The organism is Curtobacterium sp. 1310, assembly GCF_017834105.1.
In the GTDB taxonomy this organism is placed as follows: domain Bacteria; phylum Actinomycetota; class Actinomycetes; order Actinomycetales; family Microbacteriaceae; genus Curtobacterium.
In genome coordinates this window covers 282,296-338,938 of the sequence record NZ_JAFICY010000004.1, presented here as the reverse complement: position 1 = coordinate 338,938, position 56,643 = coordinate 282,296, and the positions used below count along the sequence as shown (strand labels likewise).

Below are 56,643 nucleotides of genomic sequence, written 5' to 3'. Positions count from 1 at the left end.
CCGTGGGGTCGGCCACGTGGTAGGCGAAGATGGTCGCACCGTCGACGCCGGTGTTCTTCCGCAGGTTCGTGCCGAGGCCGGTGCCGTGGAAGATGTTGTCGCCGAGGACCAGCGCGACGCTGTCGTCGCCGATGAACTCCTCGCCGATGACGAACGCCTGCGCCAGGCCGTCCGGGCTCGGCTGCACGGCGTACTGGATGTCCATGCCGAGCGACGAACCGTCGCCGAGCAGGGCCTTGAACTGCTCGTTGTACTCCGGCGTCGTGATGACCAGGACCTCGCGGATGCCGGCCATCATGAGCGTCGACAGCGGGTAGTAGACCATCGGCTTGTCGTAGATCGGCATGAGCTGCTTGCTGATGCCCTTGGTGATGGGCCAGAGGCGCGTGCCGGAACCACCGGCGAGGATGATGCCCTTCATCGGACCGTCCTTACTTCTTCGTGCGGAGGGACTCGGTGTAGGCCACCGCTTCCTCGTAGGTCGGCAGCAGGCCCTGCTCGGCGGCCTGCTCGAGCGTCGGGGCCGAGGTGTCCTTCTCGGAGAGCACCGGCTCGCCGATCCCCTCGGGCAGCTCCAGGCCGACCGTCGGGTCGAGGATGCTGATGCCCTTCTCGCGCTGCGGGTCGTAGTGGGCGCTCACGAGGTAGTTCACGGTCGAGCGGTCCTCGAGCGCGACGATGGCGTGGCCGAGTCCCTCGGACAGGTAGACGGCCCTGCGGTCGACGTCGTCGATGCGGACCGCGTCCCACTGGCCGAACGTCGGCGACCCGACGCGGATGTCGACGATGTAGTCGATGAAGGCCCCGCGGACGGCGGTGACGTACTTGGCCTGGCTGGGGGCGACGAGGGCGTAGTGGATCCCGCGGGCGACACCGGCGGACGAGATCGACATGTTCACCTGGCGGAGGTCGAGCGGGTGACCGACCGTGTCCTCGAGGACGTCGGCACGGTACGCCTCGAGGAACGCTCCTCGTGCGTCGCCGTGCTGGACGGGCGTGAACTCCCACGCGCCGGGGATCTTCAGTTCGCGGATCTGCACCGGGGCAGCCTAGCAAGGAGCGCGTCAGGACAGCCCGAGGGCCAGGCGCCATGCCGTCTCGCCGGGTCGGTCGTCCCCGACGGTGCGCTCCGCCAGGACGTACCGGCGCGCCCGTCGGACACGGGCGTCGGACTCGCGCAGGGCGGCACGGACCGCTCGCTGCCACGCCTCCGGCTGGTCACCGACGAGGAGACCACCGTGCTCGTCGGCGCCCCGGTACGACGGCCGGTCCGACCCGACGAAGGGCAGGCCGAGCATCGTGTACTCGAGGAACTTGAGGTCGCTCTTCGCGTCGTTGAACCGGTCACCGGTCAACGGTGCGACCCCGGCGGTCCACCGGTCGGCCTGCGCCCGGAGGAACGCGACGAAGGCCGGGTAGTGCTGCGCCCCCTCGGGGAGCGCGAGTCGGTCGTACCAGGTGTCGTCGTCGCCGGTGACCCCGACGACCTCCAGCCGGACCGGCCGGCCGTCGTCGTCGGTCAGGTCGGCGAAGACCGGACGGAGCAGGTCGAGGTCGCCGCCGTGCGTCGCGCTGCCCATGTAGAGGACGCGTCGCGGGCTGCGGTCGTCCGGGTCGGCGGCGGCAGGGCCGCCGGGGTCCGCGTCCCACAGCCCGGGTTGGACGCCGTTCGGCACCACGACGGCGTCGACGCCCTGCGCCGCGAGCACGTCCCGGAGCGTCGGGGTGGACACCACCACCGCGTCGGCGCCCCGGACGAGCCGATCGACGGAGGCGAGCCGGTCGGGGTCGTACTCCGCCTGCGCGAGGCGTGTGCGCGCCTCCGGGGTGAAGAAGTCGTCGTCGACCTCGGCGACGATCCGCGTGCCCTCGCGGGCGGCCCTGGCGAACGCGGCGTCGAGCGCGGCGACCGGGAAGGCGTCCCGCTGCACCAGGATCGCGTCGAGGTGCGCGGTGTCCGAACCGTCCGCCCAGCGCACCGGGTCCACCTGCGCGACCCGTGCCCTCCCGGATGCGGCGAGCGCCGTCATCCGTCCCGTCACCCGGACGTGTGCCGACGCGGGGTGCACGCCACCGGCACCGTGCACGACGAAGCCGACCAGGGGCGGAGCCGAGGTCGACGGGGCCGTGCCCCGACGACCGAGGAGACGGGCGACGGTCGACCGGAGGGCTGCCATGGGGCCATCGTCGCACGACGACCGCTGGACCTGAGCATTCGTACGGGCACGTAGGATGGTCGCCGACTTCCCGCACGGGGAGGAGCGCCGACGACCTCAGGGACCCACTCGTGAAACTGTTCGTCCAGATCCCCTGCCTCAACGAGGAGCAGACCCTCGCCTCGGTCCTCGAGACGATCCCGACCTCGATCCCCGGCGTCGACGAGATCGAGGTCCTGGTCATCGACGACGGCTCGACCGACCGGACCGTCGAGGTGGCCCGGGCGCACGGGGTCCGGCACGTCGTCCGGCACACGCGGAACATGGGGCTGGCGCGGTCCTTCCGTGACGGCGTCGACTACGCCCTGCTCCACGGGGCCGACGTCGTCGTGAACACCGACGGGGACAACCAGTACCCGCAGGCGCAGATCGCCGACCTCGTGCAGCCGATCGTGCGCGGCGAGGCCGACATCGTGATCGGTGACCGCCAGACCCGGACGATCGAGCACTTCTCCGGGTTCAAGAAGGCGATGCAGACCTTCGGGTCGTGGGTCGCGAGCCGTGCCGCGGGGCTCGACCTGCCCGACGCGGCGAGCGGGTTCCGCGCCTACTCGAAGTACGCGCTCATCCGGCTCAACATCGTCACGCGCTTCAGCTACTGCATGGAGACCATCGTGCAGGCGGGCTACAAGCGGCTCGCCATCGCCAGCATCCCGATCACGACGAACGCCAAGACCCGCGAGTCACGACTGTTCAAGAACATCTGGCAGCACATGTTCCAGTCCGGGTCCGCGATCGCACGGGTCTACCTCATGTACCGGCCACTGGCGCTCTTCGCCTGGGTGAGCGCCGTCCTGGGCGCCGCGGGACTCATCCCCTTCGTCCGCTACCTCGTGCTGCTCTGGACGGACAGCGGCGGCAACCACCTGCAGTCGCTCATCCTCGGCATGGTCCTGATGATCAGTGCCCTGCTGTCGATCACGATCGGCGTCGTCGCAGACCTGACGAGGCTGAACCGCACGCTCGCCGAGGAGCAGCTCGACCTGCAGAAGCTCGCGCGGTACGGGGACTGACCCCGGACCGCCCCCGCTACACTCGACCCGACCGCCGTCGGCCCCGTGACCGGCACACATCGGCCTTGCAAAGGAAACCAAGCGTGAAGATCCTCGTCACCGGAGGGGCCGGCTTCATCGGCTCGAACTTCGTCCGTCGGACCCTGGAGGACGCGTACCCCGGGCTGGAGGGCTCGGAGGTCGTCGTGTACGACGCCCTGACGTACTCGGGGAACCTCGAGAACCTCGCTCCTGTCGCGGACTCGCCGCGCTACACGTTCGTGCAGGGAGACATCCGCGACGCCGCGAAGCTCGACGAGGTCGTCCCCTCGGTCGACGCGATCGTGCACTTCGCCGCCGAGTCGCACGTCGACCGCTCCGTCCGTGACTCCGGGATCTTCGTCGAGACCAACGTCGTCGGCACGCAGCGTCTGCTCGACGCAGCACTGCGCCACGGCACCGAGCGGTTCGTCCACGTCTCCACGGACGAGGTGTACGGCTCGATCAGCGAGGGCTCGTGGGACGAGGACCGTCCGCTCGAGCCGAACTCGCCGTACTCGGCGTCGAAGGCGGGCAGCGACCTGCTCGCCCGCAGCTACCACCGCACCCACGGGCTGAACCTCTCGATCACGCGGTGCTCGAACAACTACGGGCCGTACCACTTCCCCGAGAAGGTCATCCCGCTCTTCGTGACGAACCTCATCGACGGCAAGAGCGTCCCGCTGTACGGCGAGGGCAACAACGTCCGCGACTGGCTGCACGTCGACGACCACACCCGCGGCATCGCGATGGTCCTCGTCGGGGGACGCGCGGGCGAGATCTACAACATCGGCGGCGGCACCGAGCTGACGAACAAGGAGCTCACCCAGCTCCTCCTCGACGCGACCGGCAAGGACTGGTCGTCCGTCGAGCACGTGCAGGACCGCCTCGGTCACGACCTGCGCTACTCGGTCGACATCTCGAAGATCCAGGCCGAGCTCGGCTACGAGCCGCAGGTGCCCTTCGAGCAGGGACTCGCCGACGTCGTGCAGTGGTACCGGGACAACCGTGCGTGGTGGGAGCCCCTCAAGGAGCGCGCGGCCCTCGCATGACCCGCTACCTCGTCACCGGCGCCGCCGGCATGCTCGGTCAGGACCTGCAGCTGGCCCTGGCCGGGCGTGACGTGACCGCCCTGTCCCGCGCCGACCTCGACGTCACCGACCAGTCCGCCGTGTCCGCGGCGGTCGCGGGACACGACGTCGTGATCAACGCCGCTGCGTACACGAAGGTCGACGACGCCGAGTCCCACGAGGAGGCGGCCACCGCCGTCAACGCCCGGGGGGCGGAGACACTCGCCACCGCAGCCGCGGCGAGCGGTGCGCGGCTCGTCCAGGTGTCGACCGACTACGTCTTCGACGGTACCGGGACCGCGCCGTACGCCGAGGACGGTCCGACTCGTCCGCTCGGTGTCTACGGACGCACGAAGGCCGCCGGTGAGGACGCCGTCCGCGCGATCCTCCCGGACGCGTCGTACATCGTGCGGACCGCCTGGCTCTACGGCGCCCACGGCCCCAACTTCGCCAAGACCATGGTCCGGCTCGCGGGCTCCCACGACACGGTGAGCGTGGTGACCGACCAGGTGGGGCAGCCGACCTGGACCGGCGACCTCGCACGGCAGGTCGTGGCGATGCTCGACGCCGACGCCCCCGCGGGCACGTACCACGGCACCAACGCCGGGCAGGCGTCCTGGTTCGACTTCACCCGCGCGATCTTCAGCGCTGTCGGGCTCGACCCGGAGCGGGTCCTCCCGACGGACAGCTCCGCCTTCGTCCGGCCCGCACCGCGCCCCGCGTACAGCGTCCTCGGACACGACGGCTGGGCGGCGGCCGGCATCCCCCCGATGCGGGACTGGCGTCAGGCGCTGGACGCGGCGGTCGCCGCCGGCGTCCTCGACCAGCCCTGAGCGCGGACGAGCGGTCCGCCGGGGCCGCGCGTCCGTGCCCGGGCGTCCGCTGATCGGTGCGGAACCGTCCGGCGGACCTCCCCGCTGCCCCTCGTTCCCGACGACGCGGCAGCGGGGGGGCGTCGCCGACGACGCGGCAGCGGGGCCGTCACCCGACCGTACTGGTGGTGCTCCCGCGACCCCGGTCGGCCCACCTGCGAGCCCGGTCGGCGCTCCCGCATCCGCGGCCGGCGGTCGTGTGCGGAGCTCCCGCAGCCGCGGTCGGCGGTCGTGTGCCGCCGACCGGTGGACTCACTCGGTGACCGTGAAGGTGATGCTCGTGCGCACCTGCCGCCCGTTGTCCGCGACGAACTCGAGTGTGCGCGTGCCGATCGCGCGCTCGGTGGGGGTCCCGACGATCTGCTGTGTGTCGGCGTCCCAGCGCATGCCGGGCGGCAACGACCCCGAGAACGACGTGAAGACCGAGGGGAACGGGCTCTCGGCGCGGAGCTGCACGGATGCCCGTCGACCGACCTGGAGTCGCACCTCGGAGGGGACGGAGACGATCGGCTGACGCTTCACCTCGACGATCCGGCCGTAGGACAACGTGCCGTCGTACTGGGCGTCCGTCGACAGCCGACACTGCACCACGTTCTGCCCCGGGTAGTACAGGCCCTGGAAGTCCTGGCAGCTGTTCTCGGTGATCCCCGGCTGTGTACCCGCCTCGAGCGTGACCCGGACGGGCTCGTCGTCGTCGACCCACCGGGAGTACTGCGACGCCGCGAGGACCGTCCCCTCGACCACCATGCCGGAGATGCCGGCATCCGTGAAGTCCGTACCGTCCAGCGACGCCCCGGTGAGGTCGGCCTGTGTCAGGTCGGACTGCGACAGGTCGGTCCCCCGCAGGTCCGTCCCCGTGAGGTCGGCGCCGTAGAGGATCGTGCTGCTGAGGTCGGCACCGCGGAGGTCCGCTCCGTGCAGGTCCGCCAGCCGCAGGTCGAGCCCGGACAGGTCGGCACCGGCGAGGTCCTGCCCGGCGCACTCGGCGTGCGACGAGACCGACGCCCCGCGCACGATCGTGCACTCACGGATCGTGGTCGGTGCCGGGCCGGTCGAGACGTACTCGTACCCCACCGACACCAGCGCCAGGACGAGCACGGCGGTGCCGACGGACCACCGACGACGGCGGTACCAGGGGGTCGCAGCACCCGCGGCGCCGGTCCCGGCAACGCGCTCCGGGGTCGTCTGGTCGGCGGCCGTCCGGGCCGCGGTCGTCCGGTCGGCGGCCGTCCGGTCGGCGGCCGTCCGGTCGTCGGTCGTGTCGTCGCTCATCGGACCCCCGTCAGGAAGTGCGGCAGGACCCGTTGCGCGAGCGGCGTGTACCAGCCGGGGTCCTGCGCGTAGGCGGCGAAGGCGAACGGTCCGGCGTAGGTCGCCACGACGAGCACCGCGACGACGGCCACCGGGACGACGAGCGCACGGCGCCAGCCCTCGGGCAGCGTCCGCCAGAGGGCCAGGAGCGACACGATCGCGAACACCACGAGCAGCGGGTAGACCGGTAGGACGTACCGTCCGGCGAAGGCGTACTGGTTGTCGAGGCGCAGGAAGGTCCGCAGGTTGAAGAAGAACGTGGCGGCGACGTAGGTGGCTGCGACGACGGTCCCCCAGACGAAGGAACGCGTGCGGACCAGGATGCGCACGGCGAGGAGCGTCGCGACGAGGGCCACGATGAGGACGACCGCGCCCAGGACCTGCACCCAGGTCGTGATCTGCCACTCGGTGGTGCGGCCGCGGTAGAAGAACATGGTCTGGAAGTACGCACTCATCCAGTCACCGATGAACCCGAACAGGTCGAACGCTGCCGGCGGTGCGTCGTGCAGGATCGCGACGTCGTGCGCGCGCTCGGCGACGAAGTTGCGTCGGTAGATGTCGAACGCGAGGCACTCCTGGTGGGTGTGCACCCGGACGCACGACGGGTTGAACTGCCCGTAGCGCAGCAGGTTCCCGCCCGTCCGTTCGACCATCACCGCTGACATGCCCAGCACGGACACCGTCCAGAGCGTCGACGTCACCGGGTGCCCGCGGAACGCGGCCACGGTCCGGCGCACCGGGTGCGCGAAGGCCTGGAAGCCGTCGCGCTGGACCACGAGCACGAGCGCGACGACCAGCGCGACGCCGACGAACGGGACGAACGTGTACTTCACGACGATCGCCGCGAGGCCGAACGCGACGGCGCGCACGAGGTTCCCCCAGTGTCCCGACGACGAACGGATCATGCGGGCGCACCAGTACAGCATCAGGAAGTACAGGGTGTTGGCCGGGGTGTCGTAGGAGACCCCGGCGCTCTGCCACTCGTACCGCCCCGTCAGGGCGACGACGATGACGGCGAACACGGCGATCGACGTCGAGAAGCCCATGACCCGGAACAGGCGTCGGAGCACCACGAGACCGAGCGCCCCGAGGACCACGTTCACCGCTCGGAGCATGACCACGATCACCGTGTAGGGCGCCTCGAGGTTGACGAGCGGCTTCACCGGGAAGCTCATCAGGTAGTAGTAGAAGTAGCTCGGGAACCGCTCGATCTCCCCCATCGTCAGCAGCTGCGGGGCGGCGTCCGTGATGATCGGACCGGCGGTCCAGCTGCGCCCTGCGTAGAAGAGGATGTTGGCGATGTGCCGACCTTCATCCGGCGCGATCGTACCGGCGTACGGGACGTTCCCCATCCCGTCGACCACCGGCATGTGCACCGCCACCGAGAGGAACGCCCCGATCACCAGGAAGACCACGATCGTCGTGGGCATCGTCCATCGGTGCTCGAGCACCGCGACCAGTCGTCGAGGGTCACCGATCCGCCGGAGGGCGGCGTGCGTCACGGTTGTCAAGGCTCCCCTTCGTCGACGACCGGACAAGCCTAGCCCCCGGAGCCGCCCCCGCGGGCGTGCAGGACGACCCTGGTAGTGTCTGCCGCGCTGTCCGACCGCGATCCGAAGAAGGGCTCCATGACGACTCTGCGCGTGATCGTCGACCAGGTCGTCGCACCGGTGCCGGGCGGGATCGGCCGGTACGCCGAGGAGCTGACGCGCGGGCTCGTCGAGACGGCACCGGACGGGTGTGACGTCGAGGGGATCGTCTCCGCCACCGCCGCGTCCGAGCTCGACCGACTCCGTGCCCTGCTGCCGGGCGTCGACCTCTCCCGGACCGCACTGCCGCGTCGCGAGCTGTCCGTGGCGTGGCAGCTCGGCCTCGCGCGCACCGCCGCCCACGGCATGGTCCACGCCCCGAGTGTCCTGGCCCCGCTGGTCCGCCACGACCCACTCCGCGACCCGGGCACCCAGACCGTCGTGACGGTCCACGACACGGTTCCCTGGACCCATCCGGAGACCCTGACCCCGCGCGGTGTCCACTTCCACAAGGCGATGGTGCGTCGCGCCTTCCGGTACGCGGACGCGGTCGTCGTGCCGACCCACGCCGTGGCCGAGGAGCTGAACGGGATCCACCGCTTCGGCGACCGGCTCCGCGTGATCGGCGGCGCGCCGAGCAGCAAGCTCCGCGTCCCCGTCGACGCCGACCTGCGCGCCGAGCGACTCGGCCTCCCCGAGCGGTACGTGCTGGCGGTCGGGACCCTCGAGCCACGGAAGGGCCTGCAGCACCTCATCGCCGCGATGGCACACCCTGAGGCACCGTCGGACGTGCCACTGGTCGTCGCCGGGCCGGACGGCTGGGGCGACGTCGACGTCCACGAGACCGCCGAACGAGCCGGACTCCCTCCCGAGGCCGTCCGGGTGCTCGGGCGCATCGACGACGCCGACCTGGCGACGGTCTACGACCGGGCATCCGTCTTCGTGTTCCCGAGCCTCGCCGAGGGCTTCGGACTGCCGGTCATCGAGGCGATGAGTCTCGGGACCCCGGTCGTCCACTCCGACGACGCAGCGGTCCGCGAGGTCGCGGCGGACGCCGGCGTCACGGTCGCCCGGGAACCGCTCGACACGTACCCGACCCGGCTCGCGCAGGCCGTGTTCCAGGTGGTCTCCGACGAGAACCTCGCGGCGCAGTTGGCCGTGGCCGGACTCGACCGGGCACGGATGTTCGACTGGCGCGACTCGGCCCTCGAGACCTGGCAGCTGCACGCCGACCTCTGATCCGAGGATCCCCGACCCGGACGACCGGTCCGCGCACCCGACCTCGATGCGCTGCGGCGCCCGTGTCGCCGCGTCGGCTCCGCGTGTGACCTGCGAGGATCGATCGCATGTCCCGTCGACTCCCCGTCACCGCCGCCTCCGTCCTCCTCGCCGTCACCGCCGCCGTCGTGCTCGCAGGGTGCTCCGGTGGCGACGGGCCCGAGCGGACGGCCTCGGCGTCCCCGAGCCGCTCGGCCACTCCCGCACCGACCGGGAGCGCACCGACGACCGTTCCCCCGTCCTCCGGATCCTCACCGTCGGACGTCCCGTCCCCCGGCCCGTCCGGCGGCGTGGACGACGGCACCGGACCCGGTACGGGCAACGGCAGCGGCGTGGAGCAGCCGGACTCCGTCGACTTCGCCGCGGTCTCGGCCCAGGGCGTCGCCGCAGCCGGCGGAGGAACGGTCGTCTCGCTCGCCGGGTCAGGTGACGAGTGGACCGTCGTGGTCGCGGGCCCCGACGGCTCCCGGACACAGTCGGTGGTCTCCGCGACCCTGGGCCGTGTGACCTCCGGCCCGTTCCCCCGCGGCGTGGACGCGGCGACGGCAGCGGCCGACGCAGCCCGGTCCGCCGCAGCCGAGGTCGACGCAGCTGCGGCGGCGGCGTCGGCGACCGCCGCGGTGCCCGGCAGCACGCTCCGGTCCGTCGTCCTGGAGGGGTCCGACACGGCACCCGTCTGGAACGCGGTCGTCACCGTCGGAGGCGCCGAACGCTCCGTCACGGTCGACGCGCGGACCGGGACCGCGGCCGCCTGAGTCGGGGCGGCCTCCCCGGCGCTCCCGCGGGCCGACGCGACGTCGACAGCGACGACGAGATCGTCAGAGCTGGGCGCGGAGCGCCGCGGCCTTCCGTTCCACCATCTCCTCGAGCGCACCGGCGTGCTCGGCGAGCCGCTGCGCGACGTCGGCGTCCGAGCTCCCGAGGATCCGCGCAGCGAAGAGCCCGGCGTTGGCAGCGCCGTTGATCGCCATCGTCGCGACCGGGATGCCGGCCGGCATCTGCACGATGGACAGCAGGGAGTCCAGCCCGTCCAACCGCGCCAGCTGCACGGGGACGCCGATGACGGGCAGGGTGGTCATCGACGCCACCATGCCGGGCAGGTGTGCCGCGCCGCCGGCACCGGCGATCACCACACGCACCCCTCGCTCTGCCGCGCCCCGGGCGAACCGCGCCATCTTGTCCGGCGTCCGGTGTGCGGAGACGACGTCTGCCTCGAACGTGATCCCGAGTTCGGTGAGGACGTCGGCAGCAGCGCGCATCGTCGGCCAGTCCGAATCGGACCCCATGATGATCGAGACGAGCGGTGCAGGAGCGGTGGTGTCGGTCACGCGTCGAGCCTAGCCCGCGGGGCCTTCCGCCCGGGGTCGAGGGCACGGCCGAACGTGCACCCGCTGCGGTCCGTCCAGCGGGTCAGTCGTCGAAGTGCGCGGCTGCTGCGCGTGCGCGGTAGACCACGTCGTCGACGTCCTCGCCGGTCACCGTGACGTGACCGATCTTCCGTCCCGGTCGGGGCGCCTTGCCGTAGAAGTGGTACTTCGCCTCGGGGAACGCGTCCAACGCGGCGGGGTACCGGGCCGCCAGGTCCCCGTCGAGCGGACCGCCGAGCACGTTGACCATGACGGACACCGGGGCGAGGGCGCCGGTGGCACCGAGCGGCAGGTCGAGGACCGCGCGGAGGTGCTGTTCGAACTGGCTCGTCGTGGCGCCGTCGATGGTCCAGTGCCCCGTGTTGTGCGGGCGCATGGCCAGCTCGTTGATGAGGATCCGCTCATCGTCGGTCTGGAACAGCTCCACGGCCAGGACCCCGGTCACGTCGAGCTCCTCGGCGATGCGGACGGCGGTGCTCTCCGCTGCGTCCGCGAGCCGCCCGGCGGACCGCGGAGCGGGAGCGATGACCTCGGCGCACACGCCGTCGCGCTGCACCGTCTCGACGAGCGGCCACGCGACGACCTCCCCGGAGGGGCGTCGCGCCACGGACTGCGCGAGTTCACGCGTGAACGGCACGAGCTCCTCCACCAGCAGTGCCTCGTCGGTGCCCGTCTCGGCCAGCGCCGTGAACCAGTCGTCGGCCTCCCCCGCGTCCCGCACGACCCGGACGCCCTTGCCGTCGTAGCCACCACGCGCCGTCTTCACGACCGCACGTCCGCCGTGGGCGGCCAGGAACCGGGCCAGCTCGGTCTGGTCGCGGACCGCAGCCCAGTCAGGGACGGGCAACCCGAGCTCGGACAGCCGGGTGCGCATCGTGATCTTGTCCTGGGCGACATCGAGCGCAGCAGGTCCGGGGTGGACGGCCACCCCGGCGTCCACGAGGCGACGGAGCACCTCCTGCGGCACGTGCTCGTGGTCGAAGGTGACGACGTCGACGTCCCGCGCGAACGCCAGGACGGTGGCGGCGTCGTGGTAGTCGCCCTCCGCTGACGCCGCGATCGCAGCGGACATGCCCGGTCCCTCAGCGAGGACCCGGATGTCGAGGCCCAGCTCGATCGCCGCGGGCACCATCATGCGCGCAAGTTGTCCGCCACCGACGACCCCGACCCGCAACACCATGCTCAAACCCTCCACGACCCCAGGCTCACGCCAGGGTCCACTCGACTACAATCCTGCGAGGCCGATCGTCGATCCGCCCGGCGCCGGCGTTCCCGCCGGCATCCGCAAGACTACGGAATCCTGGAGGCCACGTGCGGCGCCTCATCGCCCAGCTCGCCCGGTTCGGCATCGTCGGAGCCTTCGGGTTCCTCGTCGACTTCTCGGTGTTCAACCTGCTGCGGGCGACGGTGCTCTCCCCCGACGAGGTCCACTCCGGCCCGTTCTGGGCGAAGGTGGTCTCGACGGTGGTCGCGATCCTCGTCAACTGGGTCGGCAACCGGTACTGGACCTTCCGTCACCAGCGTCGTTCCGTCGCGGCGAAGGAAGGGCTCGAGTTCGTCGTCGTGTCCCTCGGCGGCATGGTCATCTCACTCGGCTGCCTCGCCGTGTCGCACTACGTGCTGCACTTCACGTCCGCCCTCGCGGACAACATCTCCGGCAACGTCATCGGCCTGGCACTCGGGACGGCGTTCCGGTTCTGGCTGTACAAGGTCTGGGTCTACCACCCGGACCGGGTCGAGCGCGAGAGCGCCGACCGTCGCGGAGCCGAGGCGCAGGACCGTGAGGACGCGCCGGTGGTCCCCGGTGCTCCCGAGGTGGGCCGTCCGTACCAGGGCTGACGCACCGCCCCGTAGGATCGACCGGTGTCGACCGGAACGGAACGCCGAGCAGTGACCGACGGGGCCGTCCCGCCCGTGTCCCGCCGCGAGCTGGTCGCGGTGGCGGTCGTCACGACCGCCTTCGCACTCTGGCTCGGCGTCTGGGCGATGGTGGTCCCCGCCTTCCAGGCCCCGGACGAGACCGCGCACGTCGACGCCGCCGTGCACCTCGCACTGGGCGAACCGTGGGTCGATCCCGGGGACCTGCGTGTGCTGAACGCCGTGCAGGCCGCGGTGGCACAGCAGGACGGAGTCCCGCACGACGAACGGTCGACCTTCTCCGAGCTGTCGGCGGGAGCGCCCGGGGCCTCGGGGACCGTCAACCAGATGACCCAGCACCCGCCCACGGCCTACGCGGCGTACGCGCTCGTCCTGCGTGCGGTGGACTACGGCGACCTGCGCTGGGACCAGGCCCTCCTCGTGCTGCGCCTGGTCGACGCCGCAGTCGTCGCGCCGCTCGCGGTGCTGGCCTGGGCCACCGTCCGACGGTTGACGCGGTCTCCCCGGGCCGGGCTGGTGGGCGCTCTGGCACTCTTCGCCACGCCACAGCTCGCGTCCATCGCATCCTCCGTGTCCAACGACGCGCCGGTCCTGCTGCTCTCCGGGGTCGTGGTCTGGATCGTGACACGGGTCCTCACCGGGGACGTGCGCTTGCGGACGCTCGTGTCGCTCGGCCTCGTGCTCAGCCTGCTGGTCTGGACGAAGGGCACCGGTCTGCCTGCGGTGCCCTTCGTCGGACTCGCCGCGTTCGTCGGAGGAGCCGGCGCTGCCACGCTCCGGACGCGTGTGGTCCGCGCCGCGGTACCGCTCGTGATCTGCGCGGCGCTCGGGTCCTGGTGGTGGCTGCACAACCTCGTGGCCTACGGTCGGGTCCAGCCGAACGGCTACTCCGCGATCCGGGGCCCGCAGGACTTCCCGCCCGGCGAGGGGCCGTCCGTCCTCCACTTCCTCGACGTCAGCTGGGGGACGCTCACCAGGACGTTCTGGGGCAGCCCCGGCATGCGTGCCCAGGTGAGCATCGGTGACCTCCTGACCGCACTCCTCACGGTCGCCACCGTGGCGGTCGTCGCGCTCTTCGCCTTCCGAGCGGGTCCGCTCCGACGTCCGGCCGTCGTCCTCGCGGTGTTCCCCGCGCTCCTCGTGGTCGTGCAGACGGCGACGAGCGCCCGCGGGTACCTCACGACGACCGAGGTCGCAGCGACGCAGGGACGGTACTACTTCCCCGCACTGCTCTGCCTCGTCGCCCTGAGCGCGGTCGCGTGGCGACGGCTCGCACGGCGGGTCCACGGGCGCGCCCTCGTCACCGGTCTCGCGGTCGGCCTCCCCGCTGTCGGTGCGTACGGGCTCGTGGTCGTCGGCAACTGGTTCTGGAACGCGGCCGAGCTCCTGCCGACGGCGGCCGGGTCCGAGCGCTTCCGCACCTTCGCGCCGGTGCCGCCCGTCGTCGTCGGCATCGTCGTCGCGTGCGTCGCGGTCGGCGTCGTCGTGACCGTCCTCGCGATCAGCCGGCAGAGGTACCTCGCCGCGTCGTCCCCCGACGTCGGCGGTGCCACGACCTGACCCGCCGATCGGCCGCACGCGACCCGCGGGGCCGACGTGTGACCCGACCGCCGGTCCGGCCCGCCCTGTCGCCCGGGTGCCGTGCGGTGCCGTGCCGGTCCGTCAGACCTGTTCGGGTGTCTCCGCGTCGGGACCCACGGTGACGACCTTCCGTCGGCCGGAGCCGAACCAGGTCGGGATCGCTGCGGTCAGCAGGAACAGCGCGTCCACCGCGAGGCTCCAGATGCGTGTGACGACGACGACGACCAGGGCGACCGGGCCCGGCATCACGATCGCGAGCAGGAGCCCCTGGACGCCCTCGCGGACGCCGAGTCCGCCGGGAGCGAAGACGGCGAGCATGCTGATCGCGGACGCCATGCTCGCCGCGCCGATCACGAACGCGGCGTCCTGGACCCGCAGCGCCGGGTACACCGCGAGTGCGATGAAGTAGTAGGCGGTCCCGGAGATCACGGCGCCGAGGACGTACAGCCCGGCGCCGACCACCACCGTGCCGAGCGCCGGCCTGACGTCGTCGTCGAGCGGCCGGCGTCGGAGGATCCGCAGTGCGAGCTGGATCAACCCGAAGAACACCCGCGGGACGAGGCAGACGACGCATCCCACGAACGCCACCACCATGAGGACCACGAGCCAGACGTCGAGGGAGTGCGTCCTGGGGTCGACCAGCAGGAGGACCAGGGCGAGCGCCAGGGTCGCCGCGATCTGCAACGCGCCCTCGAGCAGTCCACTGACCCCCAGACGCGCCTTCGACACGCCGTGCCGCGAGGCGAAGTAGACCTTGCCGACGATCCAGGTCGCAGCGCCCGGGATGTACCGCCCCATCCACGACTTCGCGTACACGAACGTGAGCGTCGTACCGCTGCCACGCAGGTCGCGGGCGCCGAGCCTGCGGAGGAGGAAGAACCAGATGCCGACGCCCCAGTACCGGAAACCGAGGCTGATGGCCGTTGCGAGTGCGACCCACCACCAGTTCCACTCGACGCCGGCCAGCTGCGCCCAGTCCACGCTCCGGACGTAGAGGAACACGAAGACGGCGAGGGCGACGTAGAAGACGATCGGCACGGCCCGCGTCAGGATCCGCTTCGCCCGAGCGCGCCGTCCTGCACCTGTCTGTTCCACAACACCCTCCACGATGACGCCCCAGTCTAGGTGACGTGCTCTCGGGGTCCGGTTCGTCCGGGGCAGGGCCCTGCAGTAACATCCAGCGGGATGGCCACCACCTACAGCTTCTACGGCATTCTCGACGTCAACCTCCAGACCGAGCACCGGGGATGGCGACGCTACTTCGACAACGAGTACGCGCGCATCGCCCGGCCGAGTGCCGACGCCCCCGCCGCACCGCTCACGGTGGACGTCCGCATCGCCGACCGCGCACCGAGCCGGGAGCCCGGTGACGTCCGTGGCACCGAGCGCTTCAAGGGGCTCTTCAGGTTCTCGTACGTCATCCGGGGCCTGGACACCGACCACGTGACGATCTGGTTCCGCAGCCACTGGCTCGACCGGGTCTACATGAACGCCATCGGCGTCTACCTGCAGGCCCAGGTCCTCGAGCCGATCATCTACGCGAAGCTCCTCGAGCGCGACGTCCTGCTCATGCACGCCGGCGGTGTCGCGTCCGACACGAAGGGGTTCCTGCTCCCCGCGTACGGCGGGACCGGCAAGACGACGCTCAGCATGTCCCTGATGGCCGCCGGGTACAAGCTCCTCGGGGACGACCTGCAGTTCGTCGACCTGCGCCGCGGTGTGGTGCACCCGTACCCGCGCCCGCTCCACATCTTCACGTACAACGTGCAGAACCTCGTCGGCGCGAAGGTGCCGCTGAAGTACTCGTCGGCGGTCTACACGAAGAACGTCATCCGGTGGTTCCTCGAACGCCTCCTGCGCCGCGAGTTCCTCATCTCGACCCGGATCCACGCGGACGAGCTCTACCCGGGCGAGGTGTTCGCGGACTCGGTGCCGTACACGGCGATCGGCTTCCTGCGGAAGACCGGACCCGGCGTCGAGTCCGTCCGGATCACCGACGAGAACGTCGACGAGCTCGCCGACGGCATCGCCGCGTCGGCGGACCTCAACGACAGCCTGGCGTCGATCCTGGAGCGCGACCCGCGGCTGGCTCCGATGCTCGAGCGGGAGCACCGGGTCCTCGTCACGCTGCTGCGGCAGTTCGACCGGCTGCTCTACGTCAACACGCGACAGATGGACCTCTCGTCGCCGGACGAACTCGTCCGCGAGCTCGAGGCGGGCACGCTCCGGCCGTCGGACGCATGACCCGCCCCGCCGGGTCTGCCCGGCCCCGCCTGCTCGTGCTCGCGTCCACCTTCCCCGCCCACCCGGACGACGGCGTCCCCGCCTTCGTGCTGGACCTGGCTCGGCAGGAGGCGGTCGAGTTCGACACCGCGGTGCTGACACCGCGGGTCGCCGGCGCCGCCCGCTCGGAGACGATCGACGGCGTCCGGGTGCGTCGGTTCGCCTACTTCCCGCGGCGCTTCGAGGACCTGGCCGACGGCGCGATCCTGGACAACCTCAAGGCCGACCGGAAGCGTCTGCTCCAGGTCCCGGCACTCCTCGCGGCACAGTTCCTCGCGGTGCGTCGAGCCGTCCGCGCCGCACGTCCCGACGTGATCCACGCGCACTGGGCGATCCCCCAGGGGCTCGTCGCGGCACTGGCGGCACCCGGGGTGCCCCTCGTCGTCACGACGCACGGCGGCGACGTCTACGCGCTCCGCGCCGCGCCGCTGGTCCGGCTGAAGCGCTGGGTGTTCGGGCGTTCGGCGCACGTCACCACCGTCAACGACGAGATGCGGGCCCGCCTGACGGAGTGGGGTGTCGACCCGGCGCGGTCGAGCGTCGTCCCGATGGGGGTCGACCTCGCGCCCGCGATCGCGGCCAGGGAGACCACCGTCCGGCGACCCGGGCACGTGGTGGCCGTCGGCCGGCTGGTGGAGAAGAAGGGCTTCGGCAACCTCGTCGAGGCACTCCGCGGTCTCGAGGGCGTCGACTGGTCGCTGACCGTCGTCGGCGACGGCCCGTGGCGCGAGCGCCTCGAACGACAGGCCGCGGGGATGCCGGTCACCTTCGTCGGGCAGCGCGGCAAGCGCGAGGTGCTCGCCACCCTGGCGTCCGCCACCGTCGTGGCCCTGCCGTCCGTACCGGCCGCGAACGGGGACCAGGAAGGGCTCCCGGTGACGCTCCTCGAGGCGGCGGCGGTCGGCGCGGCGATCGTGGCCAGCGACCTCCCCGGCATCCGGGACGTCGTCCGCGACGACGTCTCGGGCCTGCTCGTGGAGCCCGGCGACGTCGACGCGCTGCGCGCCGCCCTCGAGCGAGCGCTCACGGACGCCGACGCCCGGGAGCGCCACCAGGCCGGAGCGACCGCCGCTGCGGCCGAGTACGCGACCGAGCGCATCGGCTCCCGCTACCGGTACGTCCTCCGCGCGGCCGTCGAGCGCCGCACCCCGCTCCGGGGCTGAACGCTCCCGGCCGGGTCCGCCCGTCCGGAGACGACCGACGGCCGCTCCCGGTGAGGGGAACGGCCGCCCGTCGTCAGCGGTGTCGGACCGCTAGCGGCCCATGCCCCGGTAGGTGAAGCCCGCGGCGATCCAGGCCTCGCGGTCGAGGCAGTTGCGCCCGTCGACCACGACCGGCGACGCGACGAGCGAGGCGACCTCGGCCGCGTCGAGCGCACGGAACACCGACCACTCGGTCAGCACGAGCACGATGTCCGCGCCGGTGACCGCCTCGGTCGGCGATCCGACGTACTCGAGCTCCGGGTGCAGCCGACGGGCGGTCTCGATCGCCTCCGGGTCGTACGCCGCCACCGACGCGCCGAGCTCGTGCAGGCGTGCCGCGATGTCGAGCGCCGGGGAGTCGCGGACGTCATCCGAGTTCGGCTTGAAGGCCAGGCCCAGCACGGCGACGCGCTTCCCGGTGACCGTCCCACCGAGCATCTCCGTGGCGAGGTCGACCGCGTGCGCGCGTCGACGGAGGTTGGTGGCGTCCACGTCGGCCAGGAAGGCGAGGGACTCCCCCACGCCCAGCTCGTCGGCGCGGGCCTGGAACGCGCGGATGTCCTTCGGCAGGCAGCCGCCGCCGAAGCCGAGACCGGCGTTGAGGAACTTCCGACCGATCCGGTCGTCGTGCCCGATCGCGTCGGCGAGCGCCGTGACGTCGGCGCCGGCGACCTCGGCGATCTCGGCCATCGAGTTGATGAACGAGATCTTCGTCGCGAGGAACGCGTTCGCGCTGATCTTCACGAGCTCCGCCGTGGGCAGGTTCACCACGAGGCGGGGCGTCCCCGCGGCGAGCGCCTGCGCGTACACCTCGTCGAGGGCCGCGACGGCACGCTCGCCGGCCTCGCCCTCCGGGACGCCGTAGACGAAGCGGTCGGGCGAGATGGTGTCCTGCACGGCGAAGCCCTCGCGCAGGAACTCCGGGTTCCACACCAGGGTCGCACCGGGGACCGCCGCCTCGACCTCGGCGGCCAGGCGCGCGGCGGTGCCGACCGGGACGGTCGACTTGCCCACGACGAACGCACCGGCCGACAGGTGCGGCGTGAGCGAGGCGACCGCGGCGTCGACGTACCGCATGTCCGCGGCACCGGTGGGACCCTGCGGGGTGCCGACCGCGAGGAAGTGCACGGCGGACCCGGCGACCTCCGCCATGTCGGTGGTGAAGCGGATGCGACCGGACGCCAGGGCCTCGGTCAGGATCTCGGGCAGCCCGGGCTCGAAGAAGGGGGCCTCGCCGGCGGCGAGACGCTCGATCTTGGTCGGGTCGACGTCGACCGCGACGACCTCGTGTCCGAGCTTGGCCATGGAAGCGGCGTGCACGGCACCGAGGTACCCGCAGCCGATGACGGAGATACGCACGGGACGACGCTACCGGGTAACGAGGAAGACTCCCACTCCGGGCGCTCGGCACCTCACCGACCGGGGTCGCCCCAGGCGGGTCGCGAGGGTCCCCCGACGATCTCGTCCCAGTCCGGCTCGCGGTGCCGTCGGCGGGCCTCGTGCGCCTCGACCAGGTCGTGCAGCACGGCCACCACGAGGTCGGCGTGCGGGACGTCGGCGAGCACCACGGGCGTGTCCTCGCCGGGGAAGACGAGCACGTCACCGGACCGCCACACCCCCTGCAGGCCGCGGCGCCGCACCGTGACGTCGTACCCGCGGGAGTGCAGGAGCTCGCGACGGGTCCGGGTGCCGAGACCACGGACCACCACGAGCCGCCGGGTCGTCACCACGTACCGCTCGGACATCCACCGCAGCAGCGGGACGAGGCCGCCGAGCACGACGAGCAGGACCGTCAGTCCGGCGACGACCGCGTTCAACCACGCGAGGTGTGCGCGGAACACGCCGAAGCCGAAGCCCCCTGCCAGTGCGACGACCACGACGAAGACGGCCGGACGGACGAGTCGGCGCGCGTGCGGCCGCAGCCGCGCGACCACGCGTTCGGGCGGCGGCTCGGCGGTCATGCCGTCATGCATAGCGCAGGTGGGTGAGGTCCCCCACCGCGACGCCCCTGGTTCGGCCGTCCCGATCCCGGATCGTGATGCGACCGTCGTCGTCGATGCCGGTGGCGTCGACCTCGTCGACGGTGCCGTCGGGCAGTTCCAGACGGACCCGGCGACCGATCGTGCCGCACGCTGCGCGGACGTGTGACCGGACGGCTCCGGCGGCCGCACCCCCGTCCACCAGCGCACGCACCGCCTCCAGGACGGCCGTCGTCCAGGTGGACAGCACCGCGTCCGCCAGGCCGTCGGCGTCACCGGTCGCACCGGCGACCGCCAACGACGTCGCGGTGGGCGTCGGCAGGGCGTCCTCCGGGATCGTCAGGTTCACGCCGGCGCCGACGACGACGCTGCCGTCGGCGGCGACCTGGCAGAGGATGCCGCACACCTTGCGTCCGTCGACGAGCACGTCGTTCGGCCACTTCACCAGGACACGCGGCTCCGGCACGGGCGTCACGTCGTCGGCGTCGGCGGCCGGACGGGAGGCCCTGGTCGCCGCGTCGACGTCGCCCAGCACGGCGGACACCGCGTCGCGCATCGCGGCGCCGGCGACCAGGGGCAGCCACCCGCGGTCGCGGTCGGCCAGGTCGGCGCGGACGAGCAGGCTCACCGCGAGCGTCTGCCCGGTCGGCGCGCTCCACGACCGGTCGAGCCGCCCGCGCCCCGCCGTCTGGTCGAGCGTGACCACGGCGCTGCCGTGCGCCCGACCGGGAGCGACGTCCAACAGGTCGGCGTTCGTGGAGCCGGTGCGCCCGACGGCGTCGAACACCCCACCGGCGGCCTCGACGACGGCACGGGCACGCGGCAGGACCGGCGGGACGGGTGTGGACATGCACGCAAATCTACGGGCAGGAACCGTGGGGGTCCTCCAACCGGCCCCGCCGTGGCCGCCGGTAGGGTGAGCGGGTGACCACAGGAGACACCCCCGACCTCTCGACCACGGCCGGTCGCCTCGCGGACCTGCGCGACCGCTACCACGAGGCCGTGACCGCCGCGGGCGAGGCCGCCATCGCGAAGCAGCACGCGAAGGGCAAGGGCACCGCCCGCGAGCGCATCGAGCAGCTCCTCGACGAGAACTCGTTCGTCGAGTTCGACGAGTTCGTCCGCCACCGCACGACGTCGTTCGGCATGGACGCCAAGCGCCCCTACGGCGACGCCGTCGTGACCGGCGTCGGCACGATCCACGGCCGCAACGTCGCGGTCTACGCGCAGGACTTCACCGTCTTCGGTGGCTCCCTCGGCGAGGTCGCCGGCGAGAAGATCGTCAAGGTGATGCAGCACGCACTGAAGACGGGTGTGCCGATCATCGGCATCCTCGACTCCGGCGGCGCCCGGATCCAGGAGGGCGTCGTCGCCCTGGGCAAGTACGGCGAGATCTTCCGCCTGAACACCCAGGCCTCCGGGGTCATCCCGCAGATCTCCATCGTGATGGGGCCGGCAGCCGGTGGTGCGGTGTACTCCCCCGCGCTCACCGACTTCGTCATCATGGTGGACAAGACGAGCCACATGTTCGTCACCGGTCCGGACGTCATCAAGACCGTCACCGGCGAGGACGTCGGCTTCGAGGAGCTCGGCGGCGCACAGACGCACAACGCCGTCTCGGGCGTCGCGCACTACCTGGCCGAGGACGAGACCGACGCGCTCGACTACGCGCGCTCCCTCGTCGGCTTCCTGCCGGACAACAACCTGTCCGACCCGCCGGCCTACGACGTCGCCCCGGAACTCGAGACGACCGACGCCGACCACGAGCTCGACGTCGTCATCCCCGACTCGACGAACCAGCCGTACGACGTCACGACGATCGTCGAGCACATCGTCGACGACGGTGAGTTCCTCGAGGTCCAGCCGCTCTTCGCCCCGAACATCATGGTCGGCTTCGGCCGCGTCGAGGGCCGCACCGTCGGCATCATCGCGAACCAGCCGCAGGCGATGGCCGGGACGCTGAACATCGACGCCGGCGAGAAGGCAGCCCGCTTCGTCCGGTTCTGCGACGCGTTCGGCATCCCGATCCTGACCCTCGTCGACGTCCCCGGCTACCTGCCCGGCACCGACCAGGAGTGGACCGGCGTGATCCGGCGCGGCGCGAAGCTGCTGTACGCGTACGCCGAGGCGACCGTCCCGCTCGTCACCGTCATCACGCGGAAGGCCTACGGCGGCGCGTACATCGTGATGGGCTCGAAGCAGCTCGGTGCGGACATCAACCTGGCGTGGCCGACCGCCGAGATCGCGGTGATGGGCGGCCAGGGTGCGGTCAACATCCTGTACCGGGCCGAGATCAAGCGCGCGGAGGAGGCGGGCGAGGACGTCGCCGCGGTGCGCACCAGGCTCGCGAACGAGTACACCTACAACGTGGCGTCGCCGTACCTGGCGGCCGAGCGCGGCGAGCTCGACGGCATCATCCAGCCGCACGCGACCCGGGTCTCGGTGATCAAGGCGCTGCGGGCACTGCGCGGGAAGCGCGCGTCGCTGCCGCCGAAGAAGCACGGGAACATCCCGCTCTGATGGGACGACACGCAGCTCACCTCCCGGCGGATTCCCCGGTGCCGGGCGGCGCCGACACCACGGTCGGCGCCGACGTCCGGGTCGTCGCTGGCGACCCATCGCCGGAGGAACTGGCGGCCGTCGTCGCCGTGCTCCAGCGACAGGCCGACGAGGTCGCCGCCACCGGTCGCGCCGAGGTCACCGAGTCACCACGGACCGGGTGGGACGCGTCCGCCCGTGGCCTCCGCCAGCCGCTCGAGCACGGCTCCGGCGCCTGGTCCCGCTCGTTGCGCTGACCGACGGGCTGCGAGCCGCACGCCGCACGTCCCTCAACGGACCCCCGCCGTTCCCCAGCGGGGGTCTTGCGCGTCCGGGGGTACCGGCGGCACGATGTACCCCTGTCGCACCGCGCGACCCGGTCGTCGAACTCGGGTTGCGGGGTGCACTTCCCGGTCGGTCTCCCCTCGGACGGGGGACACCTCGACCGAGGAACCACCGGGAGGGCGTGGCTTGTCCCCCATAATGACGACTGACACGGCTTCGGGCAGCGGGCATAGTTGTCTGTGTTCGGTGTCCTTCCCAGAAGAACATCGTTGGTCGGTGGCCGACTAGGGTACGACGCCTCCGACCAGCTGCGAGCCAGGGCGACATTCGGGTTGTCGCTCAGGCTCGGGTCGTGAACGGGCCGGCCCCTCGGGACCGGCCCGTTCCCCGTTCCCGGGTGGCCTTGCGCGCGCGTCACGCTGGACGGCGGCCGCCGGTGCCGCCTCAGACCGTCGCGCGGCGCGGGATCTCGGTCCAGAGCACCACCGAGTCGTCCTCGTCGCCGTCGTCGTCCGATCCGACGCCGAGCGCCGCGGACTCGCTCGCCGCGGTGTCCAGTCGCAGCCCGACGATGGTGACCGCCGCCTCCGACCCCTCGGCCACCGTCCGGACGATCACGTTGTCCGCCTCGCGGGCTCGGCGCAGCGCACCGGCGATCTCGGCGTGCACCCGGCGGAGCTCGTCGATCTCCAGGTCGTCGAGGCCACCGTCGTCGTGCAGCTGTACCGTGGCCCCCCGTCGCCGCAGGCGCATGACCTCCTCACGGACGTCGTCGGACAGCAGCGACCGTCCGCGGATCTCGTCGCGGATCGCCTGCTCGAGGTGCAGGCACTCGGCCCGTTCGACGTCGGTCAGGTCCCCGCCCCTATCGATCACCTGCTGCAGCATCGGCAGCGCCATCCGGGTGGTCTGGCTCAGGCGGAACTGCCGCTCGAACACGTGGGCGTCCTGCGCGGCCTGCCAGTCCGCGGTCTCCTGCTCGGCACGGATGAAGTCGCGCGTGGTGCGGGTCGCCCGGTCCATCGCGACGGCGAAGCCGGTGGCGACGGCGACCCACGTCAGGTTGCCGACCAGTCCGAGCGCCCCGAAGGCACCCGGTCCTGCCCAGACCACACCGAAGACCGTGACGAAGCCGACGCCGACCCACGCGAAGGCGCGTCGGCCCCGCACGACGAGCACGACCATGAGCGTGCCGACCGCGGCGACCCACCAGGTGATCGAGTCGTCCTTCACCGTCAGGTCGACGACCGGGGCGGCGATGACCGGCATGACCAGCGCGGTGGCGAGCGAGAAGCACGCCGCCCAGACCGGGAGGGTCCGACCGGGCAGGAAGATCGCGACGGCACTCGCGGCGGCGTAGAGCGCCATGCACGTGAGCACCGGACCGACGTCACGGACGAACGGGAACGACGCCACGCCCAGTACGAGGTGGAAGACGGAGAACAGCGCGGCGAGCCCGATGGCGATCCTCGCCGGCAGGGACACTCTCATGCGGACACCTCCGGGTGCCACTCGAGGCGGACCCGCGTACCCGCCCCGGGGTTGCTCGCGACCACCGCCGTGCCGCCCACGGCCTGCACCCGCTCGATGATCGAGCGGCGGACGCCGAGCCGCGCGGCAGGGACGGCAGCGAGGTCGAACCCGGCGCCGTCGTCACCGACCTCGACGTGCACGGCGCCACCACGCTGCTCGACACGGACCCACCGCTCGACCCCTGCCCCGCCGGCGTGCTGCACGCTGTTGACGCACGCCTGCAACGCCGCGGATGCGAGCGCGTCCGCGATCGTCGCCGGGATGCGCAGCCCGCCGACCGGAGCGTCCCGCAGCCGGACGGGAGCGGCGAGCGCTCCGACGGCGTCGGTGATGCGGACGCGGAGGTCGTGCACCGTCACGGGCGGGGCCTCCCCCGGCAGGTCGGCTGCAGCGGCGCCGAGGTGGTCGATGGCGTTGCGCGCCATGCGGGCGGCGAGGGCCTTCGCCTCGGGTGTGTCCGCGCGTGCCGCCGAGAGCAGCGTGGTCAGGACGCTGTCGTGGACGATCGCGTCGACCTGCACCCGCTCGACCTCGGTCGCGTGCTCGCGGATCGCGAGCGAGTAGCGCCGCACCGCGGTGGCCTGTGCGGCGTCCACCGCAGCGGCGGCCCGACGGAGGAGCACGGCGATGACGAGGACCGCTCCGCTGAGGATCGCCGAGTACACGCCCTGGAGCACCGCGCTGGCCCCGGCGTCGCCACCGAGCGGCGTGAGGCGCACGACGACGTAGACGGCGGGCACGAGCGCGGTGTAGACGGTCGCGCGCCACGGTGCGAAGCCCATCGCCGCCGCCGTCGACCCCACGGTGAGGAACCACCACGGCCAGGGGTACTGACTGTCCGGGATCGGCTCGCGGACGGTGAGCGGCCACGTGACGAGCACGACGAGGAACAGCAGCGCGCACACGATCTGGGCGACCTGCGCGAACCGCTGCGCGAACGCGGACACCCCGACCGCCACGAACGACGCGCCGAGGACCGCCGCGGCGACCGGGCCCCACACGGGATCGAGCCACGGCAGCTGCCGCACGACGGCGGGCGCGTAGACCGCGCCGTACCCGACCGCGGCGACCGCGATGAGGATCGCGAAGAGTCGTTCGACCGATGCCTGCGTGAGCGCGGGTCGCACACCGCGCAGGGGGTCGACGCCGAACGGCGCCGGCTCGGTCGGCGCGACGTCGTCCGTCGCGGAGCCCGACCCGTCGGGCGCCCCGGCCGGGACACCTGCCGACCGTGCCGGTCCGGCCGTGGTGGCCATCGGGGTCAGCGGCCGTCGGTGTCGGGGTCGATGCCCGAGTCGAGCCCGGGCAGGATGCCGTCCTCGACCGCGCGACGCAGCAGGTCGACCTTCGTCGGCGCCGGACGCCCCACCTCGACGTACTTCACACGGATACGGTCGAGGTACTCGCGCGCCGTCGAGTACCCGATGCCGAGCTGCTGCGCCGCGAGCTTGAGCGGCAGCCCGGAGGCGTAGAGGTGCAGGATCTCGCGCTCGCGGCGTCCGAGCTGCGCCTTGGCGAAGTCGCGGTCGGCGTCGATGGCGCTCGCCCACTCGAGGTTGTTGAGCACGTCGCCGCGGGCGACGGTCGCCACGGCCGCCATCACGGTCTTGGTCGCGGACGACTTGGGGATGACGCCGGCCGCCCCTGCGGCCAGTGCCTCGCGCACGCTCGCGACGCGGTCGGCGATCGAGTGGACGAGCACCGCGGAGCCGGTGCCCTGCACACCCTTGACGTTCGCGGTCACGGTCGAGCCGTCGCCGAGCGACAGGTCGAGCACGACGACGTCGACCTCACGCCCGCCGAGCTGAGCCACGTACTCGGGCACGCTCGCGGCGGTGAGCACCACCTCGAACCCCTCGTTCTGGCACGCCGCCTGGATGCCGAGCCGCACGGACTCGTGGTCGTCGACGATCGCGACGCGGACGGGCCTGGTGGCCAGTCCGGTCGTCCCGCTGCTGGTGTTCGTGTCTGCTGCCACGGTGACCTCTCGTTCCGATGCGCGCCCGGCCCCTGTCGCCGGGAGCGATCACCGACCAAGGATACCCAGGTCGGACCCAGGCTCCGAGTTGTGGGACACCGCGTCACACTGCGGACCCGGGGTCAGGCGATCGGGACCAGCCGCGCGACCGCCTCGAGGTGGTGGGTGTGCGGGAACAGGTCGAACGCACGCAGCGCCTCGAGCCGGTACCCGAGGTCGGCGAAGGTCGCGACGTCGCGGGCCAGGGCGACCGGGTCGCAGGCGACGTAGACGACCTGCGCGGGCTGGAGCGCGGCGACCTGCACGACGACCTCGCGGCCCGCGCCGGACCGCGGCGGGTCGAGCACGACGGTGCCGGCGCGGAAGCGCTGCAGCTCCGGTCGGGACGCGTCGGCGGCCGTCCGGGCGAGCCAGCGGTCCACGCGGCCGGTCTCGGCACGCGCGCCGATCCACTCCGCCAGGTTCTCCTGCGCGTGCTCGGTGGCCCGGGCCGCGCTCTCGACGCTCGTGATGCGGGCCTTCGGGCCGACGACGTCGCCGAGTGCCGCCGCGAGCAGTCCGACGCCGCCGTAGAGGTCGAGGTGCTGCCCCTCCGGGTCGAGCCGGTCACGGTCGACCAGGTCCTGCACGGCCGCGGTGAGCACGGCCGGCGCCTGGCGGTGGACCTGCCAGAAGCCGTTGTCGTCGACGGTGAACGAACGCTCCCCCACGAGCTCGGTCACGACGGTGGGCTTCTGCTCGTCGATGACGAGCCGGGCCCCCTCGGCGCCGCTCGGCGCGAGGACGTCGACGACCGACGCGCCCGGCATCGCACCGCGCCCGAGCGGCGCACTCTCCTGCACGCGCGCGGAGGCGAGCGGGAGCGAGGCCACCGGCACCACCGTGTGGGAGCGCGAGGCGAACGGGCCCGCCGTGCCGTCCTCGTCGACGTGCAGCCGGACGCGCGTGCGCCAGCCGAGGCCGTTCGACTCCTCGTCGCCGGGGGCGGCCTCGACGGTGACGTCGTGTCCGAGCACCTCGGTGAGGTCCGTGCGGGCGAACCGCGCGAAGGCGTCGACCAGGACGTCGTGCTTGAGGGTGCGCTGGTGCGGCAGGGCGATGTGCCCGAACTCCGCACCGCCGGCGCGCACGGCGGGGTCGCGGTCGAGGGCGGCCTCGGGCCAGACGTGGTCGACCCGGTGCTCGCTCGGCGACAGGACGGACACGGTGTCGGCACGCCAGAACGACTTCTTGCGGTCCTCGGTCACGCGCGCGACGACGCGCTCGCCCGGCACCGCGTCCGAGACGAAGACCACACGCCCCTCGTGCCGTGCCACCGAGATGCCGCCGTGGGCGATCCCGGTGACGTCGAGTTCGAGCAGCGTTCCGACGGATTCACCCATGGTTCGATGTTCCCATGCGTCTGTACCTCGCGAGTACCTCCCCCGCCCGCCGTGCGCTCCTGGCGCAGACCGGCATCGAGCCGGTGCTCGTCGCGCCGGGCGTGGACGAGGACGCCGCCGTCGCCGCCGCGCGGGCCGCGCTCGGCCGGGAGCTCACCGGTCCGGAGCTCGTCGGGCTCCTCGCGGTCGCCAAGGCGGACGCCGTCGCGGACGCCCGCGTCGCCGGGTCCGCCGTGGACGGCTTCGTGTTCGGCGGCGACTCCGCCTTCGAGGTGGACGGCGTCCTGCACGGCAAGCCCCACGACCCGGAGGTCGCGAAGGAACGGTGGCGGCAGATGCTCGCCGCGGGCGGCGGCACCCTGTGGAGCGGCCACTGCGTCGTGGACCGGCGCCTCGACCGCGGTCTCGACACGGCCCCGGACGCGACCGGGGACCGGCCTGGAGGCGCGGGGCGGACCGGCACCGTGCCTCCCGTCCGACGGGTGGACGCGGCAGACGGCGGGCCGCTGCGCATCGCCGGTCACCTCGGTGACGTCGCGCCGGGCGGGTCCACGCTGGTCGCCGCCGGAGACCACGTCGTCGCCGTGGACAGCGCCGTGCTGACCTTCGCCGAGGACGTGTCGATCGAGGAGATCGACGCGTACGTCGCGACGGGCGAGCCCCTCGAGGTCGCGGGCGCCTTCACGATCGACGGACGGGCCGCGGCGTACATCACGCGCATCGACGGAGCACCGTCGGCCGTGGTCGGGCTGTCGCTGCCGGTCCTGCGGTCGATGCTGCTCCGTGGCTTCGGCGTCGCCTGGCACGATCTGTGGGCGCTGTAGACATCCACACTGCTGGACGCTGTTTCTTTGTACGTGCCGGTCAAAACCGGCCGCCGCTGCACGAATACGCTGACGTACCATGCCCCGTATCAGCAAGGTCCTCATCGCGAACCGCGGCGAGATCGCCGTCCGCATCATCCGCGCGGCCCGCGACGCTGGCAAGGCCTCGGTCGCGGTGTACGCCGACCAGGACCGCGACGCCCTCCACGCCCGCCTCGCCGACGAGGCCTACGCGCTGAACGGCACCACGAGCGCGGACACCTACCTCGTGATCGACAAGATCATCTCGGTGGCCCGCCGGTCCGGGGCCGACGCCGTGCACCCCGGGTACGGGTTCCTCGCCGAGAACGCCGACTTCGCCCGTGCCGTCATCGACGCCGGGCTCACCTGGATCGGCCCCTCGCCGGAGTCGATCGAGCAGCTCGGGGACAAGGTCTCCGCGCGGCACGTGGCCGAGAAGGTCGGCGCGCCGCTCGCGCCGGGCACCATCGAGCCCGTCGCGGACGCTGCCGAGGTCATCGCGTTCGCGGACGAGGTCGGTCTGCCGGTCGCCATCAAGGCGGCCTTCGGCGGCGGCGGCCGTGGCCTGAAGGTCGCACGCACGCGCGACGAGGTCGCCTCGCAGTTCGAATCGGCGACGCGCGAGGCCATCGCCGCGTTCGGGCGCGGTGAGTGCTTCGTCGAGAAGTACCTCGACAAGCCGCGCCACGTCGAGACCCAGTGCCTGGCCGACGAGCACGGCAACGTCGTCATCGTCTCCACCCGCGACTGCTCGCTGCAGCGTCGGCACCAGAAGCTCGTCGAGGAGGCCCCGGCGCCGTACCTGACGCCCGAGCAGCAGACGCGCCTGTACGAGTCGTCGAAGGCGATCCTCCGCGAGGTCGGCTACGTCGGCGCCGGCACGTGCGAGTTCCTCATCGGCGCCGACGGCACCGTGTCCTTCCTCGAGGTGAACACGCGCCTGCAGGTCGAGCACTGCGTCTCGGAGGAGGTCACGGGCATCGACCTCGTCCGCGAGCAGTTCCGCATCGCCGAGGGCGGCACGCTCGACTACGAGGACCCCACCCCGCGCGGTCACTCGTTCGAGTTCCGCATCAACGGCGAGGACCCGGGACGGAACTTCTTCCCGGCACCCGGTCCCGTGCACGCGTTCACCGCACCGTCGGGCCCCGGCGTCCGCGTCGACTCCGGTGTGGTCTCCGGCGACGTCGTCTCCGGCTCGTTCGACTCCATGCTCGCGAAGCTCATCGTCACCGGCGCCACCCGCGAAGAGGCGCTCGAGCGGTCGCGCCGCGCCCTGGCCGAGTTCGAGGTCACCGGACTGCCGACCGTGCTGCCCTTCCACCGTGCGGTCGTGTCCGACCCGGCGTTCGCGACGGACGACGAGACGCCGTTCAGCGTGTACACGCAGTGGATCGAGACGGACTTCCAGAACGACATCCCGGCCTGGAGCGGTTCCCCCGAGGAGCTCCCCGCACCGGCCGCCCGCGAGAGCGTCGTCGTCGAGGTCCAGGGCAAGCGCATCGAGGTCACCATGCCCTCGATCGTCGGCGGTGGCGCTGCCGGTGCCGCCGGTCGGCGTCCGGCCGGTCCCTCCGCTCCCCCGAAGCGCCGGTCGTCCGGTGTGAAGGGCGGGCTCGTGTCCTCGGGTTCGGTGACGTCCCCGATGCAGGCCACCGTCGTGAAGCTCGCGGTCGCCGAGGGTGACACCGTCGTGAAGGGCGACCTGCTGGTCGTCCTCGAGGCCATGAAGATGGAGCAGCCCGTCCAGGCCCCGCGCGACGGGGTCGTGACCGGTCTGAACGCCCCCGTCGGCCAGACGATCTCGTCCGGCCACGTGCTGCTCGAGCTCGCGTAGCGCGCGGCGGGGCGGGCGCCGCGGCCGCGCCGCGCGCCGTCCGCCGCGCCGCACAACCGAAAGCACCTCGTGCCACGCAGTTCCGTGGCGCGAGGTGCTTCCGGTTGTGTCCGGGCACGTCGCGCCGGCTGCCGCCCGCAGGAGGATCGCTCACCGGACGGTCGTGAAGCGGCCGCGCGCCGTTGGCACCCCGACGGCGCGCAGCACTGAGCGCAGCCGCTCCGTGTCGTCGGTCTCGACGACGCTGATCCGGCCGAGCGCCCGGATGTCCGGGTGGCGACGAAGCCGGTCCTCGCGCCGCTTCTCCGCGACGAGCACGTCCTCGGCCGACATGCCCGCGGCACGCATGGACGGGTCGGCGTACTTCACTCGACCGTCGAACTCGAGGACCACGCCCTGGTCGGCGAACCAGAAGTCGACGACGCCGATCGGCCCCGAGCCGTCACGGAACTCCTGCTGCAGCATCGGCCTCGGCGCCCCGACCTCGTCGAGCGCCACGCGGGCGACGGACTCCCCCGGAGACCCGGAGCGCGCGTCTGCGAGATCCAGAGCCCGCTCCGCCCTCGCTCGGAACTGTACGGCGGTGCTCTCGTCCAGTGTCGCGCGGAGTTCATCGAGGCTGGATCCGCGGGCGAGCGCACGGTCCACCGCAGGCACGCTCGTCCGCAGCGGGTACGCCACGGCGAGGTCGACCACCGTGCTCGCCAGGTCGGTCAGGGCTCGCCCGTTCGCCACCATGTACGACGTCCGGAGTGTGCGCCCCGCGCCGGCACGCTTGTGCACGGAGCGCAGCGACTGACCGGTGGATCGCAGCGGATCGATCACCTCGACCGGGACCGGGAACTCGCCGGGCCAGGGCAGCCCGTGCAACGCCGCGGCTGAGGCGTGCGAGACGACCAGTCGCGGGGCGAGCCGATCGTGCAACGCCTTGATCCGAGCGATGTGCCGCTCCCCCGGGGTCGCCCGTCGCCAGTCGTCCGCGACGACGAACCGGCCCGGGGCCAGTCGTACGAGCTCTCCCCGCAGCGCGCGATCGCGGTGGTCCCGCCCGCGCCGCCCGGTCTCGTCCGCGCCGCCACCGACCAGGATCTCCAACGTCGCCATGTCCTGAGCGTGGCGCGCGCGCAGACCGGTCACGCGCCTCCCGGCCGTGCCTGTGAGCAGCGAGCGCTCGTCCCCGCTCTGTGCAGGAGGACCGGCCGCCCTACGAGGTCCGCACTCGTCCTCGGTCCCGAGGTACCCGGATGCCCATCGGTGGTGTCAGCTGCTCGTGCACAACGGAAAGCACCTCGCGCCACGTGATTGCGTGGCGTGAGGTGCTTTCGGTTGTGCAGCTACCGGCGGCACCCGCACCGCAGGCACGGGCGGCGGCGGCGCGGCGCGCCAGCGCCGCGCCGCTACGACACGCGGGGCCGCACGTCGGCTGCGAGGGCGTCGACGAGCGCCTGCGCCTCGGCCGGCGAGGCCGCCACCGTGTCGATGTAGACCTTCACCTTGGGCTCGGTGCCGCTCGGGCGGACGATGACCCGCGCGCCGCCCTCGAGGTCGTAGCGCAGGATGTCGGACGGGGGGAAGCCCTCCACCCCGTCCGAGTAGTCCGTCACCCCGGTGACCGTACGGCCGCCGAGCGACGAGGGCGCGGACGACCGCAGCGACGCCATGATCTCCCCGATCCGCGACAGGTCGTCCACGCGGGTCGACACCTGCCCGGAGGCGAACGCCCCGAACTCGGCCGCGAAGGCGTCGAGCTGGTCGGCGACGGTCCGGCCCTCGGCTGCGAGCGAGACGGCGAGGTCGAGCAGCGCCAGGGCCGCCGAGATGCCGTCCTTGTCGCGGACGACGCCGGGGTCGACGAGGTAGCCGAGCGCCTCCTCGTACCCGAACACCAGGTCGGGCACGCGGGAGACCCACTTGAACCCGGTCAGGGTGTCCCGGTACCCGAGCCCGTACCGCTCCGCGACGCGGGCGAGCGCGGGCGAGGACACGATCGACGCCGCAAGCACACCCGACCCGTCCGACGAGCCCGCGGCCTGCGCACGAGCGGCGGCCCGCCAGCCGAGCAACCAACCGACCTCGTTGCCGGACAGGCGACGGAACGAGCCGGCACCGTCGGGGATCGCCAGGGCGAGGCGATCGGCGTCGGGGTCGTTCGCGATGACCAGGTCGGCCCCGACCGCGACACCACGCGCGATCGACAGGTCCATCGCACCCGGCTCCTCCGGGTTCGGGAACGACACCGTCGGGAACGCGCCGTCCGGCTCGATCTGCTCCGGTACGACGGCGGGCTCGGCGAACCCCGCCGCGGCGAACACGGCTCGCGCGGTCTCCCACCCGACGCCGTGCATCGCCGTGTAGACGACCTTCGGTTGCGCGTCGACCGGGAGGGTCGGGGCCGGCACCGTCGCGGCGGTCGCGTCGACGTAGGCCCGGGCGAGCTCCGGACCGGCGACCGTGTAGTCGGTGGAGCGCACGAGGTCGCGGACGTCCCCCGCGGCGACCGCGTCGATCGCCGCGGCGATCTCGCCGTCGACCGGCGGGACGATCTGCGAACCGTCGTCCTCGCCCCCGAGGTACACCTTGTAGCCGTTGTCCCGCGGCGGGTTGTGGCTCGCGGTCACCATGACGCCCGCGCCGACACCGAGGTGGCGCACCGCGAACGCGAGCACCGGCGTCGGGAGCGCGGACGGCAGGAGGGTGACCTCGAGCCCGAGGCCGCGCATGACCTCGGCGGAGTCGCGAGCGAAGACGTCGGAGTTGACCCGGCCGTCGTAGCCGATCACGACGCTGCGGTCACGACCGGTGTCGATCAGGAAGCGCGCGAGCCCCGCCGCGGCCTGCGTGACGACGACGCGGTTCATGCGCTGCGGCCCGGCGCCGAGCTCGGCGCGGAGGCCGGCGGTGCCGAACTGCAGGCGACCGGAGAACCGCGCGGCGAGCTCCTCGGCGTCGCCGCGGTCGATCAGCTGCTGGAGTTCCGCACGGGTCTCGTCGTCCGGGTCCTGCTCCACCCACGCGCGGGCGCGGGACAGGACGTCCTCGTCCACGGCGGCGAGGGCACCGCCGTCACCGAGGTCGCCGTCCGCGATGGCGCCGTCCGAGGCACCCTCGTGCCGGGTCACAGCGCCGCCACCACGCGGGCGAGGAGGTCCGCGATGACCGGCTCGGCCTCGCGCCCGGCCTCGAGCACCTCGGCGTGCGAGAGCGGGGTCTTCTGGATGCCCGCGGCGAGGTTCGTGATGAGCGAGAAGCCGAGGACCTCCATGCCCGCCTGACGGGCGGCGATCGCCTCGAGCGCGGTCGACATGCCGACGATGTGCCCGCCGATGGTCTTCGCCATCTGCACCTCGGCCGGGGTCTCGTAGTGCGGGCCGCGGAACTGCGTGTAGACGCCCTCGTCGAGGGTGGGGTCGATCGACTTCGCGACCTCGCGCAGCCGTGCCGAGTACAGGTCGGTCAGGTCGACGAACGTGGCGCCCTCGAGCGGGCTGTCCGCCGTCAGGTTGATGTGGTCGCTGATGAGGACCGGAGTGCCGGGCGTCCAGTGCTCCTTGATGCCACCGGCGCCGTTGGTCAGCACCATGACCGACGCCCCGGTCGCCGCGGCGGTGCGGACGCTGTGCACCACGCGACGGACGCCGTGGTTCTCGTAGTAGTGGGTCCGTGCACCGATGACGAGTGCGTGCCGGCCGTCCTGCAGGCGGATCGACCGGACCGTGCCGGAGTGTCCGGGCACCGCAGAGGCGCTGAAGCCGGGGACCTCGGCCGCGGGGATCTCGGACACCGTCTCGCCGATGATGTCGGCGGCCTTGCCCCAGCCGGAGCCCAGGGTCAGGGCGATGTCGTGCCGCTCGATGCCGGACCGGTCGGCGATGACGGCGGCGGCGTCGCGGGCGACCTCGAACGGGTCGGCGGCGGGGTCGTTCAGCGGGTTCTCCGTGCTCATGCCCCAACTCTAGAGGCAGCGTCGGGAGCTGCTCAGTGCTCCCCGAGCGCCCGGTCGACCGCGGCCGTGATCTCGCCCTGGTCGAAGTGGTTCCGGATCACGATGACCTCGGCGTAGGTCTCCCCGATCGCCTCGACGAACTCCTGGCTGGTCAGGATCACGTTGGCGTCCTCGGCCACGGCGCGCACCGAGGCGACGTCCGCCGCGACGACCGACGCCGACAGCCCGAGCGTGCCGAGGGCCTTCTCCGCGTTCACCTTGAGGATCCCGCTGGACCCGATCCCCGCACCGCAGATCGTCACGATCTTCACGCCGACACCCCCATGATCGTCCGGACCTCGTCCGCGGAGCCCGCCGCCGCGAGCCGCGCGGTCACCGTGGCGTCGTTGAACGTGTTCGCGATGTCGCCGATCGACTCGAGGTGCGTCCCGACCTCGGCGACCGCGAGCCCGAGGACGACCGACACCGGGTCGTTGTGCGGGTGCCCGAACGACACCGGTTCGCGCAGGGTCACGACGGCCAGCCCGTCCCGCAGCACCGCCGGTCCCGGCCGGGCGTGCGCGAACGCGAGTCCGGGCGAGATGACGATGTACGGGCCGTGCTCCTCGACCAGGTCGATCATCGCGTCGGTGTACGGCGGCGTCGCCGACCCCGAGGTGACGAGCGCGGCACCGGCGAGCCGGAGCGCGTCGCGCCACGAGGACGCGCTCGCTCCGAGCACGACGGCGTCGTCCGGCAGCGGCGGCAGGGACATCGCTAGGCCTCCTGGTGTCCGGCCGTGATGGTCGCGATGATCTCCTCGCGGTCCTCGAGCGGCAGGAACGAGCCGAGCGCGGCGTTGATCTGGAACGCGGCGAGGTCGTCGAGGTCGTAGCCGAAGGTGCCGGCGAGCAGGGCGAGCTCGCGTGACAGCGACGTGCCGCTCATCAGGCGGTTGTCGGTGTTCACCGTCACGCGGAAGCCGAGCTGGTACAGCACGTCGAACGGGTGGTCGGCGAGGTCGTCGCCCCACGCGGCGATCGCACCGGTCTGCAGGTTCGACTGCGGGGCGACCTCGAGGGGGATCTCGCGGTCGCGGACCCACGACGCGATCTCGCCCAGCGACGCCAGCGTGGAGCCGTCACCGGCGTCCGACAGGGTGATGTCCTCGAAGATCCGGACGCCGTGGCCGAGGCGGAGCGCCCGACCGTCCACCAGCGCCGAGCGGATCGACGCCAGCCCGTCGGCCTCGCCGGCGTGGACCGTCACCGGGAACAGCTCGGATGCCAGGTACTCGAACGCCGCACGGTGGTTCGCGGGCGGGAAGCCTGCCTCGGCCCCCGCGATGTCGAAGCCGACCACGCCGCGGTCCCGGTGCCGGACGGCGAGCTCGGCGATCTCGAGCGACCGGTCCGCATGACGCATCGCGGTGACCAGCTGGCCGATCCGGATCGCGCCACCGGCGGCGTCGACCGCCTCCTCGATGCCGGCCTGCACCGCCTCGACCGTCTCGTCGAGCGTCAGCCCACCCCGCAGGTGCTGCTCCGGTGCCCACCTGATCTCGCCGTAGACGACCCCGTCGGCCACGAGGTCCTCGACGAACTCCTTCGCCACACGGTGCAGCTGCGGCGCGGTCTGCATCACCGACGTCGTGACGTCGAAGGTCTTCAGGTACTCGACGAGCGAGCCGCTGTTCGACTGCTCGGCGAACCATGCGCCGAGTGCCTCGGGGTCGGTCGTCGGCAGCTCGATGCCCGCCTCGTCCGCCATGTCGACGATGGTCGCCGGGCGCAGACCCCCGTCGAGGTGGTCGTGCAGCGAGACCTTGGGCAGGTCGTCGATGACCGCTCCGGCGTCGGGCAGGCGGTAGGTCGGGGCGTCGGCGCTCATGCTCCCAGGCTAGCGGTGGTCGCCGACGCCGCGTCGGCACCTGTGCACAACAGACGGACGGACCGACTGGAGGCTCCCCACAGACGAGTGGGGAGCCTCCGGTCGGTGTGGCCGGGTCGCGGCCGCGGCGCTCAGCCGGTGATGCGCTCCCGCACGATGGGGCCGCGCTCGGGCGCGGACGACCCGATCGCCCACGCACCCTCGAGCGACTCCAGCGCGCGGTCGAAGCGCGCCGGCTCGTCGGTGTGGAGCGTCCAGAGCGGCTGGCCCGCGGTGACGGTGTCGCCGGGCTTGACGTGCAGCTCGATGCCGGCTCCCGCCTGCACCGGGTCCTGCGCGCGGGCCCGGCCGGCGCCGAGACGCCACGCGGCGATGCCGAACGGCAGGGCGTCCTGCTGGACGAGCACACCCGACTCCGTCGCCGTGACCACGTGCTGCTCGCGGGCGACGGGCAGGTCCGCAGCGGGGTCGCCGCCCTGTGCCTCGATCATCCGGCGCCACGTGTCCATCGCGCGACCGTCGGCCAGCGCTGCCGCGGGATCGGCGTCCGGCAGCCCGGCGAGCCGCAGCATCTCCGACGCGAGCTCGACCGTCAGCGAGACCACGTCGGACGGGCCGCCGCCGGCCAGGACCTCGACCGACTCCCGGACCTCGAGCGCGTTCCCGATCGTCAGGCCGAGCGGGACCTCCATGTCGGTGAGCAGCGCCGAGGTCGCCACGCCCGCGTCGTTGCCGAGGTCGACCATGGTCTGCGCGAGCTCCTTCGACGCCTCGTACGTCGGCATGAACGCACCGGAGCCGAACTTGACGTCGAGCACGAGCGCACCCGTGCCCTCGGCGATCTTCTTCGACATGATGCTCGACGCGATGAGCGGGATGCACTCGACGGTGCCGGTGATGTCACGGAGCGCGTAGAGCTTCTTGTCCGCCGGTGCCAGTCCCGAGCCGGCCGCGCAGATGACCGCGCCGACGTCGCGGAGCACCTCCATCATGCGGTCGTTCGAGATCGACGCCTGCCATCCGGCGATCGACTCGAGCTTGTCGAGCGTGCCGCCGGTGTGGCCGAGCCCGCGGCCGGAGAGCTGGGGCACCGCCACCCCGAACGACGCGACGAGCGGCGCGAGCGGCAGCGTGATCTTGTCCCCGACGCCTCCGGTGGAGTGCTTGTCCACCGTGGTCTTGCCGAGGGCGTCGAACGACATCCGCTCCCCCGACGCGATCATCGCGAGCGTCAGGTCCTTGATCTCCCGCCGTTCCATGCCGTTGAGGAAGATCGCCATCGCCAGGGCCGCCATCTGCGGGTCCTCGACGTACCCGCGCGTGTACGCGTCGACGAGCCAGTCGATCTCGGCGGTGGCCAGGGCCTCGCCGGAGCGCTTGGTGCGGATGAGGTCGACGGTGTCGAAGGGCTCGACTGCCATGTCAGTGCTCCTGCTGGTAGGTCGCGAGGGTGCGGGGCCCGAACGCGTCGGGGAGCACCTGGTCGATCGTGCGGATGCCCGAGACCGTCTCGAGGAGCATGCCCTCGGTCGAGTGCTCGAACAGCAGCTGCCGGCACCGGCCGCACGGCATGAGCGTCGCACCGTCGCCGTCCACGCAGGTGAACGCGACGAGCTTGCCGCCGCCGGTCATGTGCAGCTGCGAGACGAGCGAGCACTCGGCGCACAGGGTGACCCCGTACGACGCGTTCTCGATGTTGCAGCCCGAGACGATCCGTCCGTCGTCGGTGAGCGCAGCAGCGCCGACCGGGAACGACGAGTACGGCGCGTAGGCCCGCCGCATCGCGGCGGTCGCAGCGTCCCGCAGGGCGCTCCAGTCGACGTCGACGCTCGCGTCGATCACGGTGTCCGGGTCGGACGGGAGGCTCGTGGCCGGGTCCGTCCAGGACGGCTCGCCGGTCGCGGGGCCGGTGGTGACCTCCTGGTCACCGGAAGGGTTCGTGTCGGTCATGTGCCGCGCCTCCAGGCCGTCAGCTCTTGGTGTACGGCTTGCCGGCGGCCGCCGGTCCGCGCGACTGCCCGACCAGGCCGGCGACCGCGAAGATCGTGACCACGTAGGGCAGCATGAGCAGGAACTCGCTCGGCACCGGGGAGTCGATCGCGCCGAGGATGTTCTGCAGGTTCGACGCGAAGCCGAACAGCAGCGCCGCGAGCGTCGCCCGGATCGGGTCCCAGCGACCGAAGATGACGGCGGCCAGGGCGATGTAGCCCGCGCCCGCGGTCATGTCCTTCGTGAACGGGCCGACCGCGTCGAGCGTGAAGTACGCGCCGCCGAGACCGGCGATCGCGCCGGCGAGCGAGACGTTCCAGAAGCGCGTCCGCGCGACGTTGATGCCCACCGTGTCCGCGGCCTGCGGGTGCTCGCCGACCGCGCGGAGGCGCAGGCCCCAGCGGGTCTTGAACAGCGCGAAGGTGACGACCGCGACCGCGACGTAGGCGAGGTAGACGACGACCGTCTGCTCGAAGAACACCGGGCCGATGACCGGGATCTGGTGCAGGACCGGGATCTCGACCTTCGGGAAGCGCACGCCGATGTTGAGCGTCTGCTCGTTCGGCGAGAGCACCTGCGAGTAGAGGAAGCCCGTCAGGCCCGAGATGAACGCGTTGATGACGACACCGACGATGACCTGGTCGACCAGGTACTTGATGCTGAACGCCGCCAGGAGGAACGAGACGAGCACGCCGGCGACGAGCGCCCCGACGAGGCCGACCCACGCGGACCCGGTCAACGAGGCGATCATCGCCGAGGTGAACGCGCCGGCGAGGAACTGGCCCTCGATGGCGATGTTCACGACGCCGACACGCTCCGAGATGACGCCGCCCAGGGCACCGAACACGAGCGGGACGCTGAGGCCCAGGGCGCCCAGGAGCAGGCCCGGCACGGGGATGGTGTCCCCGGCGGCCGACCAGGCGAGGAAGCCGACGACGAAGACGACCGCGAAGACCGCGGTCAGCCAGAGCGGGATCCGGCGGTTCGCGCGGACCTCGACGACGGCATACACGGTGGCGAGCGCCAGCAGGACGATGACGACGATGCCGGTACCGGTCGCGGGGAGCGGCACGTTCGGCAGCGCGAAGAAGTCACCGCCGTTCGCGAGCCGGAACGTGGTGTCGCCGGCACGGTGGAGCACGCCGAAGAACAGCAGCGCGAGCAGGGTGAAGACGCCGAAGCCGATCGGGGCCTTCCAGCTCCGGGTCGTCTCGATCGGGCGGTCGGACAGCGCCGGTGCGGGCGCCGCGGTGGTGGTGGTGCTCATGCGGCGACCGCCTTCCGGGAGTTCTTCGCGGCACGACCGCGACGACGCGCACCCGGCTGCGGGATGCGGAAGATCGCGCGGACGAGCGGCGGTGCGGCGATGAACAGGACGATGAGCGCCTGGATCACGCCGACGATGTCGATCGGGATGTCGTTCGCGGCCTGCATGGCGTAGCCGCCGTTCTTGAGGACGCCGAACAGGATCGCGGCCCAGAACACGCCCCACGGCTTCGAACGGCCGAGGAGGGCGACCGTGATCGCGTCGAAGCCGATGCCGGCGTCGATGCCCGAGGTGAAGCCCGAGGTCACGGCGCCCTGCACCTGGTAGGCGCCGGCGATGCCGACGAGCGCACCGGAGATGACCATCACCCAGATGGTGAGCGCGGGGACGCTCATGCCGGCGACGCGGGCGGCGCGCGGGTTCTCACCGATCGTGCGGAAGCGGAAGCCGAGCGACGACTTGTTGACGAGCCACCACACCACGACCACGGCGATGAGCGCGACGACGAAGCCGAGGTCGATGCCGTACCGGGGACCGAACAGCGCCGGGAAGACCGCGCTCTCCTTCGTGGCGGGCGAGATCGGGTTCGAGCTGCCCGGCGCCTGCAGCAGCCCCGGCGTGCGGAGCAGGTAGCTGACGAGGTAGAGCGCGACGTAGTTGAGCATGATCGTCAGGACGACCTCGTTGGCACCGGTGCGGGCCTTGAGGACCCCGACCAGGCCACCCCAGACCGCACCGCCGACGATGCCGGCGACGACGGTGAGCGGGATGTGGATCGCGGCGGGGCCGTCGAACGAGAAGCCGACCCAGCCGGCGGCTGCGGCACCGATGAGGATCTGACCCTGGCCGCCGATGTTGAAGAGGCCGGCCCGGAAGGACAGCGCGATGCCGAGGCCCGCGGCGATCAGTGGCACGGCGTAGTCGACCGAGCGCGTGATCGGCGCGATGGCCTGCGCGAAGGAGCTCGCGCCGAAGTTCACGACCGAGCCCTGGAAGAGCGACCGGTACGCGCCACCGACCGCGGTGCCGACGGCCTGGAAGGTGTCGGTGGGGCGGGCGAAGAAGTACCCGGCTGCCGCGCGGACGTTCTCGTCGGTGACGGCGATCAGGATGCCGCAGGCGACGAGGGCGAGGACGACGGCGAGGACGGTCACGAGCACGGAGCCGTTGACGATGCTCTGCAGCGCCGTGCTCCAGCGGTCACCGCCGGCAGCCCGACGCTCGGTGTCGTCCGCCGAGTCCGTCATGAGGTGTGTGGTGCCCTCGACGTCCTGCATGCGGTCGTCGGTGGGTGCCTCGGCCGGGGTCGCCGGCTGCGTGTTGTCTGGCGTGGGGGTGCTCACGCTGCCAGCTCCGTTCCTTCTGGGATCTCCCCGGCCATCATGAGGCCGAGGACGTCGCGCGGGGTGTCCGCGGGGACGATGCCGACGATGCCGCCGCGGTACATGACCGCGATCCGGTCGGCGAGCGCCACGACCTCGTCGAGCTCCGTGGAGACGACGATGACCGGGACGCCGGTGTCGCGGGTGGCGACGATGCGCTTGTGCACGAACTCGATCGAGCCGACGTCGATGCCGCGCGTGGGCTGCGCGGCGACGAACAGCCGCAGCTCGCGGCTCAGCTCGCGGGCGAGGACGATCTTCTGCTGGTTGCCGCCCGACAGCCGACCGGCCGCCGTGGTGCGGGACGGCGTGCGGATGTCGAACTCGGCGATCTTCTCGTCGGCGAACGCGTCGCGCTCAGCGGCGCGGATCGTGCCGGCCCGCACGAACTCGTCGTGGTCGGCGCGGTCGAGCATGAGGTTCTCGGCGATCGTGAACTCCCCGACCAGGCCGTCCTCCTTGCGGTCCTCGGGCACGAAGCCCACGCCCGCGTCGAGGACCTGCTTCACCGTGCGACCGGTGAGCTCCTTGCCGTCGAGCGTGATGCGACCCGCGTGCACGGGCTCGAGGCCGATGATCGCCTCGGTCAGCTCGGTCTGCCCGTTGCCCTGCACGCCGGCGATGGCGAGGACCTCGCCGCGGCGGACGGTGAACGAGACGTCGTCGACGAGCACGACGCCCGACGGGTCGGTGACGGTCACGCCCTCGACAACGAGGGCGTCCTCGCCGCCGGACGCGGGCGTCTTGTCGACCACGAGCGAGACGGCCCGGCCGACCATGAGCGCAGCGAGTTCGTTGTTCGTCGCGGTCGGCGAGGCCTCACCGACGACCTTGCCGAGGCGGATCACCGTGATCCGGTCGGCGACCTCGCGCACCTCGCGCAGCTTGTGCGTGATGAAGACGATCGCGGTGCCGGCCTCGCGGAGCTGGCGCATGATGCCCATCAGCTCGTCGGTTTCCTGCGGCGTCAGGACCGCCGTCGGCTCGTCGAAGACGAGGACCTTCGCGTCGCGGGACAGCGCCTTGATGATCTCGACGCGCTGCTGCACGCCGACGGGCAGGTCCTCGATACGGGCGTCGGGGTCGACGTCGAACCCGAAGCGGTCGCTGATCTCGCGCACGCGCTTGCGGGCGCCGGCGAGGTCGAGACGACCGCCGAAGGTCGTCTGCTCCTGACCGAGCATGACGTTCTCGGCGACGGTGAACACCGGCACGAGCATGAAGTGCTGGTGCACCATGCCGATGCCGGAGCGCATGGCGTCGCCGGGGCCGTCGAAGTCCTGGACGACGTCGTCCAGGAGGATCTCGCCCTCGTCCGCCTGGTACAGGCCGTAGAGCACGTTCATCAGGGTGGACTTGCCCGCACCGTTCTCGCCCAGGAGGCAGTGCACCTCACCGGGTTCGACCGTGAGGGAGATGTGGTCGTTCGCGACCAGGGGGCCGAACCGCTTGGTGATTCCGCGGAGCTCGAGCTTCATGTTGTCTACTGCGTTCCTGTTGGTCAGCGCGTCACCCGTCGGTGGACGCGCGGAAACGCGGGCGGAGGATCGATCCCCCGCCCGCGTTCACCCGACTACTTGTCCGACTGCGTCTCGACCGTGATCGAGCCGTCGATGATGCCCGACTTGATCTTGTCGAGCTCGTCCTGCAGACCCGAGTCCACCTTGGACTCGTAGTCGTGGAACGGCGCGATGCCGACGCCGTCGTTCTTCAGGGTGCCGACGTACGGCTCCTTCGAGAACTTGTCGTCCGCCGCCTGCTCGACGACGTCCTTGACCGCCGGGCGCATGCCCTTCATCACCGAGGTGAAGGCGATGTCCTTGTAGCGGGGGTCGGCCTCGTAGAGGTCGCTGTCCGCGCCGATCAGGACCGAACCGTTGTTCGCGTCCTTGATCGCCTCGGCTGCCGACTGGTAGATCGGGCCACCGACGGGCAGGATCACGTCGGCGTCCTGGTCGAGCAGGGTCTGCGCGACCGACTTGGCCTGCGTGCCCGCCTCGAAGCCACCGGTGAAGGAGCCCTTGCCGGTCTCGACGTTCCAGCCGACGACCTTGACGTCCTTCTTCTTCTGCTCGTTGTAGTACTTCACGCCGTCCGCGAAGCCGTCCATGAAGATGGTGACGGTCGGGATCTGCATGCCGCCGAAGGTGCCGACGACGCCGGTCTTCGAGTAGGACGCCGCCGCGTAGCCGGCCAGGAAGGCGGCCTGCGAGGTGTCGAACGTGATCGGCTTGACGTTCTTCGCGTCGATCGAGTTGTCGTCGATGATCGCGAACTCGGTGTCGGGGTTCGCAGCTGCCTGCTTCTTCGTGGCGTCTGCGAGGTTGAAGCCGACCGTGATGATCATGTTGCAGTTCTGGTTGACGAGCTGCTCGATGTTCGAGTCGTAGACCGTGGCGTCCTTGGACTCGGCCTTGTTGTAGTCGGCGCCGAGCTCCTTCGCCGCGTCGACCATGCCGTCGAAGCCGAGCTGGTTGAAGGACTTGTCGTCGAAGCCACCGGCGTCGGAGACCATGCAGGGGCGGAAGTCGGTCTTCTTCGCCGAGGTGGTGTCGGACGGGGCAGCCGAGCAGCCGGCCAGGACGGCCATGGTGCCGGCGAGCGCGAGGCCGCTGAGCAGGACCTTGCGGGTACGAGATGTCACGGGTTGGTTCCTCCGGGGGGCGGTGCCCGGACCACGTGCGTTCCGGGCGATCGTGGCGACAGTACACGACCGTCGGGCCGGTACAGAACGCCCCTGAGGGACTGCTGGGATCAGTTACCCGATCGCGACCCCGACGAAACGCGCTCGTAACGCCGACGTCCACCGGGGACCCGGTCCGGGGGACGATCCGAGGATTTCGTGGTGGAGCGCTACAGCGAGCGACACCTGCCGTCGTTCGTGCACGGAAGCACCAGACGACGGTCCTGCATCACTCGTCGGCCTGCTGCTCCGCAATGCGGTCGGCGTCGCCGGGGAAGCACAGGGACACTGCCTGGACCGTGGAGTTGCCGGGGGAGGCGTACGCACTGATCGAAGCGATCTGTTCACCGCCGCGCCCGAGCACCGCCGGTCCGTCGTCTGGATCACGGACGATGACCCGCAGCCCCTGCCCACGCCAGTGCTCCGCAATCCGGGCGCCGTCCTCGGACGGGTCACCCGCCAGCGTGCTCCCCGAGAGGTACCGCCACTGCGCACCCTGCTCGCCGTCGGACAGGACGCAGTCCTCGGGGTGGTCAGGTCCGGCTCGCGCCTTCCAGTGCCCGCCGAGGAGTCGGGTTGCATCGTCCACGGCGTCGATCATCTGCTGTTTCGCGGTCGCTGCATCCGGGTAGGACTCCGTTCGTCGGTCCGTCGCTGTGTCGGTCGCGCTGGGGACACAGCCGCGCAGCAGACCCGCGAGCGCGAAGACGACGGCGGAGCTCGCGACGATCCGCTCGCTGCTCCGGCGAACGGAGACCGCCGTGAACGATGCTCCGTGCGTCACCCGTCGGCCTGCTGCTCCTCGACCCGTGGTCGTGGTCAGACGACGCGCGGGCCGTCCTGCGTGCATGCGCATCCTCCTTCGACGGAGCGGATCAGGACCCGCTGCTCTGCTCCTCTTCGATCTCGTCGGCACTCCCCGGGAAGCAGAGCGATTCGGCCTCCAGCGTGTACTTGCCCGGGAACGCGTACAGATCGATCAGCGCGGTCGAGGCTCCACCCCGTCCGACGACGACCGGGCCGTCAGGATCCGCGACTCGTCCGACGGTCATGCCCGCGGACTGCCAGGTCTTCGTGACCGCCGCAGCATCGTCGTCCGGATTGCCCCCTCCGTCCGTCCTGGTGGTCAGGTAGACCCAGTTGGCTCCTTGTCCACCGTCGGGGAGCGTGCAGCTGTCGACGTAGTCCGGACCCTGCGTGGTGACCCATTCGCCCCCGAGCGCCGCAGCGGTCCTGTCGACGAGCTCGGTCATCTTCCGCTGAGCAGTCTCGGGGTCCACCTGGGCCGTCCTTCCATCGTCGGACAGCGTCTCGCCGACCGGAGGGTGTTGCGTGCAACCGCTGATGACGATCAGCAATGCGAGGGGTGTGAGGGCAACGCTCGTCAGGCGCCGCATGGTCAGCTCGGCAGACATTCGTCTCCTCTCGAGACGCTCCGGCGTCTCGTCCTCGGATGCTCACTCGACCTCGTCGGCGTCGTCCTCGGCCATGCGGTCGGCGTCGCCGGGGAAGCACAGCGAGACGGCCTGGACGGTGTAGTTGCCGGAGACCGCGTAGAAGCTGATGGACGCGATGTCCCCGCCTCCCCCACCGAAGACCACCGGCCCGGTGCTCGTGTCCCGCGCGGTCACGCGCTTGCCCTGCGCACGCCAGTGGTCGGCCATCGCCGAGCCGTCTTCCTCCGGCCGCCCCTCGATCGCGCTCCCCGTCAGGTACCGCCAGTGTGCTCCGCGCTCCCCGTCCGGCAACGAGCACCGCTCCGCTGCGTCCGGTCCGGTCCGCGCCGTCCACACTCCGCCGAGGAGCTCGGTGGCGTCGTCCACAGCGGCGATCATCTGTTGCTTCGCGGTCACTGCGTCCACGATCGGATCCGTTGCGCTGGCCGTCCTCGTCTCGACCGCTCGGGACGCACACCCGGTGCTCAGTCCCGCGAGCGCGAGGACGACGATGAGGCTTGCGAGGTCGCGCGCGCTGATCCGGCACGGCCAGGACATCACGAACCCGGGATCGCGGGTCATTCGTCGGCCTGCTGCTCCTCGATCTCGTCTGCGTCGCCAGCGAAGCACATCGAGAGCGCTTGGATGCTGTAGTTGCCGGGGAAAGCGAAGAAACGGATCATCTCGACGCGATCGCCGCCGCGAGCGACCACCGCCGGCCCCTTGGAGTCAGCGAGTCGGTCCACGGTCAGACCGGCGGACCTCCAGACATCGGAGGCAGCAGCAGCGTCCGCCTCGACGTCGGCGGACTCTGCTCGAGCAACTCGGTACACCCACCGAGCTCCTTCTTCGTCGCTCGACAGCTGGCAGCTCTCGACGTAATCGGGAGACGTCCGCGTCTCCCATTCGCCGCCGAGCGCGGCCGTTGTCTGATCGACGATGTCGATCATGTTTCGCTTCGCAGTGTCTGCGTCCACGGAGGACGTCCTCTCAGTCGGTCGGGTTGCATCATGATGCTGCCCGGCACATCCGGCGGTCACGACGACGACTGCCAGTAGCGCCGCCGTCGCCGCGAGTGCGCGACGAGCACGGTGTCGTGCGTTCATGTGCCTCCTCCTTCGTCGGACCGGGTCATCGATCTCGCGCCCCGGTCAGCAACTCGTCCTGACCTGTGGTGGCGAGTGCCACGTTGTGCAGTGACTCGGTACCACGGTCCAGGTAACCTCGGTGGTCCTTGAACACCGGGGCGTGATGCAGGACCGACGCAAGGGTCTGCCCCTCGCTCCCAGTCCCGCCGTCGGCGCCGAACACGGTCGCTCCGAAACCCTGCGCGGTCGGGTCGACGCGATGGGCGAGGCTCTTCTCCCGGCCGAACGTCGCCCATTCGTCACCCTGTCCGGACTCGCCGGTGGGGCCGTCCTTCGCCTGAGCCGCGAAGACCTGGTCTGCGTGCAGCTGCTGCGCATCGTCGAGACCATCGGGCAGCCCGGCAGAACCCAGTGCGACGAACCGATCAACGTGGACACCCCGCTCGGCCAGAGCCACAGCTCCCGCGGTCGTGCCGTAGGAGTGCGCCACGACGTTCGTCTGCACGTCATCAGTTCCGCGGACGGCTGAGAACCCGCGGATCGAATCTGCGAGACGCTTGCCGCCGTCCTTCGCCTTGGCCATGAGGAGCACATCCTGTGGTCCCGGGGTGGTGTAGCCGACCCAAGCGACGACTGCTCGATCCGAAGGGTCTGCGACGTCTGTGGTGTCCGCAACGTCCGTTTGCTCATCGGCGATGTTCTGAGCGGCCCTCGCCCACGTCGTCATGTCCGCTGTCGTGGTGTCCATACCAGGGACAGCCCAGGTCGCTGACTTCGCACGGTCCAGATCGCCGATCGAGACGGCAGCGAGCGGCGGTCGATCATCCGTGAGAGCGATGAGGAAGCGCTTCCCGTCGGAGCCCTTCTTCGTCAACGCAGCATTGACGTTCCGGAGGGCCTTGCGGTCCGTGTACCGCGCCGTCAGTTCCCGCGCCAACACCCGTGAGCCGTCACCCGCCGATGCGACCGTCCGCTCCAGCTGCTCGATCTGGCGCTCCACGTCGACCAGTCGCTGGTTCAGCACGAGGGCGTTCGCCGTACTCCGCGCCCAGTACGGGACACCCTCGAGGTTCCCGAGTCGCGCGAGCACGTCCGTCGGGAAACCGTCGAACACGCTGGCGTCGGCCGTCATCAGCCCGAGCGCAGCCCAGCGCTCCGCGACCTCCGTCGGCGTCAGGTGCTCCGCGAACAGCCGTTGGAGGGCAGGCGCCGCCTGTCCGGTCGCCGCGATGTCGAGAGCCGCGTTCGACAGCGACCCACTGCCGCCGGCGGCCTCGAAGGCGTCGGCGATCCTGCCGATCCAGCTCCGATCCTCGTCGTTCTCGCGCACGTAGCGCGCGAAACCCGCCGGCATGCTCGCGCGGTCGACCGTGACCCAGGCGCAGGAGGACCGGAAGGAGGACCACGCCGATCGCACGCGCTCGGACTCGGCCGACGCGGTCGTGTCCGGTCCCGAGGTCGTCGTCACGAAGGCCCGGAGCGCGCTCGGATCGGCAGAACTCCTGCCACGGCTCGCTCCGTCGCCGTAGCGCGCACGCTCCCGACCGCGGAACTCGGCGTCGACCTCCGGCCTCGGCTCGGGTTCGGTCGCCGGCTCGGGATCGGTGAAGCGCTCCAGTGCGTCGACGACCGATCGTCCTGCGGAACCGGCGAAGGCCTCGGCCACGGACGCCGCCCGCTTCCGGTCGGCGTCACGCGCGTTCCAGTCGGCGTGGTCACGCTGGCGCTCCCGTTCGCGCTCCGCAGCAGCGACCGCGGCGTCGATCTGGTCGGCGAGGTCGACCAGCACGCCCGCCAGTCGTGCCCGGTCCTCGGCCTCGACCACGGCCGCCTCACGGAACCGGTCGGCGTACGAGCCAGCAGCGTCGTCGAGCGCGGATGCGACGGCGCCCGACCGCGGACCGGCCTGCCCTCGCAACGTGTCAGCGGCTCGTCGCGCGACACGTGCGAGCGCACTCGCGTCCGAAGTCTCGAACTGGATGTCCCCCATCAGCACTCCCCCGAGTCAGCGCGGCCCCCGCGACCGGAACATCACCGTACACCAGGTCGGCGGACCGTCAGAGCACGTCCCCCCGACCGCTCAGCTTCAGTGCGTCCACCACACCCTTGACCCGCTGCGCGTTCGCGCTCGTGGTGACGAGCAGCGCGTCCGGGGTGTCGACGACGACGATGTCCTCGACCCCGATGAGCGAGATGAGTCGCTGGCTGTGCGCCACGACGATGCCGCTCGACGAGTCGGCGAGGATCCGCGCGCCGTCCCCGAGCACGGCGAGGTTGTTCGCCCGCCCGCCGGACTGCAGCTTCGCGAGCGAGGCGAAGTCGCCGACGTCGTCCCAGTCGAAGTCGCCGGGCACGACGGCCATGCGCCCCGCGGCGGCGGCGGGCTCGGCCACGGTGTAGTCGATGGCGATCTTCTCGAGCCCCGGCCAGATCGCGTCGACGACCGCGCCGCGCGAGGAGGTGTCCCACGCCGCGGCGAGCTCCTCGATGCCGGCGAGCAGCTCGGGCTTCGTCCGGCCGATCTCGGCGAGCAGCACGTCGGCCCGCGCGATGAACATGCCGGCGTTCCAGAGGTACGAGCCGTCCTCCAGGTACCCGCGGGCGGTGTCGAGGTCGGGCTTCTCGACGAACGACTTCACCGCGTGCACCGTCGACGCACCCTCGACCGGGAGCGCAGCGCCGTCGGCGTGGATGTAGCCGAAGCCGATCGCCGGCTCGGTCGGGGTGATGCCGATGGTCGTCACGTACCCGGCGCGTGCGGCGGCGACGGCCTCGCGCACCGAGCGGCGGAAGCCCCGGGCGTCACCGATGACGTGGTCCGCCGCGAACGAGCCGATGACCACGTCCGGCTCACGGCGGCGCAGGATGGCGGCGGCGAGCCCGATGGCCGCGGTCGAGTCCTTCGGCTCGCTCTCGAGCACGACGTTGTGGTCGGCCACGCCGGGCAGCTGTGCCTCGACGGCTGCTCGGTGCGCCCGCCCGGTCACGACCATGATCCGCTGCTCGCCGGCGAGCGGTGCGAGCCGGTCCCAGGTCTGCCGCAGGAGCGACGCGCCGGACCCGGTCAGGTCGTGCAGGAACTTGGGCGCGTCGGCGCGCGAGAGCGGCCAGAGGCGGGAACCGATGCCGCCGGCCGGGATGATCGCGTAGAAGTCCTCGAGTGCGTCTGCCACCCGCTCACCGTACCGGTGTCGCCGGACGTGACCTGGACGCCACCCGGACGACCGCAGCACCGTTCGTGCGGGTGCCCCCGGCTGCCGCTCGCACCGGGACGGGCCGCCGCCGACGGGACGGCCGTGCCCCGCGCCTCCCGACCGGCTCGCAGCGCAGCGCGAGTTCACCGGCTACGCGCCGCCCGTTCACCCGCACCGCCCCGGCCGGTCACGGCGCGCGCGGACCATGGACAGCACCATGAGCGCACGCAGCGTGGAGCGCGGCACGTCCCAGCGGACCGTCGCCGTCGTGACCGAGAGCTTCCTGCCCACCCTGAACGGCGTCACCACCAGCGTCCTGGCGGTCCTCGACCACCTGGAGCGCCGCGGCCACCGCGCGGTGGTGATCGCCCCGGACACCCCCGGTCTCGCTCGGTTCCGCTCGGGGACCCGGGTCGAGCGCTACCGGTCATTCGACGTGCACCGGGTGCCCGCCGTGGCATACCGGCAGTTCCCGGTCGCGCTCCCCCACCCCGTGCTCGACACGATCCTCGCCGCCTCCGGCGCCGACGTGCTGCACGCGGCGAGCCCGTTCCTGCTGGGCGGTCGCGCGATCACGGCCGCCGGGAGGCTCGGCATCCCCTCCGTCGCCGTCTTCCAGACCGACGTGGCCGGGTTCGCCCGCCGCAACGGGCTGACCGCGACCGTCCCGTTGGTCAGGAGGATCCTGGGCCGCATCCACGCGGGGGCGTCGCTGACGCTCGCCCCGTCCAGCGCGACCGCGGCGATGCTCGCCGAGGACGGCGTGCCCCGCGTCGCCCGGTGGGGTCGCGGTGTCGACACCGCGCTCTTCCACCCGGACCGACGCCGTTCGGCGGCGGTCCGCGCAGCCCGACGTCGGATCGCTCCCGACGGCGAGACGATCGTCGGCTACGTCGGTCGGCTCGCACCCGAGAAGGAGGTCGAGCGGCTCGCCGAGCTCGGCGGTGTGCCGGGGGTCCGGATCGTGGTCGCCGGCGGCGGGCCGTCGCGTGCGTCCCTCGAGCGTCGGCTGCGACACCTCGACGTCACGTTCACGGGACCCCTGCGCGGCGACGCCCTGGCCGACGCCTACGCGATGCTCGACGTCTTCGTGCACACGGGTCCGACCGAGACCTTCGGGCAGACCCTGCAGGAGGCCCACGCGAGTGGCCTGCCGGTCGTCGCGCCGGCATCGGGCGGCCCGATCGACCTCGTCGCGCCCGGCCTCGACGGCGAGCTGTACGACCCGGACGTGCCCCAGGCACTCCGTCACGCCGTGCTCGGGCTCGTGACGGACCCGGCGGCGGCCGCACGGATGGGCTCGGCCGGGCGTCTCCGGGTCGAGGGCACCACGTGGGAGGCCGTCGGCGACCAGCTCCTCGCACACCACGACACCGCCCGCACGATCGGGGCTCCGCCGACCCTGTCCCGGACCCTCCGTGTCGGGTGGGACGAGAGTGTCAGCGCACGCGCATAGGATGGGTCGTGTTCCACACGAACACGAACGGCAAGGGCTCGCCGATCGGACGAGCCCGTCCTATGGGAGGACTCGCTCATGGCCGAGCAGACCGCAGGCGGGACGACGATCGTCGAACCGAGAGTGACGATCGAGGCGCCCCGTGCGTCCCGGAAGCTCGAAGGAACGCTGTACCGCGGGTCCACGGGGATGTGGTCCTGGGTGCTGCACCGCATCACCGGTGTCGCGATCTACTTCTTCCTGCTCGTGCACATCCTCGACACCGCGCTGGTGCGCCTGTCCCCCGAGGCGTACAACGCCGTGATCGGCACCTACAAGACGCCGATCATGAACATCGGTGAGATCGCGCTCGTGATGGCGATCGTCTTCCACGCGCTGAACGGGCTGCGGATCATCCTGGTCGACTTCTGGTCGAAGGGGCCGAAGTACCAGCGCGCCATGTTCTGGATCGTCCTGGTCGTGTGGGCCGTCCTGATCGCGGGCTTCCTGCCCCGTCAGCTCATGAATCTCGTCGCGGACTTCCAGTAGGCGAAGGGACCCACGGACATGACCACGCAGATCGTCGAGCCGCCTCGTTCGGCCGCAGCAGCCCGCCGCACCACCAACTGGGAGAAGTGGGGGTGGATCTACATGCGCGCCTCGGGCGTCCTGCTCGTCGTGCTGATCTTCGGCCACCTCTTCGTCAACATGGTCGCCGGCGAAGGCGTCAAGCAGATCGACTTCGCCTTCGTCGCCGGCAAGTGGGCGAACCCCTTCTGGCAGGTCTGGGACTCCCTGATGCTCGTCCTCGCCCTCGTGCACGGCTCGAACGGCATGCGGACGATCATCAACGACTACGTCGCGAAGCCCGGCATCCGGAAGACCCTGCTGCTCGCGGTGCTCATCGCGTGCGTCGCGCTGGTCGTGCTCGGCCTGCTCGTCTGCTGGACGTTCGACCCGTGCCCGGCCGGCGCCGCCGCTGCCGACCTGCCGTCGTTCTGCCCCGCGCAGTAGCAGCACGGCTCGGCCACGAGCACCGCGCCGTAGACCCACGCGCACGCCGCGACCACCCCGCCGGCGCGCTGACCCACCCCGAAAGGCCCCAGTGAGCGAGACCACCGTCCACCACCACCAGCACGACATCGTCATCATCGGCGCGGGCGGTGCCGGCATGCGTGCCGCCATCGAAGCCGGCCCGAAGGCGAAGACGGCCGTCATCTCGAAGCTCTACCCGACGCGCTCGCACACCGGTGCGGCCCAGGGCGGCATGGCTGCGGCCCTGGCCAACGTCGAGGAGGACTCGTGGGAGTGGCACACCTTCGACACGATCAAGGGCGGTGACTACCTGGTCGACCAGGACGCCGCCGAGATCCTGGCGAAGGAGGCGATCGACGCCGTCATCGACCTCGAGAACATGGGCCTGCCGTTCAACCGCACGCCCGAGGGCAAGATCGACCAGCGGCGCTTCGGTGGGCACACGCGTGACCACGGCAAGGCCCCCGTCCGCCGGGCCTGCTACGCGGCCGACCGCACGGGCCACATGATCCTGCAGACGCTGTTCCAGAACTGCGTCAAGCTCGGCGTCGAGTTCCACAACGAGTTCTACGCGCTGGACCTCGTCATGGTCGACGTCGTCGGCGACGACGGGGTCACCCGCCAGCAGCCCGCCGGCGTCGTCGCCTTCGAGCTCGCGACCGGTGAACTGCACGTCTTCCACGCCAAGGCCGTGATCTTCGCGACCGGCGGCTTCGGCAAGATGTACAAGACGACCTCGAACGCCCACACCCTGACCGGCGACGGCGTCGGCATCGTCTGGCGCCAGGGCCTGCCGCTCGAGGACATGGAGTTCTTCCAGTTCCACCCGACCGGCCTCGCCGGCCTCGGCATCCTGCTCACCGAGGGTGCCCGCGGTGAGGGCGCGATCCTCCGCAACGCCTCGGGCGAGCGCTTCATGGAGCGGTACGCCCCGACCATCAAGGACCTCGCGCCCCGCGACATCGTCGCCCGGTGCATGGTGCAGGAGGTCGCCGAGGGGCGCGGTGCCGGTCCGAACAAGGACTACGTCCTCCTCGACTGCACCCACCTCGGTGCCGAGGTGCTCGAGACGAAGCTGCCGGACATCACCGAGTTCGCCCGCACCTACCTCGGTGTCGACCCGGTCGTCGAGCCGGTGCCGGTCATGCCGACCGCGCACTACGCGATGGGCGGCATCCCGACGAACACCAACGCCGAGGTGCTCTACGACAACACCACGGTCGTGCCCGGACTGTACGCCGCCGGCGAGTGCGCCTGCGTGTCCGTGCACGGCTCGAACCGCCTCGGCACCAACTCGCTGCTCGACATCAACGTCTTCGGCAAGCGCTCAGGCAACAACGCGGCCGAGTGGGTGCAGACCGCCGAGTTCCTCCCCCTGCCCGAGGACCCGGCCGCCGGCGTCCGCGGGATGCTCGACCAGCTCCGCGCCTCGACCGGGACCGAGCGCATCGCCGTCCTCCGCAAGGAGCTGCAGGACGAGATGGACAAGAACGCGCAGGTGTTCCGCACGGACGAGTCGCTCGGCAAGATGACCGAGACGATCCACCAGCTCCGCGAGCGGTACCTGAACATCGCCGTGCAGGACAAGGGCAAGCGCTTCAACACCGACCTGCTCGAGGCCGTCGAACTCGGGTTCCTGCTCGACCTGGCCGAGGTGGTCGTGTTCTCCGCGCGGAACCGCAAGGAGAGTCGAGGCGGCCACATGCGCGACGACTACCCGAAGCGCGACGACGAGAACTACATGCAGCACACCATGGCGTACCTGACGGGCGACCCGCACTCGTCACTCGCCGACGACCACATCACACTCGACTGGAAGCCCGTCGTCGTGACGCGGTACGAGCCGATGGAGAGGAAGTACTGATGACCGACACCCTGGTCTCCGACAGCCCGCGCACCGACACCGTGCAGAGCGCTCCTCCCGGATCGTTCCCCGTCACGATCATCGTCCGCCGGTTCGACCCGGACGTCGACGACGAGCCGCGCTGGCAGGACTTCGACGTGATGATGCTGCCGACGGACCGCATCCTCGACGCCCTGCACCAGATCAAGTGGGAGCAGGACGGCTCGCTCACGTTCCGGCGGTCCTGCGCGCACGGCGTGTGCGGCTCGGACGCGATGCGCATCAACGGGCGCAACCGGCTCGCGTGCAAGACCCTGATCAAGGACCTCGACGTGTCGAAGCCGATCTACGTCGAGGCGATCAAGGGCCTGCCGCTCGAGAAGGACCTGGTCGTGGACATGGAGCCGTTCTTCCAGTCCTACCGCGAGGTCCAGCCGTTCCTGCAGGCCTCGAGCAAGCCGGAGAAGGGCAAGGAGCGCGTGCAGTCCGTCGCCGACCGCGCCCGGTTCGACGACACCACGAAGTGCATCCTCTGCGCCGCGTGCACCTCGTCGTGCCCCGTGTTCTGGACCGACGGGCAGTACTTCGGCCCGGCGGCGATCGTCAACGCACACCGCTTCATCTTCGACTCGCGCGACGACTCGGCGAACGTGCGCCTCGACATCCTCAACGACAAGGAGGGCGTGTGGCGGTGCCGCACCACCTTCAACTGCACCGACGCCTGCCCGCGCGGCATCCAGGTGACGAAGGCGATCTCCGAGGTCAAGCAGGCGATCATGCGCGGCGGCGTGTGAGACGTCGACCCACCGGGGCCACGGCGGTGTCTCGGCGAACGGCATGGAAGCGGCCGGTAGGCTCGCGCCCATGACGTTCGCGGAGACCCGCCCCATCCTGGACCAGCTCGGCTACACGATCCGCTACGTGCAGCTCCCCGGTGAGACGCTCGGCGAGCCCCCGGTCGAGGGTGCACTCCGGGTCGTCCCGGCCGAGGCGCACGGCGACTTCGCGCTCGAGGTCGTCGACTACGGCACCGCTCGCCGACTCGCCACCGCGCGTGGTGAGGACGACGCCGTCGAGATGCTCCGCCGCTTCCTGAACCGCGCCTTCCCGGCACCGCGGGACATCCCCCGGCACGAGCTCGACGGGCTGCGTGACCGTGCTGCGTCGACGTACCCGCAGCTCGCACAGCAGGTCGGCCAGGCCGGTCCGCAGGGGCTCACCATCCAGATCCCGGCCGGCGTCCCCGTCGACCGGGTCGGCGGCCCCGACGGCTACCTGCTGCACCCGCTCGACACCCCGCTCCCCCAGCGGTCACTGCCGCCGCACGTCGCGGCGGCACCCGAGGTGCACCGCTACGTCGTCGACCGGCCCTTCATGGTCACGGTCACGTTCGTGCAACCCTGGTTCGACCAGCCGGGAGGCGCGCTCCGGTTCGCGACGGCCGACCCGTCCGTCACGGTGCGCGACCTCGTCGTGGACGGTTCGCTGGTCCGTCTCCGGGTGGTCTGAGCCGCCGCCCATCTCCCTGACGTGACGAAGCGGCCCACCCCTGCCGGGGGGGCCGCTTCGTCGTGTCCGGGTGCTCAGACCTGCGGGCCGGGTGCCTCCGGTCGGTCGTACTGCGCCCCGGCGGGGCTCGACTCCAGGCACCCGAAGACGATGCCGGCGACCCCAGCCGCGAAGGAGACCAGCCAGAAGGGGCCGGCGAGACCGGCGTCGTGCACGCGGCGCCAGCCGAGCGCGAGGGACGGGACGAACGTCGCGAGTCCCCACAGCCCGAGCAGCCCGGCGAACAGGAGCGCGACCGCCGGGAAGCCGCCGGTCGAGGTCGTGGTGCCGTACTCGTCCGTCGTGGTGGCCCCGGCCGCCCAGACGAGGATCGAGGCGATGTACGCGCTGAACAGGACCGTCACCACGATCGCGTTCGCCAGGTACCACCACCAGAACTCACTGCGGCTCGCGCGCCCGTCGAACCGGGCGTACTTCTTCCAGAACCGGACGAAGGCGTCGAGGAACCCGGCGCCGTACCAGGGCGCCCAGAGCGGCGGGGCGCCGCTGGCGTCCGTCGGGATCGGCGCCTGCTGCTGGTACTGCGGGTACGGCTGGCCGTACGGCTGCTGCTGCTGGGGGTAGGGCTGGCCGTACGGCTGCTGCTGGCCGTACGGCTGCTGCGGCTGCTGCGGCTGCTGCGGCTGCGGCTGCGGCTGCGGCTGCGGCTGCGGCTGCTCAGGGTTCCGGTCGTACTGCTCGCCGTTCGTCACCGCGATCCCTCCGGTCGGTCGAAGCGGGCGCCTGCGGGCTTGGAGTCGAGCAGGGTGAAGACGAGGAGCGCGATCCCGCCGAAGAACGGGACCAAGCCGAGGAAGAAGAACGGGCCCGCCAGGTTCGCGTCGTGCAGGCGTCGCCACGCCAGGGCGATCGAGGGCAGGACGATCACGAGCATCCACAGGGACCCCACGTACCCCATGATGAAGAACAGCGCGGACGGCTCGCTGACGACCGTCTCGACCCCGGACGGCGTCACGTACGTCTCACGGCCGGACTGCGCGAAGCCGATGCCCCAGATCGCGCCCAGCACGACGGAGATCGCGACGTTCCAGAGGTACACCCACCAGAACTCGCTGCGGCTCGCGCGCCCGTCGAAGCGGACGTACTTCCTCCAGTAGCGCGCGTACGCCTGGACGAAGCCGATGCCGTACCAGGGTGCCCAGAGCGGAGGGCGCCCGTCCGGTCCCACCGGCGCCGAACGCTCGAACAGCGCCTGGCCCTGCGGTCGGAACTGCGGCGGCTGGTCGTACTGCGTCTGCTGGTACTGCGGCTGCTGGTACTGCGGCTGCTGGTACTGCGGTGCCGACGGTGGGCCCGTCGGTCCCGGTCGATCGGACGGTCGTTGGTCGCTCACGTGATCCCCCTCGTGGTGTTCGGTCGTGCGACGTACCCGTCGAGTCAACCAGAACCGAGTGCGGTCACGGGATCAGTGCGAGCTTGCCACCCGCGTGCTGCGACTCGAGCAGCTCCGCCGCGGCCTTCGCCTCGGCCAACGGGAACGTCCGGGCCACCGGCACCTCGAGCTCCCCCGCCGCGGCGAGGTCGACCAGCCGCTGCCGCACGGAGTCCCGGAAGGCCTGGCTCTCCGGCTGCGCACCGCCCACCGCGGGGAAGCCGTCCTGCTGCGCGCGGCCGAAGGCCGCGATGGTCAGGATTCGGGAGCGGTCGGCGACGAGTGCCAGCGACACGTCGACCGCCTCGTCCGTCCCGACGCAGTCCAGCGCCACGTCCACACCGGAGGGTGCGAGGTCCCGGACGCGCGCCTCCAGGCCGTCGCCGTACGCGACCCACTCGCCCCCGAAGCGGCGGACGGTCTCGGCGTTGCGTTCCGAGGCGGTGCCGATGACGCGTGTGCCGAGCTGGCGGAGGAGCTGCAGGACGGCGACCCCGACCGCACCGGAGGCGCCGTGCACCAGGACCGTGTCGCGTCCCTCGG

56 protein-coding genes (2 of these 56 only partly in view) are annotated in these 56,643 nt (G+C 71.6%); 20 read left to right on the top strand and 36 right to left on the bottom strand.

Annotated features, from left to right (window positions below; translation table 11 throughout):
- The 3 genes in view from rfbA to JOD95_RS12340 are tightly spaced (at most 24 nt apart) and all read right to left on the bottom strand, a layout consistent with a single transcriptional unit that may run on beyond the window.
- Positions 1-421, bottom strand: partial view of a glucose-1-phosphate thymidylyltransferase RfbA gene (rfbA, locus tag JOD95_RS12350; protein WP_066655026.1) — the 5' end (the start) only. It extends 443 nt beyond the left edge of the window; 421 of the gene's 864 nt are visible here — the first part of the coding sequence; it begins with the start codon at positions 419-421; its stop codon lies beyond the left edge, outside the window.
- Positions 422-431: 10 nt separating this feature from the next.
- A complete protein-coding gene (locus JOD95_RS12345; RefSeq protein WP_066655027.1) occupies positions 432-1,040 on the bottom strand; it encodes a dTDP-4-dehydrorhamnose 3,5-epimerase family protein in 609 nt (202 codons plus the stop codon).
- A 24-nt stretch (positions 1,041-1,064) separates the two neighbouring features.
- A complete protein-coding gene (locus tag JOD95_RS12340; protein WP_209685181.1) occupies positions 1,065-2,177 on the bottom strand; it encodes a hypothetical protein in 1,113 nt (370 codons plus the stop codon).
- A 110-nt stretch (positions 2,178-2,287) separates the two neighbouring features.
- On the opposite strand from JOD95_RS12340, the gene JOD95_RS12335 reads away from it, so the two are divergent.
- From JOD95_RS12335 to rfbD, 3 genes are all read left to right on the top strand, one after another.
- Positions 2,288-3,229: a glycosyltransferase family 2 protein gene (locus JOD95_RS12335; protein WP_209685179.1), complete on the top strand. Its 942-nt coding sequence runs from the start codon at positions 2,288-2,290 to the stop codon at positions 3,227-3,229.
- Positions 3,230-3,312: 83 nt separating this feature from the next.
- On the top strand, positions 3,313-4,299 hold the full coding sequence (gene rfbB, locus JOD95_RS12330) for a dTDP-glucose 4,6-dehydratase (RefSeq protein WP_209685177.1): 987 nt from the start codon (positions 3,313-3,315) through the stop codon (positions 4,297-4,299).
- Positions 4,296-5,150 (top strand): dTDP-4-dehydrorhamnose reductase, encoded by an 855-nt coding sequence (gene rfbD, locus JOD95_RS12325; RefSeq protein WP_209685176.1) that lies wholly within the window; start codon positions 4,296-4,298, stop codon positions 5,148-5,150. The genes rfbB and rfbD overlap by 4 nt, the downstream gene beginning before the upstream one ends.
- 291 nt (positions 5,151-5,441) lie before the next feature.
- Here rfbD and JOD95_RS12320 read toward each other — a convergent pair whose 3' ends face one another.
- Together JOD95_RS12320 and JOD95_RS12315 are read right to left on the bottom strand one after the other, a co-directional pair.
- The gene (locus JOD95_RS12320) at positions 5,442-6,461 is read right to left on the bottom strand and encodes a pentapeptide repeat-containing protein (RefSeq protein WP_209685174.1); all 1,020 of its coding nucleotides are present in this window, start codon (positions 6,459-6,461) and stop codon (positions 5,442-5,444) included.
- Positions 6,458-8,002, bottom strand: coding sequence for a hypothetical protein (locus tag JOD95_RS12315; protein WP_209685173.1), 1,545 nt, complete (start codon positions 8,000-8,002; stop codon positions 6,458-6,460). Before JOD95_RS12315 ends, JOD95_RS12320 begins: the two co-directional genes overlap by 4 nt.
- Positions 8,003-8,128: 126 nt before the next feature.
- Here JOD95_RS12315 and JOD95_RS12310 point away from each other — a divergent pair, with 126 nt between their 5' ends.
- Both JOD95_RS12310 and JOD95_RS12305 read left to right on the top strand, forming a co-directional pair.
- Positions 8,129-9,268 carry a glycosyltransferase family 1 protein gene (locus tag JOD95_RS12310; RefSeq protein ID WP_209685171.1) on the top strand — a complete coding sequence of 380 codons (1,140 nt, stop codon included), beginning with the start codon at positions 8,129-8,131 and terminating at the stop codon, positions 9,266-9,268.
- A 107-nt stretch (positions 9,269-9,375) separates the two neighbouring features.
- Positions 9,376-10,062: a hypothetical protein gene (locus tag JOD95_RS12305; protein WP_209685169.1), complete on the top strand. Its 687-nt coding sequence runs from the start codon at positions 9,376-9,378 to the stop codon at positions 10,060-10,062.
- 63 nt (positions 10,063-10,125) lie between these two features.
- Here the strand turns inward: JOD95_RS12305 and purE are convergent, their stop codons facing one another.
- Both purE and JOD95_RS12295 read right to left on the bottom strand, forming a co-directional pair.
- The gene (gene purE, locus JOD95_RS12300; RefSeq protein ID WP_209685282.1) at positions 10,126-10,593 is read right to left on the bottom strand and encodes a 5-(carboxyamino)imidazole ribonucleotide mutase; all 468 of its coding nucleotides are present in this window, start codon (positions 10,591-10,593) and stop codon (positions 10,126-10,128) included.
- Between the two features lie 124 nt (positions 10,594-10,717).
- Positions 10,718-11,854, bottom strand: coding sequence for a 5-(carboxyamino)imidazole ribonucleotide synthase (locus JOD95_RS12295; RefSeq protein WP_209685167.1), 1,137 nt, complete (start codon positions 11,852-11,854; stop codon positions 10,718-10,720).
- Positions 11,855-11,985: 131 nt separating this feature from the next.
- On the opposite strand from JOD95_RS12295, the gene JOD95_RS12290 reads away from it, so the two are divergent.
- Together JOD95_RS12290 and JOD95_RS12285 are read left to right on the top strand one after the other, a co-directional pair.
- Entirely contained in the window at positions 11,986-12,513 is a 528-nt protein-coding gene (locus JOD95_RS12290) for a GtrA family protein (protein ID WP_209685165.1), read from the top strand.
- A gap of 24 nt (positions 12,514-12,537) precedes the next feature.
- Complete coding sequence (locus tag JOD95_RS12285) at positions 12,538-14,112, top strand: DUF2142 domain-containing protein (protein ID WP_209685163.1); 1,575 nt, start codon at positions 12,538-12,540, stop codon at positions 14,110-14,112.
- 102 nt (positions 14,113-14,214) lie between these two features.
- Here JOD95_RS12285 and JOD95_RS12280 read toward each other — a convergent pair whose 3' ends face one another.
- A complete protein-coding gene (locus tag JOD95_RS12280) occupies positions 14,215-15,171 on the bottom strand; it encodes a lysylphosphatidylglycerol synthase domain-containing protein (protein ID WP_209685161.1) in 957 nt (318 codons plus the stop codon).
- 147 nt (positions 15,172-15,318) lie between these two features.
- On the opposite strand from JOD95_RS12280, the gene JOD95_RS12275 reads away from it, so the two are divergent.
- A complete protein-coding gene (locus JOD95_RS12275; RefSeq protein ID WP_209685159.1) occupies positions 15,319-16,377 on the top strand; it encodes a hypothetical protein in 1,059 nt (352 codons plus the stop codon).
- A complete protein-coding gene (locus JOD95_RS12270; protein ID WP_209685157.1) occupies positions 16,374-17,579 on the top strand; it encodes a glycosyltransferase in 1,206 nt (401 codons plus the stop codon). Before JOD95_RS12275 ends, JOD95_RS12270 begins: the two co-directional genes overlap by 4 nt.
- Positions 17,580-17,669: 90 nt before the next feature.
- Here the strand turns inward: JOD95_RS12270 and JOD95_RS12265 are convergent, their stop codons facing one another.
- Genes JOD95_RS12265 through JOD95_RS12255 form a run of 3 tightly spaced genes read right to left on the bottom strand, consistent with a single transcriptional unit; the run spans position 17,670 to position 20,447 of the window.
- Complete coding sequence (locus JOD95_RS12265; RefSeq protein WP_209685155.1) at positions 17,670-18,977, bottom strand: UDP-glucose/GDP-mannose dehydrogenase family protein; 1,308 nt, start codon at positions 18,975-18,977, stop codon at positions 17,670-17,672.
- 53 nt (positions 18,978-19,030) lie between these two features.
- Positions 19,031-19,579 (bottom strand): PH domain-containing protein, encoded by a 549-nt coding sequence (locus JOD95_RS12260; protein ID WP_066655064.1) that lies wholly within the window; start codon positions 19,577-19,579, stop codon positions 19,031-19,033.
- Between the two features lie 4 nt (positions 19,580-19,583).
- Positions 19,584-20,447, bottom strand: coding sequence for a biotin--[acetyl-CoA-carboxylase] ligase (locus tag JOD95_RS12255; protein WP_209685153.1), 864 nt, complete (start codon positions 20,445-20,447; stop codon positions 19,584-19,586).
- Between the two features lie 74 nt (positions 20,448-20,521).
- On the opposite strand from JOD95_RS12255, the gene JOD95_RS12250 reads away from it, so the two are divergent.
- A complete protein-coding gene (locus JOD95_RS12250) occupies positions 20,522-22,117 on the top strand; it encodes an acyl-CoA carboxylase subunit beta (RefSeq protein ID WP_066655068.1) in 1,596 nt (531 codons plus the stop codon).
- 38 nt (positions 22,118-22,155) lie between these two features.
- Positions 22,156-22,392 (top strand): acyl-CoA carboxylase subunit epsilon, encoded by a 237-nt coding sequence (locus JOD95_RS12245; protein WP_307810440.1) that lies wholly within the window; start codon positions 22,156-22,158, stop codon positions 22,390-22,392.
- A gap of 472 nt (positions 22,393-22,864) precedes the next feature.
- Here JOD95_RS12245 and JOD95_RS12240 read toward each other — a convergent pair whose 3' ends face one another.
- From JOD95_RS12240 to JOD95_RS12225, 4 genes are all read right to left on the bottom strand, one after another.
- Entirely contained in the window at positions 22,865-23,911 is a 1,047-nt protein-coding gene (locus JOD95_RS12240) for a hypothetical protein (RefSeq protein WP_209685150.1), read from the bottom strand.
- A complete protein-coding gene (locus tag JOD95_RS12235; protein WP_209685149.1) occupies positions 23,908-25,209 on the bottom strand; it encodes a sensor histidine kinase in 1,302 nt (433 codons plus the stop codon). Before JOD95_RS12235 ends, JOD95_RS12240 begins: the two co-directional genes overlap by 4 nt.
- Before the next feature lie 5 nt (positions 25,210-25,214).
- Positions 25,215-25,931, bottom strand: a complete 717-nt coding sequence (locus JOD95_RS12230) for a response regulator transcription factor (RefSeq protein WP_066655072.1) — start codon at positions 25,929-25,931, stop codon at positions 25,215-25,217.
- 122 nt (positions 25,932-26,053) lie between these two features.
- Positions 26,054-27,313, bottom strand: coding sequence for a class I SAM-dependent RNA methyltransferase (locus JOD95_RS12225; protein ID WP_209685147.1), 1,260 nt, complete (start codon positions 27,311-27,313; stop codon positions 26,054-26,056).
- A gap of 14 nt (positions 27,314-27,327) precedes the next feature.
- Between JOD95_RS12225 and JOD95_RS12220 the strand changes: the two genes are divergently transcribed.
- Together JOD95_RS12220 and JOD95_RS12215 are read left to right on the top strand one after the other, a co-directional pair.
- Entirely contained in the window at positions 27,328-28,137 is an 810-nt protein-coding gene (locus JOD95_RS12220; protein ID WP_209685145.1) for a nucleoside triphosphate pyrophosphatase, read from the top strand.
- Between the two features lie 79 nt (positions 28,138-28,216).
- The gene (locus JOD95_RS12215) at positions 28,217-29,995 is read left to right on the top strand and encodes a biotin carboxylase N-terminal domain-containing protein (protein WP_209685144.1); all 1,779 of its coding nucleotides are present in this window, start codon (positions 28,217-28,219) and stop codon (positions 29,993-29,995) included.
- Positions 29,996-30,145: 150 nt separating this feature from the next.
- Here the strand turns inward: JOD95_RS12215 and JOD95_RS12210 are convergent, their stop codons facing one another.
- From JOD95_RS12210 to JOD95_RS12130, 17 genes are all read right to left on the bottom strand, one after another.
- Positions 30,146-31,099 carry a hypothetical protein gene (locus JOD95_RS12210; RefSeq protein WP_209685142.1) on the bottom strand — a complete coding sequence of 318 codons (954 nt, stop codon included), beginning with the start codon at positions 31,097-31,099 and terminating at the stop codon, positions 30,146-30,148.
- A gap of 293 nt (positions 31,100-31,392) precedes the next feature.
- Positions 31,393-33,039, bottom strand: a complete 1,647-nt coding sequence (locus JOD95_RS12205) for a phospho-sugar mutase (protein WP_209685281.1) — start codon at positions 33,037-33,039, stop codon at positions 31,393-31,395.
- A gap of 71 nt (positions 33,040-33,110) precedes the next feature.
- Positions 33,111-33,938, bottom strand: a complete 828-nt coding sequence (locus tag JOD95_RS12200) for a purine-nucleoside phosphorylase (RefSeq protein WP_066655080.1) — start codon at positions 33,936-33,938, stop codon at positions 33,111-33,113.
- Positions 33,939-33,970: 32 nt separating this feature from the next.
- The gene (locus tag JOD95_RS12195) at positions 33,971-34,249 is read right to left on the bottom strand and encodes a PTS sugar transporter subunit IIB (RefSeq protein ID WP_209685140.1); all 279 of its coding nucleotides are present in this window, start codon (positions 34,247-34,249) and stop codon (positions 33,971-33,973) included.
- Positions 34,246-34,692: a PTS sugar transporter subunit IIA gene (locus tag JOD95_RS12190; protein WP_066655083.1), complete on the bottom strand. Its 447-nt coding sequence runs from the start codon at positions 34,690-34,692 to the stop codon at positions 34,246-34,248. The genes JOD95_RS12195 and JOD95_RS12190 overlap by 4 nt, the downstream gene beginning before the upstream one ends.
- A gap of 2 nt (positions 34,693-34,694) precedes the next feature.
- Positions 34,695-35,807: an adenosine deaminase gene (locus JOD95_RS12185; protein ID WP_209685139.1), complete on the bottom strand. Its 1,113-nt coding sequence runs from the start codon at positions 35,805-35,807 to the stop codon at positions 34,695-34,697.
- A gap of 131 nt (positions 35,808-35,938) precedes the next feature.
- Positions 35,939-37,228: a thymidine phosphorylase gene (locus tag JOD95_RS12180; RefSeq protein ID WP_209685137.1), complete on the bottom strand. Its 1,290-nt coding sequence runs from the start codon at positions 37,226-37,228 to the stop codon at positions 35,939-35,941.
- 1 nt (position 37,229) lies between these two features.
- Positions 37,230-37,649 carry a cytidine deaminase gene (locus tag JOD95_RS12175; RefSeq protein ID WP_066658412.1) on the bottom strand — a complete coding sequence of 140 codons (420 nt, stop codon included), beginning with the start codon at positions 37,647-37,649 and terminating at the stop codon, positions 37,230-37,232.
- 127 nt (positions 37,650-37,776) lie between these two features.
- The gene (locus JOD95_RS12170) at positions 37,777-39,063 is read right to left on the bottom strand and encodes an ABC transporter permease (protein ID WP_209685136.1); all 1,287 of its coding nucleotides are present in this window, start codon (positions 39,061-39,063) and stop codon (positions 37,777-37,779) included.
- Positions 39,060-40,406, bottom strand: coding sequence for an ABC transporter permease (locus JOD95_RS12165; RefSeq protein ID WP_307810438.1), 1,347 nt, complete (start codon positions 40,404-40,406; stop codon positions 39,060-39,062). Before JOD95_RS12165 ends, JOD95_RS12170 begins: the two co-directional genes overlap by 4 nt.
- Complete coding sequence (locus tag JOD95_RS12160; RefSeq protein ID WP_066655091.1) at positions 40,403-41,923, bottom strand: ABC transporter ATP-binding protein; 1,521 nt, start codon at positions 41,921-41,923, stop codon at positions 40,403-40,405. The genes JOD95_RS12165 and JOD95_RS12160 overlap by 4 nt, the downstream gene beginning before the upstream one ends.
- A gap of 95 nt (positions 41,924-42,018) precedes the next feature.
- On the bottom strand, positions 42,019-43,089 hold the full coding sequence (locus JOD95_RS12155) for a BMP family protein (protein ID WP_066655092.1): 1,071 nt from the start codon (positions 43,087-43,089) through the stop codon (positions 42,019-42,021).
- Positions 43,090-43,357: 268 nt separating this feature from the next.
- The gene (locus tag JOD95_RS12150) at positions 43,358-43,717 is read right to left on the bottom strand and encodes a hypothetical protein (protein WP_209685135.1); all 360 of its coding nucleotides are present in this window, start codon (positions 43,715-43,717) and stop codon (positions 43,358-43,360) included.
- A 286-nt stretch (positions 43,718-44,003) separates the two neighbouring features.
- A complete protein-coding gene (locus tag JOD95_RS12145) occupies positions 44,004-44,543 on the bottom strand; it encodes a hypothetical protein (protein WP_209685133.1) in 540 nt (179 codons plus the stop codon).
- 42 nt (positions 44,544-44,585) lie between these two features.
- Positions 44,586-44,981: a hypothetical protein gene (locus tag JOD95_RS12140; RefSeq protein ID WP_209685131.1), complete on the bottom strand. Its 396-nt coding sequence runs from the start codon at positions 44,979-44,981 to the stop codon at positions 44,586-44,588.
- A 161-nt stretch (positions 44,982-45,142) separates the two neighbouring features.
- Positions 45,143-45,514, bottom strand: coding sequence for a hypothetical protein (locus JOD95_RS12135; protein WP_066655099.1), 372 nt, complete (start codon positions 45,512-45,514; stop codon positions 45,143-45,145).
- 181 nt (positions 45,515-45,695) lie between these two features.
- Positions 45,696-46,982 (bottom strand): alpha/beta hydrolase, encoded by a 1,287-nt coding sequence (locus JOD95_RS12130; RefSeq protein WP_209685129.1) that lies wholly within the window; start codon positions 46,980-46,982, stop codon positions 45,696-45,698.
- Positions 46,983-47,022: 40 nt separating this feature from the next.
- On the opposite strand from JOD95_RS12130, the gene JOD95_RS12125 reads away from it, so the two are divergent.
- Positions 47,023-47,181: a hypothetical protein gene (locus JOD95_RS12125; protein WP_209685128.1), complete on the top strand. Its 159-nt coding sequence runs from the start codon at positions 47,023-47,025 to the stop codon at positions 47,179-47,181.
- A gap of 528 nt (positions 47,182-47,709) precedes the next feature.
- Here JOD95_RS12125 and JOD95_RS12120 read toward each other — a convergent pair.
- Positions 47,710-48,825, bottom strand: coding sequence for a mannose-1-phosphate guanylyltransferase (locus tag JOD95_RS12120; RefSeq protein WP_066655104.1), 1,116 nt, complete (start codon positions 48,823-48,825; stop codon positions 47,710-47,712).
- Positions 48,826-49,063: 238 nt separating this feature from the next.
- On the opposite strand from JOD95_RS12120, the gene JOD95_RS12115 reads away from it, so the two are divergent.
- From JOD95_RS12115 to JOD95_RS12090, 6 genes are all read left to right on the top strand, one after another.
- A complete protein-coding gene (locus JOD95_RS12115; RefSeq protein WP_245172197.1) occupies positions 49,064-50,302 on the top strand; it encodes a glycosyltransferase family 1 protein in 1,239 nt (412 codons plus the stop codon).
- Between the two features lie 78 nt (positions 50,303-50,380).
- A complete protein-coding gene (gene sdhC, locus JOD95_RS12110; protein WP_209685124.1) occupies positions 50,381-50,830 on the top strand; it encodes a succinate dehydrogenase, cytochrome b556 subunit in 450 nt (149 codons plus the stop codon).
- Between the two features lie 18 nt (positions 50,831-50,848).
- Complete coding sequence (gene sdhD, locus JOD95_RS12105; RefSeq protein ID WP_066655106.1) at positions 50,849-51,295, top strand: succinate dehydrogenase, hydrophobic membrane anchor protein; 447 nt, start codon at positions 50,849-50,851, stop codon at positions 51,293-51,295.
- A 91-nt stretch (positions 51,296-51,386) separates the two neighbouring features.
- Positions 51,387-53,180: a succinate dehydrogenase flavoprotein subunit gene (sdhA, locus tag JOD95_RS12100; RefSeq protein ID WP_066655109.1), complete on the top strand. Its 1,794-nt coding sequence runs from the start codon at positions 51,387-51,389 to the stop codon at positions 53,178-53,180.
- On the top strand, positions 53,180-53,953 hold the full coding sequence (locus JOD95_RS12095) for a succinate dehydrogenase iron-sulfur subunit (protein ID WP_066655113.1): 774 nt from the start codon (positions 53,180-53,182) through the stop codon (positions 53,951-53,953). The genes sdhA and JOD95_RS12095 overlap by 1 nt, the downstream gene beginning before the upstream one ends.
- A gap of 70 nt (positions 53,954-54,023) precedes the next feature.
- On the top strand, positions 54,024-54,668 hold the full coding sequence (locus JOD95_RS12090) for a glycohydrolase toxin TNT-related protein (RefSeq protein WP_066655114.1): 645 nt from the start codon (positions 54,024-54,026) through the stop codon (positions 54,666-54,668).
- 74 nt (positions 54,669-54,742) lie between these two features.
- On the opposite strand, the gene JOD95_RS12085 is transcribed toward JOD95_RS12090, so the two are convergent.
- The 3 genes from JOD95_RS12085 to JOD95_RS12075 form a co-directional block, all read right to left on the bottom strand.
- Positions 54,743-55,420, bottom strand: coding sequence for a DUF805 domain-containing protein (locus JOD95_RS12085; protein WP_307810436.1), 678 nt, complete (start codon positions 55,418-55,420; stop codon positions 54,743-54,745).
- The gene (locus JOD95_RS12080; RefSeq protein ID WP_307810435.1) at positions 55,417-56,061 is read right to left on the bottom strand and encodes a DUF805 domain-containing protein; all 645 of its coding nucleotides are present in this window, start codon (positions 56,059-56,061) and stop codon (positions 55,417-55,419) included. Before JOD95_RS12080 ends, JOD95_RS12085 begins: the two co-directional genes overlap by 4 nt.
- 64 nt (positions 56,062-56,125) lie before the next feature.
- Positions 56,126-56,643, bottom strand: partial view of an NADP-dependent oxidoreductase gene (locus tag JOD95_RS12075; RefSeq protein WP_209685123.1) — the 3' portion only. It continues 415 nt past the right edge of the window; 518 of the gene's 933 nt are visible here — the last part of the coding sequence; the start codon falls outside the window, past its right edge; it ends in the stop codon at positions 56,126-56,128.

What these genes read in the sequence shown, in the direction of transcription:
- JOD95_RS12305 (WP_209685169.1), top strand. Translation starts at nt 9,376, where the DNA reads ATGTCCCGTCGACTCCCCGTCACCGCCGCCTCCGTCCTCCTCGCCGTC.
- JOD95_RS12270 (WP_209685157.1), top strand. Translation starts at nt 16,374, where the DNA reads ATGACCCGCCCCGCCGGGTCTGCCCGGCCCCGCCTGCTCGTGCTCGCG.
- JOD95_RS12225 (WP_209685147.1), bottom strand. Translation starts at nt 27,313, where the DNA reads ATGGGTGAATCCGTCGGAACGCTGCTCGAACTCGACGTCACCGGGATC.
- JOD95_RS12095 (WP_066655113.1), top strand. Translation starts at nt 53,180, where the DNA reads ATGACCGACACCCTGGTCTCCGACAGCCCGCGCACCGACACCGTGCAG.
- JOD95_RS12320 (WP_209685174.1), bottom strand. Translation starts at nt 6,461, where the DNA reads ATGAGCGACGACACGACCGACGACCGGACGGCCGCCGACCGGACGGCC.
- JOD95_RS12275 (WP_209685159.1), top strand. Translation starts at nt 15,319, where the DNA reads ATGGCCACCACCTACAGCTTCTACGGCATTCTCGACGTCAACCTCCAG.
- sdhD (WP_066655106.1), top strand. Translation starts at nt 50,849, where the DNA reads ATGACCACGCAGATCGTCGAGCCGCCTCGTTCGGCCGCAGCAGCCCGC.
- JOD95_RS12160 (WP_066655091.1), bottom strand. Translation starts at nt 41,923, where the DNA reads ATGAAGCTCGAGCTCCGCGGAATCACCAAGCGGTTCGGCCCCCTGGTC.
- JOD95_RS12240 (WP_209685150.1), bottom strand. Translation starts at nt 23,911, where the DNA reads ATGAGAGTGTCCCTGCCGGCGAGGATCGCCATCGGGCTCGCCGCGCTG.
- JOD95_RS12190 (WP_066655083.1), bottom strand. Translation starts at nt 34,692, where the DNA reads ATGTCCCTGCCGCCGCTGCCGGACGACGCCGTCGTGCTCGGAGCGAGC.
- JOD95_RS12145 (WP_209685133.1), bottom strand. Translation starts at nt 44,543, where the DNA reads ATGTCTGCCGAGCTGACCATGCGGCGCCTGACGAGCGTTGCCCTCACA.
- rfbD (WP_209685176.1), top strand. Translation starts at nt 4,296, where the DNA reads ATGACCCGCTACCTCGTCACCGGCGCCGCCGGCATGCTCGGTCAGGAC.
- JOD95_RS12170 (WP_209685136.1), bottom strand. Translation starts at nt 39,063, where the DNA reads ATGAGCACCACCACCACCGCGGCGCCCGCACCGGCGCTGTCCGACCGC.
- JOD95_RS12235 (WP_209685149.1), bottom strand. Translation starts at nt 25,209, where the DNA reads ATGGCCACCACGGCCGGACCGGCACGGTCGGCAGGTGTCCCGGCCGGG.
- JOD95_RS12180 (WP_209685137.1), bottom strand. Translation starts at nt 37,228, where the DNA reads ATGGCAGTCGAGCCCTTCGACACCGTCGACCTCATCCGCACCAAGCGC.
- JOD95_RS12310 (WP_209685171.1), top strand. Translation starts at nt 8,129, where the DNA reads ATGACGACTCTGCGCGTGATCGTCGACCAGGTCGTCGCACCGGTGCCG.
- purE (WP_209685282.1), bottom strand. Translation starts at nt 10,593, where the DNA reads ATGGGGTCCGATTCGGACTGGCCGACGATGCGCGCTGCTGCCGACGTC.
- JOD95_RS12220 (WP_209685145.1), top strand. Translation starts at nt 27,328, where the DNA reads ATGCGTCTGTACCTCGCGAGTACCTCCCCCGCCCGCCGTGCGCTCCTG.
- JOD95_RS12200 (WP_066655080.1), bottom strand. Translation starts at nt 33,938, where the DNA reads ATGAGCACGGAGAACCCGCTGAACGACCCCGCCGCCGACCCGTTCGAG.
- JOD95_RS12185 (WP_209685139.1), bottom strand. Translation starts at nt 35,807, where the DNA reads ATGAGCGCCGACGCCCCGACCTACCGCCTGCCCGACGCCGGAGCGGTC.
- JOD95_RS12215 (WP_209685144.1), top strand. Translation starts at nt 28,217, where the DNA reads ATGCCCCGTATCAGCAAGGTCCTCATCGCGAACCGCGGCGAGATCGCC.
- JOD95_RS12260 (WP_066655064.1), bottom strand. Translation starts at nt 19,579, where the DNA reads ATGACCGCCGAGCCGCCGCCCGAACGCGTGGTCGCGCGGCTGCGGCCG.
- JOD95_RS12340 (WP_209685181.1), bottom strand. Translation starts at nt 2,177, where the DNA reads ATGGCAGCCCTCCGGTCGACCGTCGCCCGTCTCCTCGGTCGTCGGGGC.
- JOD95_RS12210 (WP_209685142.1), bottom strand. Translation starts at nt 31,099, where the DNA reads ATGGCGACGTTGGAGATCCTGGTCGGTGGCGGCGCGGACGAGACCGGG.
- JOD95_RS12255 (WP_209685153.1), bottom strand. Translation starts at nt 20,447, where the DNA reads ATGTCCACACCCGTCCCGCCGGTCCTGCCGCGTGCCCGTGCCGTCGTC.
- JOD95_RS12135 (WP_066655099.1), bottom strand. Translation starts at nt 45,514, where the DNA reads ATGATCGACATCGTCGATCAGACAACGGCCGCGCTCGGCGGCGAATGG.
- sdhC (WP_209685124.1), top strand. Translation starts at nt 50,381, where the DNA reads ATGGCCGAGCAGACCGCAGGCGGGACGACGATCGTCGAACCGAGAGTG.
- JOD95_RS12090 (WP_066655114.1), top strand. Translation starts at nt 54,024, where the DNA reads ATGACGTTCGCGGAGACCCGCCCCATCCTGGACCAGCTCGGCTACACG.
- JOD95_RS12115 (WP_245172197.1), top strand. Translation starts at nt 49,064, where the DNA reads ATGAGCGCACGCAGCGTGGAGCGCGGCACGTCCCAGCGGACCGTCGCC.
- JOD95_RS12295 (WP_209685167.1), bottom strand. Translation starts at nt 11,854, where the DNA reads ATGGTGTTGCGGGTCGGGGTCGTCGGTGGCGGACAACTTGCGCGCATG.